Below are 46,135 nucleotides of genomic sequence, written 5' to 3' on the forward strand. Positions count from 1 at the left end.
GTTTCAGGAACTGCCACCGCTGATCTTCTTACCCATCACATCCGCTGCCTGCCGCAACGGGTCATCTGCGAGGTGCGCGTAGCGTTGCGTGGTAGACGGGTTCGTGTGTCCCAAAAGCCTGCCCACTATCGGTAAGCTCAAACCACTAGAAACCAGATGTGAAGCGTGTGTATGCCGGTTATCATGTACCCTGTAGTTTTCGAAACCTGCGGACTTCGTTATTGACCGCCAGAACCCTTTCAAGTCCTTGTACGGCTGCCCAGGATCGCGTCCGGGAAAGAGCCATGAGCTGTTTAGCGTATTCGACACTTGCATTTCCGACAGCAAGGCAGTGGTTGCCGAAGACAAAGGTAGGTGTTCTCGCCGTTTTTGCTTGGTGTGATGCGATGGTTTCGTCCACACGCGACGTTCTAGATCAATGTCTTCCCATTTGGCTGTCAGAACTTCTCCAATCCGCGCGCCTGTCAGAAGCTGGAAGCGGATTGCATTGGCAGCAGTCTGATTGGGGTGTTCGGATAGCGCCAATAGAAGCCGTTGAAGTTCCGCATCGGAAAGCCAGCGATCACGTTTTTCCTCTACGTATTTTTCAACACCACGCGCGGGATTGTCAGATCGCATCCCCCAGCGTACCGACAGTTGGAACATTTTTGAAGCAAGCGCGAGCGTTCGATTGGCCTGATAAGGAGTGTCGCGCATTTGGTTGTGCAATTTCTGGATATGCTGGTGTGTCACTTCAATGACCTTCAATTCACCCAGCTTAGGCAAAATGTACCTCTCCAACATGGAAAGATCATTCCGTACGCTACCGGGCCTTTTCTTTGGGACCGCATGTTCGGTCAAGTATTGCTCGGCAAGTGAGGAGACTGTTGGCGATTTTCGCAGCAACTGCCCGTCTGAGACCGGATCCCCACCTCTGATAACTTCGGCGAGAAGGTTTCGCGCCATCTCACGTGCTGTGCCAAGCGAAAGCGTTGGCCCATACTTGCCCAAAGTCTTACGTTTCGACCGACCAGTTTGCTTGCTTCGGTATTGAATGACAAAACTCTTCACGCCAGTGGTTTTCACCCGCAGTCCGAAGCCCGGTAAACTCTCGTCCCAATAGATTGCCTCACGATTTGTGGGCGAAAGGCGATCAATGCTTGTTTTTGTCAGTCGGATGTTTGGCATCGTAAGAGCATTCTACGCTAGGTAAGCAATAGGTAAGCACAAGAAAGAGAGTTGACAAGAGCTCGATCGTAGGCGGTAGTCCATAAGTTCCATAAAAATAAAGAGATTTGGTGTTTGAAAGAAGTGCCTGGAACTGCATCGAAAGGAGAGTAGTAAGACTTCTAATCAGCAGGTTGAGGGTTCGAGTCCTTCAGGGATCGCCATTGTCAAACCAGATCAATACCGGACATGCGCCTGCTTTGGTCGGCGCGATGTGATCTTGTGGCTGTTTGGTGTGGTATGAGGGGCTGGACGAGGGGGTCATGCCAGCCCCTCTAAGGGGTCACAGAGTGGTAGTATGTGTTCCTTAAGTACAATCTAACGTGATTCACCGGGCGGCGATATTGGGGGATTCCCGTAGGCTGGCATTTGCGCGGAAAATGCGTGTCGGTCGGGGTAATCCTGTTGAGATCAGACCGGGTTTTTGCGCGGTATTCGCGTTGAGGGTGCGGGATAGGTTGGCAAAACCGGGGGCGATGCAAAAATATATTGCAACCGGTTGCAAAGAAAATCATTGTTACGCACAACAACAAGATTCGGGAGAGCTGCATGTTGAGGGTCGGATTGCTGGGTGCCGGGCGTATTGGGCGTGTTCATGCGCAGGCCATATCTTCCCATCCGGGGAGCAGGTTGTGTGCGGTATCCGATGCGCTACCCGAGGCGGCAGCCAGCCTGGCGGATGAATATGGGGCCGAGGCACGCAGTTCAGAAGAAATAATCGCTGATCCCGAGATTGACGCGGTTCTGATTGCAACGCCGACGGATACGCATTCCGACCTGATCGAGGCGGCCACGGGCGCTGGCAAAGCCGTTCTGTGCGAAAAGCCCGTCGATCTGAGCCTTCAGAGGGCACAGGATTGTCTGAAAGCGGTCGCGGGGCGCGGCAAACCTGTCATGATCGGGTTTAACCGGCGGTTCGATCCCAATTTTGCAGCTTTGAAGGCCGGGCTGGACGCGGGTGAAATCGGCAAGGCCGAACTGTTGTCGATCACGTCATTTGACCCGGCACCGCCTCCGGTCAGCTATGTAAAAGTGTCCGGAGGACTGTTTCGGGACATGATGATCCACGATTTTGACATGGCGAACTTTCTGATGGGGGATGTGCCTCAGACCGTCACGGCGGTGGGATCGTCGCTTGTGGATGCGGAGATCGGCGCGGCAGGCGATGTGGATACGGCTGTGGTCACAATGACTTACGCAGACGGCCGGATTGCGGTCATCAAGAACTCGCGCAGGGCGGCCTATGGCTATGATCAGCGGGTCGAGTTGCTGGGCTCGGAGGGGTTGTTGCAGGCGCATAACATGCTGGAAAACACCGTCGTGAAATCGACGGCAGATGGCGTTGTGGGCGCAAAGCCGACTTATTTCTTTCTGGAACGCTACATGCCGGCCTATCGCGTGGAATGGGCCGCATTTGTTGATGCCGTCAGCGGCGGTTCCAACGTTCCCGTCACGTTGCAGGATGGTGTGGCGGCGCTGGCGATGGCCGAGGCCGCGACCCTGTCAGCGCAGACGGGAAAGCCCGTCCGGATGGAGGAAATTTTGAAACCGGTTGCAAAATGACCAAAATTCTTCAAACTAACGACAGCTCGGCCCTGCGCCGCAGCCACTGAGATTCGGCACAGCCGGATGATTGGGGCCGGTACCCCAACAGAAGATCAGACTGAACCAATGGGAGGAAACTGAAATGAAGAAATTCGTTAAAGGTGCACTTGCCGCGGGGGCACTGGCCCTGGCTACACCCGCTCTTGCGCAGGACATCGTGGTCGTATCGCATGGCCAGGCCAATGACGCATTCTGGAACGTCGTGAAGAACGGTGTTGAACAGGCTGGCAAGGATGTCGGTGTGAATGTGGAATACCGCGCACCGGAAACCTTCGACATGGTGGCCATGTCGCAGCTGATCGACGCTGCGGTGAACCAGGAACCTGATGGCCTGATCGTTTCGATCCCGGATGCGGATGCGCTTGGCCCGTCAATCGAACGTGCCGTTGCCGCAGGCATCCCGGTGATCTCGATCAACTCGGGGTCGGATGTGTCGAAACAGCTGGGTGCGTTGCTGCACGTGGGTCAGGACGAGTTTGACGCCGGGAAAGCTGCGGGTGAACAACTGGCTTCGATGGGGGGCAAAACCGCGATCTGTGTGAACCACGAAGTGGGCAACGTTGCGCTGGACCTGCGTTGCGCAGGTTTCGCGGAAGGCTTTGGCGGCGATGTCGAAGTTCTGCCAACCTCGAATGACCCGTCGGAAATCGAGTCGAAGGTCTCGGCTGCTCTGGCTGCAAATGAAGCCGTCGATACGGTTATGGCGCTGGGTGCAAGCTCGGCCGGTGAGCCGACTGTTGCCGCTGTCAAAGCGTCGGGCCGTGATGTGAACGTTGCATCCTTCGACCTGTCGGCCAACTTCCTGCAATCGATTGCAGATGGCGACGCGGCCTTTGCCATTGACCAGCAGCAGTATCTGCAGGGGTATCTGTCGGTGAACTTCATGGGCCTGCACGCCAAATACGGCCTGATGCCCGGTGGCAACGTTCCTTCGGGTCCGAACCTGATCACTCAGGACAAGGCCGCGCAGGTGATCGAGCTGTCCGCGCAGGGCATCCGCTGATCCATACCGCAACCTGAACTAAACGGGGCGGCGCGGTGGCGCCGCTCCCACCCAAGTGGGAGGAAACGATGAGTGACTCAGCGCAAATCGCCGGGGACGAAAGGGTCAAGAAAGAACCTTTCATGACCAAGCTCATGAAACGGCCCGAACTCGGTGCGATGGCCGGTGTCGTTCTGGTGGTCATCTTCTTTGCCATCACAGCAGACGATTCGATGTTTACCCTGGCCGGGGTCATGAACTTCATGACACCTGCGGCACAACTGGGTATTCTGGCAATCGGCGCAGCGCTTTTGATGATCGGTGGTGAGTTTGATCTGTCCATCGGATCGATGGTGGCGTTTGCGGGCCTGTTCTTCGGCGTCTGCGTGGTGACATGGCATCTGCCACTGATCATTGCGATCCCCATGACATTTGTATTCGCGGCATTCGTCGGAGCAGTGAACGGCAATATCGTCATAAGATCTGGCCTGCCGTCCTTTATCGTGACGCTGGCTTTCCTGTTCATTCTGCGTGGCTTGTCCCTTGTTGGCCTCAAAGCGGCGACCGGAGGGTCGACCCAGTTGCGCGGTGTGCGTGACGTGGTTGAAAACGACTGGCTGGCGCCGTTCTTTTCGGGCGAAGCCTTTGGCAGCCTGTTTGCCTGGCTGGCGGCCAACGGCATGATCGACACCTTCAAAAGCGGAGCACCCAAGGTGCCCGGCGTTCCGGTCGAAATCCTGTGGTTCATCGTGCTGGCATTGGCCGCCACCTATGTGTTGCTGCGAACCCCGGCGGGGAACTGGATTTTCGCGGCGGGCGGTGACAGCACTGCGGCATCGAATTCCGGTGTTCCCGTGAGCAAGATCAAGGTGTCTCTGTTCATGCTGACCGCCTGTTGCGCTGCACTGGTGGCCATCATTACGGTGATCGACGCGGGCTCGACCGACGCACGGCGTGGTTTCCAGAAAGAATTCGAGGCGATCATCGCTGCCGTGATCGGGGGCTGTCTGCTGACGGGCGGATATGGCTCGGCCATCGGGGCGTTCTTTGGTTCGATCATCTTTGGCATGGTTGTCATCGGACTGACCTATACGGATTTCGATCAGGACTGGTTCCAGGTGTTCCTGGGCGCGATGCTGCTGATTGCCGTTCTGTTCAACAACGCGATCCGCAAACGCGTAACCGGGGAGCGCTGATATGACCGAAGATACCAAGTTCCACCATGGCGATGCGGCAGGCGACCAGGCCCCCATCGTGGAAATGAAGGATATCGAGAAGCACTTTGGCAACATCATCGCATTGGCGGGCGTCAGTTTCGACGTCAAACCGGGTGAATGCCACTGCCTGCTGGGCGATAACGGCGCGGGCAAGTCGACCTTCATCAAGACCATGTCCGGGGTACATAAACCCACCAAGGGCGAGATCTTTTTCGAGGGCAAGCCGTTGCATTTTGACACTCCGCGGGATGCGATGGAGGCAGGCATTGCGACCGTGTTCCAGGATCTGGCGATGATCCCGCTGATGAGCGTCACGCGCAACTTTTTCATGGGGCGCGAGCCGACCAAGGGTAAGGGTCTGCTGAAACGGTTCGATGTTGAACACGCGAATGAGGTCTGCATGGAAGAGATGCGCAAGATGGGCATCAACTTGCGCGGGCCGGATCAGGCTGTTGGCACCTTGTCTGGGGGGGAACGGCAGACCGTCGCCATTGCCCGCGCCGTGTATTTTGGTGCCAAGATCCTGATCTTGGACGAGCCGACCTCGGCCCTTGGTGTGCGCCAGACTTCGAACGTTCTGGCCACCATAGACAAGGTGCGCAGTCAGGGCGTCGGCGTGGTTTTCATCAGCCACAACGTGCGTCACGCGCTGGCGGTGGGTGACAGGTTCACCGTTTTGAACCGGGGCAAGACGCTGGGCACAGCAACGCGTGGCGAGATCACGCCAGAGCAGTTGCAGGACATGATGGCAGGCGGTCAGGAAATGGCCGAGCTAGAAGGATCGCTGGGCGGTACGGTTTAAAGTACAGAACTTGGATGCCCCAATGGGGCATCCATCGGGCGGTGGCACGTGACGCCACTCTGTTTTCAGGCTTTGATACAAAAGCTGGCACCTTCGCAAATGAGAAAACCCGCAGGCCGCCAAAGGCGGAGCTGAGTTGAAAGGGATCATGATGAGCAAGACAGTCCGACTGACCGCGGCGCAGGCTCTGGTGCGCTATCTGGGCGCGCAGATGAACGAGGCCGGAGAGCCCTTTATCGCAGGTGTCTGGGCGATCTTCGGCCATGGCAACGTGGCCGGTCTGGGCGAGGCGTTGCACGGTGTGAAAGACAGCCTGCCCACCTATCGCGGTCATAATGAGCAGACCATGGCACATTGCGCGATTGCCTATGCCAAGCAGTTGGGGCGCAGGCGGGCGATGGCGGTCACTTCGTCCATCGGGCCGGGGGCCACCAACATGGTCACCGCTGCGGCGCTGGCCCATGTGAACCGCCTGCCGGTTTTGTTGCTGCCCGGTGACGTGTTCGCCACGCGTGGTCCCGACCCGGTTTTGCAGCAACCCGAAGTGTTCTCGGACGGAACCATCAGCGCGAATGACTGTTTCAGACCGGTCAGCCGCTATTTCGACCGCATCACCCGACCGGAGCACCTGTTGACGGCGCTGCCGCGCGCCTTCCGCACGATGACGGACCCGGCGGATTGCGGTCCGGTGACGCTGGCCTTTTGTCAGGATGTGCAGGCCGAGGCTTATGACTATCCCGAAAGCTTTTTTGAGCCGCGCGTCTGGTATCAGCGCCGAATTCGTCCGGATGAGGGTGAACTGACACGGGCCGTGGCCGCGATTAAGGCAGCCAAGCGCCCTGTGATCGTGGCCGGGGGCGGTGTGCATTACTCGGACGCGACCGCCGCTTTGCAGCGCTTTGCCGAGGCGCACAATGTGCCGGTGGCCGAGACGCAGGCAGGTAAATCCGCGCTGGCCTGGGATCATCCGCTGAACCTTGGTCCGATTGGCGTCACCGGCGGTGAGCCTGCCAACGATATCTGCGCCGAGGCGGATCTTGTGCTGGGCGTCGGCACCCGTTTTCAGGATTTCACCACCGGGTCTTGGGGATTGTTCGCGAACCCCGAGCGGGAATTGATCAGCCTGAACACCGCCGCCTATGACGCGGCAAAGCACGGCGCGATGCCGCTGCAGTCTGACGCCCGCGTTGGGCTGGGTGAACTGAGCGACGCGTTGGGCGGTTACCGCGCGCCTGATATGCCTGCAACGCTGAAGTCGGAATGGTTTGCCAAGGTCGACGCATTGACCGACGCGCCCGCAGACACCAATGCGCTGCCCACGGATATGCAGGTGATTGGTGCCGTGCAGCGGGTGGCCAATGAAAACACCGTTGCCATGTGTGCCGCGGGCACGATGCCGGGTGAGTTGCACAAGCTGTGGAAGGCACCGCGCCCCGGTGCCTATCATATGGAATATGGCTTCAGCTGCATGGGGTATGAGATCGCCGGTGCGATGGGCATCAAGATGGCCCAGCCCGACCGCGACGTGATCTGCTTTACCGGCGACGGCACTTACATGATGGCGAACTCGGAAATGGCGACGGCGGCGATGATGGGGGTTTCGTTCACCGTTGTGGTCACCGACAATCGCGGCTTTGGCTGCATCAACCGTTTGCAGATGGGAACCGGCGGGGCCGAGTTTAACAACCTGCTGGATCACGCGGTCGGCGGCGAAAATTCGGTGATCGACTTTGCCAAACATGCCGAAGCCATGGGGGCGACCGCGCTCAAGGTCAGCTCGATCACCGAGCTTGAGGAGGCACTGGCCAAGCGAAGTGACATCAAAGGCCCCTATGTGGTGGTGATCGACACCGATCCCTACCCATCGACCGAATATGGCGGAACGTGGTGGGAAGTGGCGGTGCCCGAGGTCAGCATCCGTCCGGAAGTAAACGAAAAACGTGCGGCCTATGAGGTCGCCATCAAGGAAAGAAACACGAAATGAGCGTGAAGATCGGTATCTCTCCGATTGCCTGGCAGAATGACGATCTGCCGGACCTGACCGCAGCCTACACGATGGAGCAGGCGCTGAAAGAAGCGCGCGAGATCGGCTATACCGGTGTTGAACGGGGCCAGCGGATGCCCGGCGACACCGAAGGGTTGCGCGCCTATCTGGACGCAAACGACATCGCGCTGTGTGGCGGTTGGTGTTCGGGCAGTACTCTGGTCAATGACCTTGAGGCCGAGGTCGCCATCGTGCGCGAGCAGGTGGAACAATTTGTTGCGCTGAACAGCCCCTGCATCGTTTACGCCGAGTGTTCAATTACCGTTCAGGGGCAGATCGGAACGCCGGTCAATGACCGCCCGAAGCTGTCCAAAGACGAGGTTCTGGCCTATGCGGGCAAGCTGACCGAGCTTGCCAAATGGATGGCAGATCAGGGTATGCCGATGGCCTATCACCATCACATGGGCACGATCATCGAAAGCGAAGAGGATGTGAACTGGCTGATGGAGGGTTCCGGCCCCGAGCTGAAGCTGTGTTTCGATACGGGTCACTTGCTGTTTGGTGGCGGCGACGTGATGGCCACGCTGAACCGTTGGGGCGACCGGGTGCATCACGTGCATTTCAAGGACATCCGTCCAGACATCGTGCAGGACACGCGCGAGAACAATCGCAGCTTTCTGGATGCCGTAATTGCCGGGGCATTCACCGTGCCGGGTGATGGGTGCATCGACTTTCAGGCCGTAGCCAACGCGTTGAAAGCAATGGATTACAGCGGCTGGATCGTGGTCGAGGCCGAGCAGGACCCCGCCAAGGCGCCGCCCTATGAGTACTCCAAATTGGGCTATGACCACATCGTCGAGGTTTGCGGCAAGGCAGGGTTGGAGATCACCGTTTAATCACCGCCCCTCGGGGCAACACCGAAGCCATGAAAGAGGAGTTTGTCATGGTACATCAAGACCTTGGATATGTCGGTTATTTTGACCGGGAATCCTGTGATCTGGATGAATTCAAGGTGTTGACCTCGCAAAACCTGACAGCCGGTGCGGTGCCTCACGCCGCATCGGTGCAAAAGAACGTTCCGATCTATGATATGCATGCGCTGCGCCCGGCGCTGGAGAAGGCAGATCAAAGAAAAGCGCTGCTGGCGGAATGGGCAGGCGTGTTGGACAAATCTGCGGGTGTGATCGTTCTAAAAGGCGCATTTGCGGATACGTCCGTGATCGACCGGGCGACGGCTGTGTTCCAGCAGATCATCGTGGAAGAACGTCAGGGCGGGGCCGGAGAAGGTGACCACTTCGCGGCCTCGGGCGCGAATGACCGGATATGGAACGCGTTGCAGAAACAGTGCTTGCGCGACCCCGAAGGCTTTGCACTCTATTTCGGGAATGTGGCCATTGCAGCGGCTTGCGAGGCGTGGCTGGGGCCGAACTATCAAATGACCGCGCAAATCAACCAAGTGCGCCCCGGCGGCAAGGCACAGCAGGCGCATCGGGATTACCATCTGGGCTTTCAAACCGCCGACAGCGCCGCCCGGTATCCGGCCCATGCCCATCTGGTGACGGCCTCGCTGACCTTGCAAGGCGCGGTTGCGCATTGTGACATGCCCGTGGAAAGCGGCCCAACCAAACTGCTGCCCTTTTCGCAGCTTTATGCGCCGGGATATCTGGCCTTTCACGATGCGGCACACCGGGCGTTTTTTGAAGAGAACTACATTCAGTTGCCCCTTGCGAAGGGGGATGCGGTGTTCTTCAACCCGGCGCTGTTCCACGCTGCCGGGGAAAACAGCAGTGCGGATATTCAGCGGATGGCGAACCTGTTGCAGGTCTCGTCTGCCTTCGGTCGTGCGATGGAGATGGTTGACCGGCAGTCCATGTCGCAGGCGGTGTTCCCGTCGCTGGTCGCCCTGAAACAACGCGGGGCGCTGAGTGCGGCAGAGCTGAATGCGGCGATTGCTGCAACGGCTGAGGGCTATCCGTTCCCGACCAATCTGGACACCGACCCGCCGATTGGTGGCAACGCGCCCGAAAGCCAGGCCGACATATTGCACCGGGCCGTATCGGAAGGGTGGGCCGAGGCTCAGCTGTCTGCCGCGCTTTTGGCCCTGCAAGCACGGCAAGCGGCCTGAGGGCAACACAGGCGGGCCGTTTAGGCCCGCCCAATAAGGAGAACAAGAATGGCAGATCTGCTGAAGAAACCTATTGGAACCCGTGGCAAGGTACATGACATCACCCCGGACAATGCCGGATGGCGATATGTGGGTTTTGGGCTCTATCATCTGCAAGCGGGCGACAGGGCGGCCGAGGCGACAGGAGACCGCGAAGTCATTCTGGTGATGGTCGAAGGCAAGGCGCGGATCACCGGGGCTGGGCAGGACTGGGGCGTGTTGGGCGGTCGGATGAACGTGTTCGAAAAGACACCGCCGCATAGCCTGTATCTGCCCAACGGAACCGAGTGGGAGGCTGTGGCGGAAACCGATTGTGTTGTGGCGGTCTGCTCGGCCCCGAGCAAGGGCGGCCACAAAGCGCGCCGGATCGGGCCGGATGGCATCACGCTGACCGAACGCGGCAAGGGTGTGAATACGCGGTATATCAACAATATCGCGATGGAGAACGAGGATTATGCCGACAGTCTGCTGGTGACCGAGGTCTTTACGCCCAATGGGCACTGGTCCTCTTACCCCAGTCATCGACATGATGAGGATGATTTTCCCCGCATCACCTATCTGGAAGAGACGTATTATCACCGCCTCAACCCGGCCAACGGGTTCGGAATTCAGCGGGTCTATACCGATGATGGCCAGTTGGATGAGACGATGGCTGTCTCCGATGGCGATGTTGTGACTGTTCCGCGCGGCCATCACCCTTGCGGCGCGCCCTATGGGTTTGAGATGTATTACCTGAACGTCATGGCGGGCCCCCTGCGCAAATGGCGGTTTGCCTTGGCCCCCGAGGTCGAATGGATCATGGAACGTGACGGATGAGCCAAGACTTCGCCAATTACCCTAGCCTTGCGGGCAAAACGGTTATCATCACGGGCGGGGCCGGGGGAATTGGTGCGGAAACCGTTCGCGCCTTTGCCGCGCAAGGGGCGAAGGTCGGGTTTCTGGATATCAATGCGGAAGCGGGCCATGCTCTGCTGGCGGACCTGGACGGTGAACACGCCTTTGCGCAATGTGACCTGCGCGATATCGAAGGGACGCGGGCTGCGCTGGAGCAACTGGTCGAGGAGCTGGGCGAGGCGGATGTGTTGGTCAACAACGCCGCCCAGGATGACCGCCACGACTGGCGCGAGGTGACGCCGGACTATTGGGATGAGCGGATGGCGACCAATATCCGCCATATGTTCTTTGCCATTCAGGCTGTGGCCCCGGGTATGATCGCCAAGGGCGCAGGTTCGATCGTCAACATAGGATCGAATTCCTGGTGGGAGGCCGGGGCAGGTTTTCCGGCCTATGCCACCGCCAAATCGGCGGTGCATGGCCTGACCCGCACCATGGCGCGCGAATTGGGCGATCACAGCATTCGTGTGAACACGGTGGTGCCGGGCTGGATCATGACCGAGCGCCAGAAGAACCTCTGGGTCACGCCCGAGGCGCTGGCCAAACAGGTCGACCGCCAATGCCTGCCCGATCCGATTGAGCCTGTCTATGTCGCGCGCATGGTGCTGTTTCTGGCCTCGGACGACGCCGCCATGTGCAGCGCGGGCAACTTCATGGTCGAGGGGGGTTCGATCTGAGGACGAAAGCGCGCGTCAACGTTGCGGCGGCGCGCCAAAGGTACGGATGACCATCCGCGCGGCGGCTTCGACCGGATCGTGGGTTTCTTTCAGGATGGTCACGCGGTCAAATCGTTCGGGATCGCGATTGACAGCGTCTCGCAGGGCATTGCCGAAGGCCATGCGCAGCTCGGTTCCGATGTTGAACTTGCAGATTGAGGTTTCGCGGGCCAACTTCATACGCTGATCTACCGGCACACCCGATCCGCCATGAATAACCAGAGGCACGGTGGTCAAGGCGTCGATCTCGGCAATGCGCGCTTCGTCCAGACCGCCTTCCTTGTTTTGTTGCAGGTGGACGTTGCCAACCGATATCGCCATCCCATCCACACCGCTTTCACGTGCGAACTGGGCCGCTTCTGCCGGGTCGGTGCCGTTTGATCCTTCACCGCCCGAGTACCCGACAAAACCAATCTCGCCTTCGCAGGAAATCCCTGCCGCATGGGCCATCTCGGCAATTGCGGCGGTTTCATCGATGTTTTGCTGCAGGGGTTTGCGCGACCCGTCGAACATCAGGGACGTAAAACCGCTGTCGAGCGCGATCTTGCAGTCTTCGAACGTATAGCCGTGATCCAGATGCGCAACGACCGGAACCGAAGCGTTTTCGGCGAGATGCCGGAACATCTTGCCCAGTACAGGCAGCGGAGTGTGGTCGCGGCAGCTGGGTCCGGCTTGCAGGATCACGGGCGCATTCTCGGCCTCGGCCGCGGCCACATAGGCGCGCATATCTTCCCAGCCGAGTGTGACCAGCCCGCCTACGGCATAGCCCTGTTCATAAGCGGGTTGCAGGACGTCTTTCAGCGTGACGAGGGTCATTTGAATTTCGCAATCATGTCTTTGATGCCGGGAATGGTTTCGATCTGATAGGCATGTGTGGGCTGGAAATACTGCACCAGAGAACGCTGGGTCAGGCCGCCGAGGATGGTGAAATAATACATCTCGTACCCCGGCAAAACGCAGCAGGGGTGATAGCCCTTGTCGATGCAAACGGTCGATCCATCCACGATGTGATAGGCGTCGCCCGGCTGGTTATCTTCGCGCTGAAGCATCTGTAGACCCGAGCCCCAGTTGGGTTTGAACCGGAAATTGTAGGTCTCGTCGTGGCGGGTCTCATCCGGCAGGCGGTTGGTGTCGTGCTTGTGGCTGGGAAAGCCCGACCAGCCGCCCTGACCGACGGTGAACAGCTCGCTGACCAGCAGGCGACCGACCTTGTCGTGTTGCTTTTGGCCAAGGATGTGTTTGATCTTGCGGTGGGTTTTGGTGTCGTCGCTGCCATATTGCACAAGGTCGTGTTCGCGCACATCGAACGGGTCCAGCACCTTGTCATATTTCGCACCGGCAATAAACACCTCGGTCGCGTCAGAAAGGCAGACCATCTGCACCTTTGCGCCGACGGGAACATAGACGCCCTCGGGCTCGCCATCCCAGACATCTTCGCCCCGGTTGCCCAGCCTGGGGAAGGAAACGCCTTCGACATCCACATCGACGCTGCCGGTTGCAGGGACGATGCAGGTCTCGTAGCCCGGCACCCGGTATTCGAACGCCTCGCCTTTTTTCAGTTTGACGATGTTGAAATAGTTCAGCGGAACGGTCGGATCGCCGGCGTCAACGATGGGCTTGTTCTGATTGTCATAGGGCGCGATATGCATGGGATACTCCTATGTGGTCGGACCGGAGTGAGAGGCGAGGAACGCGTTCAGTTCGGGGGTCGTGGGCATAGCGGGGGCGCAGCCGGGTTTGGATACGACAATGGATGCGCAGGCAGAACCGCGCATCACCGAGTCTTTCAGCGCGTGCCCCGCCGCGATCGAAGCCAGAAGCCCTGCCATGAAACTGTCACCGGCCCCGACGGGCTTGATAGCGTCCACTGGGTAGATCCCGGTTTTGATTTCCTGCCCATCCGCCAGCGTCACGGCGCCTTTTTCGCCCATCTTGTAGATGACGACCCGGCCCGGTTTCTTGGCAAGGTCCTGTGCCTTGGCAAAGCCCTTTTCCAGACCTCCGGCCATGAAGCCGAACTCTTCATCATTGCCGACAATCAGGTCACTGGCTTCGCCCGCACGGGACAGAACGTCAGCGGCAATTTCCGGCGAAGGCCAGCTGTAGGGGCGGTAATCAACATCGAAAATGATCGGAAGACCAGCCTTGCGCGCATTTTCAAACCCTCGGAACGTGGCGCTGCGCGAGGGTTCGGACGCAAAGACGGTGCCAGCCGAGATCAGGGCCGAGAAGGATGAGTAATCAACCCTGTCCACATCCGCGTCAGTAACCTGAAAATCGACCGCTCCGTTGCGGTAGATGACATTCTGAAAGTTCTCGGTCCGGCTTTCATACAGGGCCAGAGAGGTGCGATACTCGCCCCCCAACACGCGGATATAAGAGGTATCTACCCCGTAATGTTGCAACCGGTTGAGGCAGAACCGACCAATTGCATCGTCCGAGATGGAGGTGATCAAGGATGCCTGGCTGCCCAGCTTGACCAGACCGGCACAGATATTCGCGGACGAGCCGCCAAGATCGGCATGGAACGTATCGGCCTCTTCGCTTTTGACACCGACCGGGTCTGCGTAAAGGTCGATACCCGCACGCCCCAGAACGGCAAAGCGATTTCCTTTGATACCGTCTATCAAAGCGCTCACGTCATGTCCTCCGGCAAAGTGGGTGGGCAAAGTTTGGACCTTGCGTTTAATCGATTCACACGATACTGATTTTGCAACCGGTTGCAAACACAATGTGCGAGGCCATGGCAGATGCCTGAAATCGGAGTGGGAATCGTGGGTGGCGGTTATATGGGCAAGGCCCATTCCGTCGCGATGTCGGCCGTCGGAGCGGTGTTCAACACGGCGTTGCGCCCCCGACTTGAGGTCATCTGCGCGTCGAGCCCGGACAGTGCCGAACGCTACCGGGCGGCCTATGGATTTCAGCGGGCAACCGATGACTGGCGCATGTTGGTTGAAGACCCCAAGGCCGAGGCAATCGTGATCGCCTCGCCTCAGTCAACACATCGTCAGATTGCCGAAGCGGCTTTTGCCTTGGGCAAACCGGTCTTGTGCGAGAAACCACTGGGCGCATCGCTTGAAGACAGTCGGGCGATGGTTGCCGCGGCTGAGGCTTCGGGGGCGGTGAACATGGTGGGGTTCAACTATATCCGCACACCCGCCAGCCAATATGCCCGCCAGTTGATTGCAGATGGCGCGATTGGTGACATCACGTGGTTCCGGGGCGAACATACCGAGGATTTCTATGCAGATCCGCAGGCCCCGGCCACCTGGCGCACCACCGGTATGGCCAACGGCACAACCGGCGATCTTGCCCCGCATATGGTCAACGGCGCATTGGCCTTGGTCGGGCCCATTGCGCAGGTGATGGCCGATGTTGAGACCGTTCACAAAACCCGCCCCGGTGGTGCGGTAACAAATGACGACCATGCCCAGATGATGTGCCGGTTCGAAAACGGGGTCATGGGAAGCCTGTATTTCAGCCGCGTCGCGACGGGGCGGAAAATGGGCTATGCCTATGAAATATCAGGTACAAAAGGCGCGCTCCGGTTCGATCAGGAGGACCAGAATGCGCTGTGGCTGTACAAGCGCGAAGGGCCCGAAGCCGCGCGCGGGTTCACCAAGATCCTGACTGGCCCCGCGCACCCGGATTATGAGCCCTTCTGTCAGGGTCCGGGTCACGGAACCGGCTATCAGGATCAGATCATCATCGAGGCCAAGGACTTTTTACAGGCCATCCATACCGGCGAGGCGATCTGGCCCACGTTCCGCGACGGGCATGAGGTCAACCGCGTGCTGGCCGCTGCGCTGGCCTCGTCCGATCAGCGGCAGTGGCAGGACATCAGCGATTTCTGATCGCTCTACATGACAATTCCAATGAGAGACAATGACCATGGCTAAGTTGAGATGGGGCATGATCGGGGGTGGTGAAGGCAGCCAGATTGGCCCCGCGCACCGCTTGGGGGCACAGGCTGACGGGCTGTTTGAATTTGCAGCTGGCGCGCTGGATCACCGGCCCGACGTGGGCCGCGAATACGCGCAGCGATTGGGTGTTGCTGCCGATCGTGCCTATGGCGACTGGCAAGAGATGCTGGCGGGCGAAAAAGACCGCGAGGATCGGATTGATCTGGTAACCATCGCGACGCCCAATTCGACCCATTTTGAGATTACCAAGGCCTATCTTGAGGCAGGCTTTAACGTGTTGTGCGAAAAGCCGATGACCATGACGGTTGAAGAGGGCGAAGAGATTGTGCGCGTGGCCGAAGCCTCGGGCAGGATCTGTGCAGTGAACTACTGTTATTCCGCCTATCCGATGGTGCGTCAGGCCCGTGCGATGGTGCGCGCAGGCGATATCGGCAAGGTGCGTCTGGTGGTGACCAATTTCAGCCACGGCCATCATGGCGATGCCACAGATGCGGATAACCCGCGCGTGCGCTGGCGCTATGACCCTGCGATGGCCGGGGTTTCAGGGCAGTTTGCCGATTGCGGCATCCATGCGTTGCACATGGCCAGTTTCATCTGTGACGATCAGGTGAAAACCCTGTCTGCCGACATGGCCTCGACCATCGTCAGCCGTGAGCTGGAAGATGATGCAATGATCAACTTCCGGATGGAGGGCGGCACGGTTGGACGCCTTTGGACGTCATCAGTGGCGATCGGGCGGCAGCATGGCTTTGACATTCAGGTCTTTGGCGAAACCGGTGGGCTGCGGTGGGCGTCCGAACAGCCCAATCAGTTGATCTATACTCCGGTCGGCGGGCGTACTCAGATCATCGAAAAGGGCGAGGGCGGTCTGCACGATGAGGTGCAACGCCTGTCGCGTGTCGCCATTGCGCACCCCGAGGGTTTTCCGCTGGCGGTCGCCAACATCTATTGCGATCTGGCGGATGCGATCCGTGGTGAAAGACGCGACGGTCTGCCCGGTGCGGCAGATGGGCTGCGGTCCATTGCGGCCGTCCACGCGGCTGTTGCGTCGGGCAAGGCCGATGGCGCATGGCAGGACGCGCGCCCGCCGATGTTTCGCTGATCAGGGGCGGGGCCGCAATGTGCCCCGTTCGATCACGCGGCAGGGGAAAATGCGGGCCTCGGGATAGCGCTGAGGCTCTTTCAGCATCTCAACGACCAGATCGACGGATGAAGTGATGATCTGTTTGATCGGCTGGTGGATCGTTGTCAGGTTAACGCTTTCCCAGCGCGACATCTCCATGTCGTTCAGACCGATGATTCCAATGTCCTGACCCGGTTTCAGCCCGTGATCGGCCAGTGCGGACAATGCGCCAACAGACAGGATGTCATCGCCGCAGAAATACGCCTCGGACGGGGTGCCGGCCAACAGGCGCAACATTTCGGCGCGGCCAGCTTCGAAGGAATAAGCCCCTGCGAAACAATGGCTTACTTCGATATCGGGATGATCTGCCAGTTCTTCCATGAACCCGCGATACCGGTCGAGTGCCGAGGTTGCATCTTTGGGCCCGCCCAGATAGCCGACACGCCTGTATCCGCGCGCCAAAAGCTCTCGCGCGGCCATGCGCCCGCATTCGACGTTGTCGATTCCCACCACATGCACTTCGGGCGAGGTGGCCGAGCGGCCAAATGTATGCACCACCGGTACGCCCGCATCGTGGAACGCCTTGGCAAAGCTGGGCGGCAGCGTCGAAGACGCAACGATGGCCGCGTCAACCGAATACTGGCGCAGCATGCGGACCGAGTTTGCGGGCTCGGTCTCATCCGTCAGGTTCACGATTAAAGGACGCAGCCCGCGTTCCTGCAAGGCGCGGGTAAACTGATCGAACACCTCAAGAAAAATCGGGTTGTGAAAGTTGTTCGAAATCAACCCAATCAGTTTGGTGCGCCCGGTTGTCAGGGACGAGGCGAGGGCATTGGGGCTGTAGCCAAGCTCTCGCGCGGCCTTTTCAACTTTACTGCGTGTTTTTGCAGAGACCGAGGCGCCTTCGGTGAAGGTGCGCGACACCGCAGATCGCGATACGCCAGCCAAGGCGGCGACGTCTTTCAGGGTCACGCTCACGCAGTGCGGCTCCGGTCGTTGATGGTCAGAGATATCAAGGTGTTTTGCATCAGAGCTTCATTATGCACCATCGCAAAAGTCTTGCAACCGGTTGCAGGTCGCACTCGGCGGACGAGATCATCGACAGCCACCTATGTTTATGAGCGATTGGCGGGAAAGGAAAGACCGGTACGGGCGACAGTTTTCGCAAGAAACACCAAGGATCGAACGCTACCGGTTACACTCCTAAAATCTTAGCGAAAGGCAGGACATTCCTCCATCCAGCTTTGCGCAGTCGATGTTGTCGATTTCAACGACCTCATACCCTTCACGATCTAACATCTCAGCTGTGCGTGGGAAGCCAGCGGCCATCAGCACCAGATTGTTGAAGCGGATCGCATTGGCGGCAGCTTCCTCTCCGTCCGCAACATGCAGCACCCGGTAGCCCTCGAAACAGCCCGAGGCATCCAGCCGTCGGGTCGACAGTATTGTTTCGGCGTCCATCAGTGAACAATCTGTCTTGAAGTGTAAGACGCCCTCGGGCGTGAACACCTCGCGCAGTTTGTGCCCCCACTCCGAGGTGATTTTCGCCAGCTCGGCGACACCTTCCGCGTCGGTACGGTCTGACCGGCCCACCAGAATTTCGCGACCGGTAACAAGGATATCTCCACCCTCGATATGGCCGGGGCCCTGGATTTCCAGAACCGTATCGTAGCAGCCGAGAAGGGTCGGTGCCATTTCAGCCACTTCACCCATCCGCGAAGGTGCGCCAGGTCGCATCAGTATCGCACCTTGCGGCAGGCAAAGGGCTGTATCCTCGACAAATTGTGCGTCGGGAAACGCGTTCAGGGGATCCAGTTCGATCACCTCGGCCCCGGTGCTTTTCAGTGCTGCCACATATGCCTTATGCGCCGCTCTCATCCCGTCGAAATCCGGGTTTCCGATATCTTCTGCACGCAACCCGCCTGCAATAGTCGGAGCCGGACGGCGGGTGATGGCGCGAGAAAACTCAAAGGTTGGGTCTGACATGTTTCAATCTTTCTGAGCTGCGAATTTCGGAGTGGTGACTTCGATCATTACCGGCCCGTTCTGGGCGGCAGTTTGGCGCAATGCCTGCGCGACAGCCTGCGGTTCAGCTGGAACCGAAGCGAATGGAATGCCGTATGACTTGGCCGTTGCTGAAAAATCGGGAGGCGAGGGATCACATCCTATGACTGTTACGCCCGCATCCTGCATTGACGTGGCAATTTCCTGGTATCCGTGATTGTTCCAGATCACGAAGGTGACCGGCAGGTCTTCGTCGACTGCGGCCATAATCTCAGGCAGAGAAAACTGCGCGCCTCCATCGCCCGCGATGCATATCACACGTGCTGTGGGATCGGCGACCGAAGCGCCGATGGCTGCGGGGATTCCATAGCCCAGTGCGCCGTACCCAGTTGCCGCGTTAAACCAGCCTCCGGCCCGGTCGTGGTCGTAGAAAAGATTGCCGGCATAGATCGGTTGGGTGGAATCTCCGACCATTAGCGCGTTCGGGAGCGCAGAGCGCATTGCGTTGAGGATTTCTACCTGTTTGCGATAGTCCGGACCAATCTCCGCCCAGGCGGCGTCACGTGTTTTGCCTGCACGTTCCGTACCATCGCTTTGCTTTGGCTTGTGCGGTAAAGCGTCAACCAGCGCTGATACAGCCAAGTTGACGTCACCTTGAATGATGAGCGCTGCCTCATGTCGCGTCAGTTGCTCGCTGCATCGATCAACCCGTATCAACCCTGACATTTCAGCAATTTGGCCGGTGGCATACATATCATAGTCGGTTGGCCCCAACTCAGTTCCCAGCGCAAGGATGCAATTGGCGCTTTCTATTAAGCCGCGTACCGCGTTCAGGCTGGGGCTGGCCGGAACGGTCAGTGGATGCCTGTGCATCAGGCCGCGCGCGTTGACGGTTTGCACCACGGGGGCATCCAGAGCTTCGGCCAGTGCCTGCAATCCAGCCTCTGCATGCTTTGCGCCGCCGCCCGCCAGAATGACAACGTTCTTCGCTTTGGCCAGTTGCTTTGCGGCTTGGGTGATCAAAGCCGGGTCAATCGGTGAGACTGAGACAGGCGGTTCGACCGGTGTTTCCTGATATTCTGAAGCTGCGATATCCAACGGAACTTCGATATGCACCGGTCCGGGTCGACCGTTGGCGATGGTGTGGAACACGCGGTTTAAGACCGGGTCCAGAGCGTTGGTGGCGGAAACCTGTTCGGACAGCAACGCAACGGCCCTGGCCAGTCCCAACTGGTCTGGCAATTCATGCAGATGCCCTAAACCCCTGCCAAGAGATGCGGTTTTGTTGACACCGGACACCACCAGCATCGGTATTGAATCCGCGCGGGCCTGCGCCATCGGCGTCAATGTATTGGTCAATCCAGGCCCGGTGATCACAAAGGCCACACCCGGTTTGCCTGACACGCGCGCATAGCCGTCGGCCATAAACCCTGCGCCCTGTTCGTGTCTGGGTGTAACGTGACGAATGCCCGAGCCTGCAAGCCCGCGGTAAAGCTCGACCGTATGAACGCCCGGAATTCCGAACACGCAGGTCACATCCTTTTGGCGAAGCCTGGCAACCAATGCTTCGCCCACGGTCATTTCACTCATGCAACCTCGCGTGATTTTCTGTTGGCGTGATCGATGATGCGAGAGACCGCAGTGGCAAAGTTGGTGTCACTGATCGTCAGGGCGACCCGCACCCAGTCTTTCAAGCTGTCCCCAAAGGCGGAACCCGGCATGACAGCCACCCCGGTCTGCAACAGGTCCCAGGCATAGGCTTCGCCGTCCAGCCCGGTGGCGGAGACGTTGATCATGGCGAACATTCCCGCCTGAGGCCGGTGAACGGTCAGATCCGTTTCTGCTTCGAGGCGATCAGCCAAAAGCGTGGCGCGCGCTGAAAAACGGGCGGCCATGCCGGAGGCAACCTCGGACCCGTCGCGGATCGCCTTTTCAGTCATATCGGCGATAAAGGGCTGATTGCCGAAAAGCATGGTCTCGGAATAGGGCAGTAGCGCTTCGCAAAACGCGGCTGGCCCGACACACCAGCCACTGCGGAACCCCGGCGCGGCATGTGATTTCGAGATGGATGATACGCCTATGACACGATCCGCCAGTTCCGGGTCTGCCAGTGGCGACACAAATCTGGCCCCGTCAAAGATCAGTTCTTCATAGACCTCGTCCGAGATAATCCACAAATCATGCGCAATCGCGAGCTGTCCGATCTCGGCTAGCTCCTCGGCGGTCAGGATCGCGCCCGTTGGGTTGTGTGGCGTGGTCAGAAGAATGGCGCGGCTGCGCGGTGTTACGCGTACGGCGATATCTTTGGCCTGCATGCGAAACCCGTGTTCCGGGCGCAGCGGTACGGGCACCATTTCCGCCCCGGAAGCACGCACGACCCCTTCGTAGGTTGCATACATCGGATCACCGACCAGAACTTCGTCACCGGCCTCGGCAACGCCGGCCATGGCAGCGAACAATGCGGTCTGCGTTCCGGGAAAGCACAGAAAATTCTCGGGCCCGAAAACGCGTCCGCGGGAAGCCGAGTAACGGGCGGAAAGCGCGTCAAGCAAGCCAGCTTCGCCACGGCCATTGGAGTAGCCCGTTCGCTGGGCCCGTAGTGAGGTTACGGTGGCTTCGACCAGCGCGTCCGGCACCGGCACGTCCGGTTCACCTATCGTCATTTCGACGATGTCCGCTCCGGCCTTAATAAGGTCGCGCGCTTTCAGATGTACGCCCCATTTGGCGCCACCCAAGCCCGCTAACCGTTCTGTCACAGATGTGGTCTTCATGGTTGTTCCACCTCTTTGATCAATGGGATACCGACGATAGCACTGACGGAATCCAATCCGATCTGCGCCAATTGACCTTCGGAAAATTCATCTGGAAGCGCACCGCCTTCCAGCCAAAGACCATCGATAACCGCGTTGCAGGCAATGGCCAGTTGCACGGCTTGCGGCGTGGTGACTGGACGTCCGGTTTCTTGCAATGCGGCGACGATCAGCTTTTCAAGCTGATCCCGGAAATAGTTATAGGTTTGCTGGTGGATGCGTTGCATTTTCGGATCACGCTGCACCTTGTTCAGGAAGCCGGCCCACAAGGCCACAGCGCTTGGATCAACGATTGGCGGTCGCAGCGACGCATCAACGAAGTTGGTCAACTGAGATACTGCGCTGCCTTTCCCTGACGACGCAGCTGTCTGATCGGTCAGCGTATTCATGTGATGTTCGTACGCAGCCTGAACCAGTTCCTCCTTGGATGAGAAATAGTGCCGGATCAGCCCTTGGGTCACGTTCGCGCGGGCCGCGATCTGACGCACAGTGGCACCCCGAACGCCCATCTCGGCAATCAGGTCCAAAGTCGCCAGGATAAGCGCCTCGCGCCGAAACTCGGCAGATTCACGTGTAAATTTACGGCTGTCGTCCTGCACGTCCGGGCCATCCATGGTACGGAATTATTATACACTTGCATAATTGCGAGATTCGAGGCTTACTGCAAGCTGAAATCAGAAGATTCTTGGATATGGACACAGCCAAAGCAGCAACACCCGCACGCGAAGCAACCACGTCTAAAGAGGCGATAAGGGTTGAGGACCTGCACAAGTCTTTCGGCACGCTGGAGGTTTTGAAAGGTGTCTCGCTGACAGCGAACAAGGGCGATGTCGTTGCCATCATCGGGGGCTCAGGCTCGGGCAAATCCACGATGCTGCGCTGTATCAACTTTCTGGAAACACCAAGCTCGGGAAAGATCACGATCGGCGGTGAGCTGGTTGAAATGCATGCCGACGGCAGCCCCTCGAACCGCCGCCAGATCGAACGTATCCGTACACGGCTGGCGATGGTTTTCCAGCAGTTCAATCTGTGGACACACCGTACGCTTCTGGAAAACGTGATCGAGGTGCCGGTATATGTCCTTAAGGTACCAAAGGCCGAAGCTATCGCTCGGGCGCATGACCTGCTGAAAAGGGTAGGGCTGGGGGACAAGGCCGACACGTATCCGGCCTATCTGTCAGGCGGTCAGCAACAGCGCGCTGCCATCGCACGCGCGCTTGCGGTGGATCCTTCCGTAATGCTTTTCGATGAGCCAACTTCGGCGCTTGATCCAGAGCTTGTAGGCGAAGTTCTGACCGTAATCCGGGATCTTGCAGCGGAAGGGCGCACAATGCTGCTTGTGACCCACGAAATGAAATTTGCGCGCGAAGTCGCGAACCACGTCGTCTATCTTTTCGAGGGCCGCATTGAAGAGCAAGGCCCACCTTCCGAAGTCTTCGGAAATCCAAAATCAGAGCGATTGAAGCAGTTCCTCAGCTCGGTCGCCTGATCCAGAAAAACAACATAATGAACCAAAGGGAGTAACAAAATGAACGTCAAAAAACTGCTCGCGTCCGGTCTTGCCGCCGCTGTCCTTTCGGCTGGTGTTGCCAGTGCAGAAGAGGTCAAGATCGGCATCGCGGCCGAGCCTTATCCGCCCTTCGCGTCGCTGGACAGCTCAGGCAACTGGGTTGGTTGGGAGATCGATGTCATCAATGCTGTTTGCGCCGCCGCGGAACTTGACTGTGTTATCACGCCGGTGGCCTGGGACGGTATTATCCCCTCGCTGACCGGACAGCAGATCGACGCCATCATGGCCTCGATGTCGATCACCGAGGAACGGTTGAAAACCATTGATTTCAGCGATCCTTACTATAACACACCTGCGGTTATCGTTGCCGATAAATCGATGGATATCGAAGCAACCCCGGAATCGCTGGCGGGTAAAGTCATTGGCATTCAGGCTTCGACGATCCACCAAGCCTATGCGCAGGAATACTTCAAGGATTCCGAACTGCGCGTCTATCAAACTCAGGATGAGGCCAATCAGGACTTGTTTGCCGGTCGGATCGACGCCACACAAGCTGACAGCATTGCGATGGCCGATTTTGTGAATTCGGATGCCGGTGCTTGCTGCGAAATCAAAGGTGCCGTGAAGGACGATCCCGCCATTTTGGGGCGTGGTGTCGGTGCGGGCGTTCGTAAAGGGCAGGATGACCTGCTTGCGGCGTTGAACAAGGGCATCGCGGCAATTCTTGCCGATGGAACGCACGAGAAGATCACGTCGAACTATTTCTCGACCAGCATCTACTAAGCCGTTGCCGTGACCGGATTTCTGGAATCACTTGGTTTGGCGCAGAGCGCAGAGCTTCTGTCGCTCTCGCCACCGGGGTGGGGGGCCAATCTGCTACGCGGATTGTCCCACTCATTGCAGATCGCTTTTGGCGCATATGCACTGGGCCTCGTGATCGGATTGTTCGGAGCGTATGGCAAACTTTACGGCGGGAAGGTCACGCGCGACCTTCTTGCCATTTACACGACCGTGATCCGGGCCGTGCCGGAACTGGTCCTTATCCTGATCCTGTATTACGTAGGATCCGATATTATCAACAAAATATCTGCTGCCATGGGTGGTGGCCGGGTTGAGATCAACGGAGTTGCCGCAGGCATTTGGGTGCTGGGCGTCGTTCAGGGCGCGTATGCGACCGAGATTCTGCGCGGTGCCATTCAGGCGGTTCCGCCCGGTCAGATCGAAGCGGCGAAATCCTACGGAATGCCGGCATTCATGACCATGCGGCGCGTCACGATCCCCGCCATGATGAGCTTTGCGGTACCGGGTCTGGCCAACTTGTGGCTGATTGCAACCAAAGACACCGCATTGCTGGCCGTTGTCGGCTTTAACGAGCTGACACTGGAAACGCGCCAGGCGGCCAGCAGCACGCGGGCCTACTTTACCTTTTTCCTGGCGGCGGGCTTCCTTTATCTGATGGTTACGCTGTTTTCGGGTGGAATCTTTGCGCGGATTGAGAAATGGGCCCGTCGCGGTCAACCCGCTCTGAACGGAGGCAGCAGATGATCGACCTCAGATCTCTGATGCAACCCCATCGTATCGTGATGATGCTGATCTTTGCCGGGATCGCGGTTTGGTGCGCGATGACATTGCGGTGGGATTGGATACCCAATTATACGCCTCTTGCATTGAAGGGTATCTGGACCACGCTCTGGCTGCTGGTTGTTACGATCGTTCTTGGTTTTTTACTGGCTGTACCCCTTGGGTTAGCGCAGGCAGTTGGGCCATGGTACCTTGCGGCACCTGCAAAGGCGTTTTGCACTATCATTCGCGGCACGCCGCTGCTTCTGCAGCTTTGGCTGCTGTATTATGGCCTCGGCTCTCTGTTTCCGCAGTTTCCATGGATACGATCGTCTGATTTTTGGCCGTACCTGCGTCAGGCTTGGCCCTATGCGGTGCTGGCGTTGACACTTTCTTATGCGGGTTACGAAGGTGAGGTCATGCGCGGAGCCTTCAAGGGCGTTGCCAAAGGACAGCTGGAGGCGGCCAAGGCGTTTGGTATGCCAAGGCTGACGATGTTTCGCCGTATCTGGTTACCACAGGCAATCCGCAATGTTCTGCCGACTTTGGGCGGTGAAACCATCCTGCAATTAAAGGCAACACCGCTGGTCGCCACAATAACCGTGGTTGATATCTATGCCGTGTCGTCCCGTGTGCGCGCCGATACGTTTATCGTCTACGAACCGCTTATCCTGTTGGCCGTATTCTACATTCTCGTAGCGGGCGTAATTGCCTTGGTGTTCCACTGGCTGGAGGTGAAGGTTTTGGGAACCGGACGCCGCAATGGGCCCGTCGGATAGTTCTAGCAAGAAGCCGAAGGAAACTTGCTCTGCGATTAGCGAAGCGGTTATTCGATGAATTGCTCCTAGCGACCGAGATTGCAGGCTTAAGCGTAAAACAGGTGTTTGAAACGGGATCAGGGAAGTTGATTTCGTTCGCGATCCGTAAATTCAACGCGCTTGTGGTACAGCATCTAGGATAGCTGCACAAAAAGAGGGCATGATTGCCAGCGCGGCCATAGGTGAGAGGAACCGCTTGGCGCGATTATTGGCAAGCGACACAATTTGCGTGGTGCTAAGACAAGAGTCTCAACATCAATGCCGATCGGATACTACCACTATGGTTGTCTTACGTTGGTAGAATATTGTGGTTCATCCTGAACAAATTGGTGGGATCGTACTTTCCTTTGATCTTGGAAAGTTTTTCGCCGTTCACACCATAAGCGCCGGTCACGTGGTCTGCCTGGTCTTCAGGCATGAAGTTCACATAGGCACTGCCTGTTGAGTATGGTTTCATCTGTTCGTACAGCTGGCGTGCCCACCCGATGCAGGTGTCATCCTTGTCAGGGTCCTCCCATCGTGTGTGGACATTCATGATGAAATGCGCAGATCTTTGCGGGTAGGCGGTAGAAGCGGGTTCAACGCGGGCCATCGCGCCACCGACATGAGCAATGAAAACCTCGCAAGCGGGATCAGGAAGAGTGGAAATCGCGTCCAGCAGGTCCGTGATGGCGGCCGGGGGCAACGTATTGAAGTCATGACTTTTCCAATAGTTGCGGACGCCCGGCGACAACAGGGGATCAAAAGCCGCCTGCCAGTCCACGAACCTGTGCGGTGAAATGACATCCACAATCGGTTCACCCAGCGCGCGCAAGGCCGACATCGCTTTTTCACCCTCATCCATCGGGCCGCTATAGCACGCCGCGAAAATCAGCACCTCGCGCCCGTGCCAATCTTCCGGCAGGAACGGGAGCGGCGGCGCTTTTCGCATCACGCTCCAGACGGTGAGCTCATCGGGGGAGGTGTCTGCAATGGCCACAAACGCGGAAAGCAATTCTGGTGCCTTTTCGATCGGGTGCACGATCAGGCCGGACAGGACATCCGGCCCAAGATCATGCAACTGGAATTCGAATGAGGTGACGACACCGAAGTTTCCGCCACCACCACGAATGGCCCAGAAAAGTTCCGGGTGGCTCGTGGACGAGGCGGTGACGATCGCGCCATCCGCCGTCACGACTTCTGCCGACAGAAGGTTGTCGATCGTCATGCCGAATTTCCGCGTCGTCCAGCCAAAACCGCCACCCAAGGTCAGCCCTGCGATGCCGGTTGTCGAGTTGATGCCTGTGGGGACAACAAGACCATGGGCCTGTGTTTCGCGATCAACGTCGCCAAGCAACGCACCCGGTGCAACCCGGACAGTTTTGCCGGCAGGGTCCACGTGAACCGAACGCATCTGGGACAGATCCAGCATGACGGCCTTGTCCGCGACGGCGTGCCCTGCAATCTGGTGTCCACCTGATCGAACGGTCATCATGAAGCCTGCTTGTCGGACGAAGTTTATTGCCTTCTGGACATCGCTTGCCCCCATCGCACGGATCACGAAGGCGGGGTAACGCTCGAACATGCTGTTCCAGGTAATCCTGGCTTCTTCATATTCCGGGGTCCCCGGCAGGTAGACCCCACCGCGCAGTGAAGTGTCAAGCGCGTCCAAATCGCCTTGATCCACAGTCGCGATACGTCCGTCGAGTGCTTTCAGGTCAAACATGCTTAGGCCTCCCTTGTTTCAGGAAAGGTTTCGCGCACGGCTGCCTCGTGAGTTTGTTATTGCCCTGAGAAGGGGATACTTGGTTGTGGGGGAAAGCTGTCGTCAGGCAAATATTCCCGGATCGATCCGATCTACCGGCGTGATGACATCGGCAGGAATGTTTAGACGCTCGGCCGCTTTTCGCAGGCTTTCTTCATCCGGGGCTTCGTAAAGGCAGTATGTTTTGCGCTTATCTGCGCTGAGGAAGGAAAAGATCCATTCAATGCCGACTTCGTCGTTGATTTCTTTGATGTGAATTTTGTCGTTGTCGCTGATATTCAGCTGTTCCGCAAAATTTCGTTCAATGATGTATCGTGGCATTATGCCCCCCAAGCATTTTCCGGACCTTAACTGGCTACCCCTTCGAGCTTTGACTTAAGGGAAACCATACTCAATTTCTGTGATATTGCCAACGCTTCCCCTTCCAGTTGAAACGCCAGTTCCAAATCGCTGGGGCGGCCCTGTTGTCTGAGTGCTGATGCATACGCTGCCTTGGAATGCGCAATCCAAGGTGGGCAATTCATCCGCGTGTCAATCTCGATGGCTTTCCGGAACATCTTCCCGGCAATTTCCCAGTCTTTCAGCACCGTTGCCAGTCTCCCCAAGCGTCTGGCTGCGGCACCTGTGCAGACTGTGGTTGCCCCTGCGGTGATCGTCAGGTCTTCGTAAGGTTGCAGCATACTGTAAAGCGTCTGGGCATGACCCGGATGCCCGACAGCCACGCAGATGTCAGCAAGATAGGACAGAGTTGTTGAATACATGGCATCTGGCGGTAGGTCGAAGCCGTTTTCCGCCATTTCATTCAGTATTCTTTCAGCCGGTTCCGTGTATCCCAGTTCGGCTGCGATAAGGCCAAAACCCGGCTTCCACGAGATGTCTTCGGGGCTGTCGGTCATCAGTTTCTTGATCACAGGCGCGACCTCGTGCAGGCGGTTCTGCTCGCGGCGGATGGTAAACATCTGAACGCCGAAAACGCCCTCGACATGTTCGCCGTGCGTTTTTCGACCGATCTTGACCGCTTCAGTGGCGTGCTTTTCAGCCTGAACAAAGTCGCCGTCCATGATTGCAACCATGGCGCGTGCGTGTTTTTGAACCCAATAGAGTTGCAGATGATTGTCCTTTTCGGAAATCGCTGTCAGCAATTCGAGTGAGTTGTCCAACAGGTCGCGGTCGGCCATTTCAGCGCCGACAAACAGGCTGAGCGTCCGGTCGCGGCCCTGATCAATACTGCCAAGGTGTTCCGCTACCTGATGCATGGCGTCCAGGTTTTCACGCCAATGTCGTGCCTCTTGCCCGTTGCGCGCAACGAATGGCGCCCCAAAATGCATCATCATTACCGAAAACTGGGATTTATGATCCCCAAGCTTCGCCGCCAGTTCCATGGATTGCTGACCAAAGCGGGTGCCTACGGAAAACTGGCCGACAAACATATACGCCCGCGCAAGTTGGCTCATCAACCGGCACCGCCTGACTTCGTCATTGTCAGACAGGTCTTTTAGCGCCTTTTCACAAAGGTCAATCGCTTCGTGATGTCGCTTGCTCGTCATCATGCACGAGTCAGCAAAATGATTGGCTGCATCGGCTGCTAGCTCCACATCGTGGAGTTTCTGGGCAGCGTTAGATGCACTTTTCAGAACCGCTATCGCCTCGGACAACTGACCCTGGCTGTCATGGCTGCGGCCAACCAGGATCATGCCCCTGACCATTTCCCGGCCGGTTTCCGAGTTCAGCTGCTTAGCCGCCTTGAGCGTCTCCTGCGCATTAGTCATCGCTTCCTGGCTGGCTGACCGGGCCAACGCCATTTCAGCCGCAGCTTCCCATTTGTCAAATGCGGCGCGCCATTCTTCTGCTTCTGACAGATGACGGGCCACCAGCTCGGGCCGGCGTTCGATTTCAGCAGATCGCATCGCGATCAGTGCGCGGGCAACGTCTGAATGTTGCTGCCTGCGGGTAGAGCTTAACATGGATTGATATGCCGTATCGCGGATAAGGGCGTGGCGGAACACGAAATGCCCGCGGTTGTTTCCGCTTTCAAAGATCAGTCCCGTTCGCGACAGTTCTTCGAGGCGAAGATTGATATCTGCGCGTTCCAGCCCCATCGCGGCACTTAACAAATCTGGTTCAAATTCCCGCCCAATGACTGACCCCGTCAACGCGACCTGTTTGGCCTCGGGCGAAACTGCATCAAGCCGCGCCATCAAGGCGCCCTTCAGCGACGATGGTATGCGGACTTGTCCCTGCTCATCTGCATTCACGATCGCCTGGGTCAATTCTTCGACAAACAGGGGCACACCGTCAGTCTTTTCGATGATCGTCGCGATCAAGGCATCGTCCGGGTCCTTGCCAGTGATATTGCGGACCAGATCCGAGACATCAGCAGAACCGAACCGGCGCAGCAGGAGTGTTTGAACATGCGTGTCCCCGTCATCGCGGGCCAAGTCCCACCCGGGTCTGTGGGTCATCAGGATCATCAGGGGAAGATCGGTGCAAATCGCCTTGAACCGCTCCAGCAGGGCTTGCGTCGAGGGATCGATCCAATGTGCATCCTCAACACACAGAATAACCGGGCGCACGCTTGCCCGGACCTGCACCGTATGGATCAGGGTTTGGATCGTTATGTCGCGTTGCTCCTGCGGCGACATCTCGAGAACTTCACGAGCCAGTGCGCTGCGCGGCGCGACCAGCGCTGCAAAGACAGGCAGAACCTGTTCCCAGTCCAGACCTTCCCGGCCTTCCAGCAGCTTCCTGACATGCTCCAGAATTTGATTGTCATCAAAATCCGGTTCAACACCTGCATCCTGCGAGATTCGCTGGGTGACCGGATGAAAGGGGCTGCTGGTCAGATAGGGAGAGCAGTTCAGCCTTATCACATCGGCCTGTCCGGTTGCCGTGACATCCGCAAGAAACCCCTCAGTCAGGCGCGATTTTCCTATTCCCGCCTCACCCGACAGCAGAACCACCTCACCATGACCGCTTTGGGCGCGCTGCCACGATTGCAACAGGATACCCTTTTCGTAGTCCCGGCCAATCATGGTACTGTCGGCGTCATCCTTGTACGACGCGCGAAACCGGCTTTCCGCGCTGCGTTCCGATACGACCTTCAACAAGGTCCGAGGGTCTTTGAACCCCTTCAATTGAGTTGATCCAAGGGTCTCGAACTCGAATATCCGGTGCAAGGCGGCTTCGGTTTCTTCCGCAGACAAAACCACCGAGTTCGGCAGGCCGTGTTCCTGTATCCGCGCCGCCAGATTGACCGCCGGCCCGGTCATGGCACCTTCCTCGTACGAGTTTTCGCCGATCGTGTCGCCGACCACGACATCGCCGCTCGCGATACCCAGTCTGACCGACAAACGCTCACCGTCAGGAGTGTTGAGCTCTTCAACCCGGTGGACGCACTCAAGCCCCGCCTTTATTGCGCGAATGGCGTGATCTTCGTAGGCTGTTGGCCAGCCGAAAAACACAAGAAGACCGTCGCCAAGGTATTTCGCAACATAGCCACCATACCTGCTCACTGCCCCCGCGACGGTATCCTGATAGTTCTGTAGCAGATTCCGCATGTCTTCGGGATCAAAACGGTTGGTCAGCTCTGTCGAGCCGACCAGATCCGCAAACAAGACTGTCAGATGACGCCGTTCAGCCGCGGGCGCGATGGGCTTTTTCGTCGGTGCAGCTTCGCCCTGCACGACATCAACGGCGGATGGCCGAGTATTCTCGCGGGTGGGCTCTCCTGCGGCAGGCGCTGATGAAGACAGGTGACTAGAGCCAGCCAAATCCTGAACTGCCGCAAGGATGATCTTTCGGTGACCAAGACTTACCCCAAGCTCTTTCAGGTCGTCGCCTGTCAGCAGTGGCAGAACCCGCGCATCAATGTCGTTTACCGCAAAAACATCTGCGTACTGACCCAGTCCGAGGTCGTTAAGCCACGTGTCCATTTCAACCGACATATTCGGATCATGCTGAGATACGCGTCACTAATCAAGAAAACGCTATTTAAACTGCCGGGCGATCAATGCGCAGCGGACACGGTTTCATGCGCAGCATAGCAATAGATGCCAGTCGCGTAAGACCTTGATACACTGTGGGGAAAGGATGGTGGGTGATGAGAGACTCGAACTCCCGACATCTTCGGTGTAAACGAAGCGCTCTACCAACTGAGCTAATCACCCGTGACGCTGCATGTAGCCAAGCCAGCGGGCGTGCGCAAGAGGGTCTGTGAGATTTTTATTCCGCGATGGGTTGCGGATAGGAAATGCCGCCCCCATCAACGCGTGCCTGGGGTGACCACAGGTTGACGAGGCTGGCCGGGGTGGGTTGCCAGCGCCTGATCTGGATCAGCGGGTGTAAAAGATCAAAGGCGCTTGCAAGCGCCCTATGGCCTCCGATATGCCCGAAGAGACTGCAACTTTCCGGTCGGGAGCACACATGATCCTACCCTTCGCCTGCCGTATCTGGATGGTGGCACTGGTCCTTGGCGCATTTGTGCTGGCTCCGGTCCGGGCCGGGGCAGAAGGGGTTTTGGTTTTTGCCGCAGCCAGCCTCAAGACCGCTTTGGACGAAATCGCGACGGAATACACAGAGCGGACGGGTCACGATGTCACCGTGTCCTACGCAGCGTCTTCAGTGCTGGCGCGGCAGATTCAGCAGGGTGCGCCTGCGGACGTGTTCATCTCGGCCAATCCCGAATGGATGGATTATCTGGAACAGCAGGGTTTGTTGCGGCCAGGGACACGGTCGGATTTGCTGGGCAACAGTCTGGTTCTGATCGGTGCTGCGGGGCGTCCTGTTCTGGGCGATATTCACGAGGTTCGAGACCTCTCGGCCGAGCTGGGTGAAGGCTTTCTGGCCATGGCGCTGGTCGATGCGGTGCCCGCCGGTATCTACGGCAAGGCGGCTTTGCAGGGGCTGAACCAGTGGGAGGCGGTGCAGGACCGAGTGGCACAAACCGACAATGTGCGCGCTGCGCTGGCCCTTGTGGCAACGGGTGCCGCGCCTCTGGGGATCGTTTATCGATCAGATGCGCAGGCGGAACAGCGGGTCAGTGTTGTGGCCAGTTTTCCCACCGACCTGCACCCTCCGATCATCTATCCGGCGGCGATGACAGGTAATGCCACAGGTGCGGCGCGGGCTTTTCTGGATCATCTGCACGGCGATGCGGCTTTGGCAACTTTTCAGGAGCAGGGATTTTCCCTGCCGGGCGGGTGATCGCGTTGGAGTGGTTGGGCCCCGCTGAAGCTGAAGCGCTGAAGCTGTCGCTGCGCGTGTCGTTCTGGGCGACGCTGGCCACTTTGCCGTTCGGCATTTTTGTTGCCTACATTCTGGCCCGCTGGCGGTTCCCCGGGCGGCAGGTTCTGAATGGTCTGGTGCATTTGCCTTTGATCCTGCCGCCGGTAGTGACGGGGTATCTGCTGTTGCTGACTTTCGGCATTCAGGGGCCGTTGGGGCTGTTTTTGGCCGAGTTCGGCATTGTGGTCGCCTTTCGCTGGACTGGGGCCGCGCTGGCCGCTGGCATCATGGCGTTTCCGCTGATGGTCCGGGCGATACGTCTGTCGATCGAGGCGGTTGACCCGAAGCTGGAACAGGCTGGGGCGACGCTGGGGGCGTCGCGGCCTATGGTGTTTCTGACCGTAACCTTGCCGATGATCCTGCCCGGTGTCATCGCCGGGGCCATTCTGGCCTTTGCCAAGGCCATGGGTGAGTTTGGGGCCACGATTACATTCGTGTCGAATATTCCGGGACAGACGCAGACATTGCCATCGGCTGTTTACGCCTTTTTGCAGGTACCGGGGGGCGAGGCTGCTGCAACAAGGCTGGTCCTGATCTCGATCGTCATCGCCATGGGCGCGTTGCTGCTGTCGGAATATGTGGGACGGCGCGCCGCCGCGCGGGTGGCCGGATCATGAGCTTGTCTGTTCGTTTGCACCATCAGCTGCCGGGGATCGATCTGGAGGTTAGTTTTGACGCCCCACCCGGTGTGACCGTGCTGTTCGGGCGCTCCGGGTCGGGCAAGACCACAATTGTCAACGCGGTGGCCGGATTGCTGCGGCCGCGCGCGGGCAGGGTGGCCGTGGATGACTGGGTGTTGTTTGACACCGATAGAGGGCATTGGCTGCCGCCGCACCGGAGGCGGTTGGGTTATATTTTTCAGGAGGGGCGGTTATTCCCGCATCTGACCGTGCGCCAGAACCTTGCCTATGGCCGCTGGTTCGCCCCCAAAAGCGCGCGGCGTGAAGATCCGGAAAAGGTCATCGAGATGCTGGGGATCGGCCACCTTCTGAACCGCCGTCCAGCCGGGTTGTCAGGGGGCGAAAAACAGCGAGTGTCGATAGGCAGGGCGTTGCTGGCCAGCCCGCGACTAATCCTTGCAGATGAACCGCTTGCGGCGCTGGACGAGGCCCGCAAGGCGGAGATCCTGCCCTATTTCGAGCGTCTCAGGGATGAGGTGTCTGTCCCGATCCTGTATGTGACCCACTCGGCCGACGAGGTGGCCCGTCTGGCCACATCGGTTGTCGCTTTGCAGGATGGCAGGGTCGTCCGCCACGGCCCCGCGTCCGAGGTTCTGTCTGACCCGACTGTGGCACCGGCAGGTGTGCGCGCGATCGGTGCCGTGCTGGAGGTGCAGGTGCTGAAGCACCACACCGACGGGTTGACCGAGCTGAACGCAAATGGCGCGCGTCTGTTTCTGCCACGTATCGGGCAGGAGGTCGGCACGCATCTGCGAATTCGCATTCCGGCGCAGGAGGTGATCCTGTCCGTCCAAAAACCCGAGGGTCTGTCGGCATTGAACGTGCTCAGCGGGACGGTCGACTCGATCCGGTCGGGCGAAGGTCCCGGTGCGATCGTGTCGGTCAGGACACCGGCAGGGACTGTTCTGGCGCGGGTCACGCGCCGGTCGGTTGCGGCGTTGAACTTGCAGCCGGGCAGCACATGCCATGCCGTGATCAAGACGGTTGCGCTGGCCCCGCAGAATGTCGGTGGCCGCATCGGGACCGGCACCTGACCTCAGGCAAGTGCGCGGGCTTCGTGTTCCAGCAGGATAAGGCGTGCGGCGCGTCCAAACCCCTGATGTCCAGAGCAGGGACGGTCGGGGAATATTGCGGCCAGTTCCTGAAGCGCGTCGGATGAAAGTGTATGTAGCGCCTCTTCCCCCAGAAACAGGCTTTCTGCTTGTGCTCCATCCGCCGAAAGGATTTCGTGCCGATCCAGCAGGATGTGCAAATACTCGACCGTTTCAACCGAGGTATCGAGCCCTATTCCATTCCATCGGCACAGGTGCTTGGCGGCAACCAGCGCTTCGGCGGTTCCGAAAAGCAGCTCAACCCAGGGGCCCTTCACCAGAATACGGTGCTGCTGAGACACCAGCAGGTCTCGCGCGGGGGTGTTAGGCCCCAGACTGCCTGCCGAGATGCGAACGGGCCGTATCGCAGGTTCGGTGCGCAATCGGTCGGGCGGGATCGTGCTGCTTTCGATCCAACGAACAGGTTGCAACCCGTGATCGGCTGTCGCCACCTTGTCCCCGACGTTCAGGGACTCGATGGCACGGGGACCGTCCTCAGCCTCGATCAGGGTTCCAGCTGCGAAACAGACGCCTTCGATCCTTATGACCACTTCGACCGGATCCGGAGAGCCGGTAAACGGAAGTGTGACAGGACCGGTTTGCGTTGTCCCTGAGACGCTGATGAAGAAGGAGTCAAAGACAACTTCACCATTGTCGAGGCTGTCGAAATACGTCGGATCGACCGTATAGGTCCACTCTCCGGTATTTGGGTCTATCGTCGCGGTGCCGTTGGCAGGAGGCGTCGCAATCGTCCAGGTTTGGGTCAGCGGCGTGAAGTTTCCGTTGTTCAGGGTGGGTTGCCCCATCGCCACATTGGGTGGGGACCCGGTCACGTCGCCGGTCAATTCACCAGTGATCGGAACTGAAACCAACTAGACCTCGCCTTGTTGCAACACCCGCTCAAATTCCTTTTTTCGGTACAGGCGCATATGAACCTCGCCTGCTTCGTCCCGCGTCCATTCGACAATCCGGTTGCGTGTCATGTCGCTGTCCATTCGGTTGGTGCGCACGCGCGGATGCGGGATCTCTTGCTTGAGGATATCAACAATCTGACTGGTCTGTCCAAACGGCGCGACAAGGTCGATGATCCAAAAGGATGACCCGCTGGTAAAATCCTTGTCCGTCAGAGAGGTTTCTTTCACCGCATAGCGATACTCGGCCTCGGGGCTGAGACCGGCAAAAGTGACAAATCCGCGGGGAAAGCCATTTTGCCTGAAGATCTGGTATTGGCCCAGACGAAACGGGGTTTCGAACGCATAAAGAACCTGCGCAAGGTTACGTTTCTGGTGCGTTTTCGTAAGCCCCGCGAGATAGAACATCGCACCCAGATCCGCATATTTCTCAGGCGGGAAATCGAACCAGTCTTTTGGAAAGCTCTTGGTCAACGGAATTGCCGATAGTTTGATGCGTTATAAATGCTTTCGGGTAGTGTACTCGTTTCCGGCGATATGAATAGTGGGAATTCCCCAAATAACTGTGTCCGCGTAGCTGGCGTGCCCCACTTTACTCGTAGGGTGTCGTGGTTATGCTATCGGTATTGGTGCCATTGTTTTGGGATATCTGGATCATGCGTTTTCTCAAGCCATTCATCGCTGCCACATTTATTTTAGCGCCTGCGGTGGCCGGGGCCGTTGGGTTCGGCCTGTCAGTCCGGCCGCAGTTCCGTACCGAGATCACGCCCTTGCCGAACGGCGTTTACGAGGTGAAGGCTGTCGGATCATCCGCGCCTGTCAATTATTGGTGCGGGATCGGAGATTATGCCATTCGCACACTTGGCGTTCCGAACTCGCAGAGGATCTATATCTGGCGGGCGTATGAACCCGGCGTGCGAACAGTGCAGTTCTCCATGACCCCGCCGCCGGGGGCCGATACGAAACCCGGCTATTCGATCACGGTCAAGAAAGTCGGAGCAAACATGTCGGCGGTGTCGGCGCAGAACTACTGCTACGACAATTTCATCACGGACCCGTTCTGATCGTCAGACCCATTTTGCCATCGGCGGCAAGCTCATCAGAACGGCATCCGGGTCATGCCCGGTTTCCAGACCGAACTTTGTGCCCCGGTCATAGACAAGGTTGTATTCCGCATAAAGGCCGCGATGCACCAGTTGGGTGGTCTTGTCCGCCTCTGAGAAGTTCTGAACGCGGCGCTTTTCAACCAAGGGCAGGAAGGCGGGCAGAAAGGCTCTGCCAATATCCTGTGTCAGGGCGAAATCCGCCTGCCAGTCACCGGTGCAATAGTCGTCCATGAAGATCCCGCCGACGCCGCGCGCGCGTTTGCGGTGAGGGATGTAGAAATATTCGTCGGCCCAGTCCTTGAGGCGCGGGTAATGGGCGGGTCCGTGCGGGTCCAGATGCGCCTTTTGCGTGGCGTGGAAATGCGCGGTGTCCTCGCGATACTCGATGCAGGGGTTGAGGTCCGAGCCGCCACCGAACCACCAGGCATGGGGTGTCCAAAACATGCGTGTGTTCATGTGAACCGCCGGGGTATGGGGGTTCTGCATATGGGCCACAAGGCTGATCCCCGACGCCCAGAAGCGCGGGTCTTCGGTCATTCCGGGGATGCCTTTGCGCGCCGCCATTGCCTGTTGCGCACGTTCGCCCAGCGTGCCGTAGACGGTCGAGACATTGACACCTACTTTTTCAAACACTCGACCGCCGCGCATGACCGACATCAACCCGCCGCCCGCGTCTGACCCATCGTCCGACTGGCGTTTGGTTTCCTTGACCTCGAACCGCCCGGGTGCGGCATCGGCAAACGGCCCGTTGGTGTGGCTGTCTTCGAGGGCTTCGAACGCTGCAACGATGTCATCGCGCAATTGGCGAAACCAGGCGGAGGCGGTAGATTTTTCTGTTTTGAACATGGGTCTTAATGTGCAGGGGCCGCGACCGGGTCAAGCAGGGTACGGCCACCGTCGATTGTCAGGATCTGCCCGGTGACGAAACCGGCGGCATCAGACGCAAGATATTGCGCGGTTTCCGTCAGTTCCGTGGCCGAGGCGATACGGGCTAGGGGCGTGTGCTTTTCGATATCGACGCGGTAGTCGCGATTGTCCTTGAGGGTCGATTGCAGCGATGCGCTCATGACCGAACCCAGCGCAATCGAGTTGACGCGGATACGTTTCGGAGCCAGCGCAACCGCAAGGGACCGGGTCAGCTGATCCAGCGCTGCGGTCGAGACGGAATAGGCCATCAGATCGGGGTGGGTCCGTCGGGCAGCGATCGAGGACAGGTTGATGATCGTCCCTGCCGGGTTTTCGAGATCGCCGTCGGCCTGCTTGATCATGCGCTTTGCAACCAGTTGGCTGAGCCGCAAGGCGGGCATCAGGTTCTGGTTCAGCAGGGTGCGCATCGAATCGTCATCCGGATCCAGCGGATCAGACGGGATCACTTGCCGTGCACCGTTGACCAGAATATCCACCTGGTCGAACGCATCCAGCGTCGCAGATAACAGGTTGGCAATGGTCAGCTTTTCGCGCAGATCGCCCGCAAAATATCGGATATTGCTGTCTTCGGCTTGTTCTCCAAGTTCGTCGATCAGGCGTTTTTCGTCTATGTCGGCAAACATGACATTTGCGCCCGCATCCGCGAAATGCCGCCCGATGGCCAGGCCGATGCCACTTGCCCCGCCCGTTACGATTGCTGTCTTGCCAGCGATGGAAAAGGACATCCGAATCCTCCTGAATTGGGGCGCAGGTTAACGGGCCTTAACGCCGAGGGCGAGAGGCCTGGAATACCTTGAACCGGTTGTCGCCGGCAATTTCACCGACCTGAGCGAAATGTTCGTTCAGTGTAGCTTCGTAGGGAAGGTGCCGGTTGGCGACCATCCAAAGGGTTCCGTTGCGTGTCAGATTGCGGGCGGCGGAGGTTATAAACGCTTGCCCCAAGGCGGGATCCGCGCTGCGCGACGTGTGAAATGGCGGGTTCATCACAACGGTGTCGATAGGCTCCGGCGCGGTCCAGGATACGGCATCGCTCCAGTGAAAATGCGCCTGGGATTGGGTGACATTAAGCCGCGCGCAGGTCAGCGCCGCATGGTCCGCTTCGACCAGATGCAGCGAGGTTACCCCGCCGCGTTTCAGGATCTCCGCAGACAGATATCCCCATCCCGCCCCCAGATCCGCCACGCGGGGGCCAAGCCGGTCAGGCAAGGTCTTCAGTAACAGGGCCGAGGCAGGATCAACTCCGTCCGCTGAAAACACACCCGGTGCCGTGTAGTATCCGCCAACCATCTGCTGTTTCTGCGCGGCCCAGTCCACAAAGGCCAGATCATCGGCCTGAAACCAGAAAATCTTACCATGTGCTTTGGAAATCGGTCCCTCGACCGGAACCCGCTTGCGCACATCCTTCAATATGCTGTCCACACCATCGGTCTTGGCACCGTCGATGACAACCAGGCCGCTCGCCCGCGCACAGGCCTGTTGAATCAGCGACCGTGCCAGTGCCTTGGCGCGGGGCAGAAAGACAATGGCGTCCTGACAAGGACCGTCCGCGTCGGGCACCGTTGCAAAACCCTGCGCGGCGAAATGGTCGTGAAAGGGTTTGAAGGGCTGCACAATCTGCGCACCGTCCCCCAGAGCAGACAGATCATGGTCGGGCGTGGGGCAGATCACACTAAGAGGGGGGGACAGCGTCAGGCCGTTTTGCAAGGCAAGTTCCAGACGAGGGGACATGGGCAATTCCGGCTGAGTGAAGGGAAAACGTCAGGCCAAAGGCCTTACTCTTCGCGTTCCATTGTGCATTGCAAAGGGTGCTGGTGCCTGCGGGCAAAATCCATCACCTGACCAACTTTGGTCTCGGCAATCTCGTGGCTGAAAACCCCGACAACGGCTACACCTTTCTTGTGAACGGTCAGCATGATCTCGAACGCCTGTGCATGGGTCATGCCGAAGAAGCGTTCAAGTACATGCACCACAAACTCCATCGGTGTATAGTCGTCGTTCAGCAACAGGACCTTGTATAAAGGCGGACGCTTGGTTTTTGGGCGTGTCTGTACCAGGACGGACGCGTCACTGTCGTCGTCCGGCTTGTCAGACATCATCCAGGTCATTTCAAGCATCGTGTGCAACTGTCCGATTCAGGCTTGGGGTTTATCTTGGCGCTTATATAACGTGTGCATGGCCGGTGAAAAGAGCAAGCGGACGTAAACAGGATGACGACCAAGCTGACGACAATCGGGTTTGATGCGGACGATACCCTTTGGCATAACGAACGGTTTTTTCAGCTGACGCAGGCTCGTTTTGCTGAACTCTTGGCCGATCATGCCAATCGTGATCACCTGTTGGAGCGACTTCTTGCTGCTGAAAAACGCAACATTCAGCGCTATGGGTATGGCATCAAGGGGTTTGTCCTGTCGATGATCGAAACTGCGATAGAAGTTACCGAAAGCCTCGTTCCTGCGTCGGTCATCCGGCAGCTGATCGAAGCAGGGCAAGAAATGTTGGCCCATCCGATCGAGCTGTTGCCCCATGCCCGCGAGGCCGTCGAAGGTGTTGCCGATGCGTACCGGGTCATTCTGATCACCAAGGGCGACCTGATCGATCAGGAACGCAAACTGGCCCAGTCCGGGCTGGGCGATCTGTTCGATGGTGTCGAAATCGTATCCGAAAAGACCCCCGAAACCTATCGGTTCGTATTCGACCGTCACGGTGATGGCCCGACTGCCGCGATGATGATCGGCAATTCCATGCGCTCGGATGTCGTGGCCCCCATTCAGGCCGGGTGCTGGGGTGTCTATGTGCCCCACGGTCTGGTCTGGGAGGTGGAACATGCCGAAGCCCCTGTCGACAGCCCCCGATTCCGCGAGTTGAGAGATTTGGGCGATCTGACCGATCTGCTGGGCAACCTGAAGTGATGTTGCCTTTTCGCCTCAGTTTCGCATAAACCCAGCCGCATCCTGACGCAGCTTCGCTTTTATCGCGCATCTGGTGGTCTTGATGGCTGTATCCGCAAGATATAGCCTCTGCCGGGACATGAAACGAAACCGCGAAAACCTCAGCTTTCGGTTTATTTCATTGGGTCGCTGTGATAGCCTTGGGGACAATAAAATAATTTTTGCTGACCGGGAAAACCCGGCGGCGCGAGGCAGACAGAGGCAAAGATCGTGCAGATTCGGCGGACAGTTCCGGCCCGAATGGGCTTTTTCCTTATAGCGTTGCTATGTGTGCTGGCGTTTGCGCCGCTCAGGTCCATGGCGGCGCCTTATGCAGCTATGGTGATCGACGCCCGAACTGGCGAGGAGCTGCATTCACGCAATGCGGATGCGCGCTTGCACCCGGCCTCGCTGACCAAGATGATGACGCTGTATATCGCGTTTGAGGCGGTGCGAAACGGCGAGATCACGCTGGATACACCCGTTCGGATTACCCAGAAGGCAGCGGCCGAGCCCCCGTCGAAACTGGGCCTGCGCGCGGGCCAGACGATTGCGTTCCGCTATCTGATCCGTGCTGCTGCGGTAAAATCGGCCAATGACGCGGCTACGGCGATCGGCATTGCCATCAGTGGCTCGGAAGCGGCCTTTGCCCGCCGCATGACCCGAACCGCCAAAGCGATGGGCATGAGCCGCACGACCTTCAAGAATGCGCATGGTCTGACTGAGGCAGGGCACCTGTCCAGCGCGCGCGACATGACCACGCTGGGACGGCATCTGCTGTATGATTACCCGCAGTATTATAACCTGTTCTCGCGCCAATCGACGGATGCCGGTATCAAGACTGTTCCCAACACCAACCGCCGCCTGCTGGCAGCCTATAAGGGTGCGGACGGAATAAAAACCGGATACACACGTGCGGCGGGGTTCAACCTGGTGGCGTCGGCCAAACGCAAGGATGAGCGTATCATCGCAACTGTCTTTGGCGGAAAATCCGGAGAGTCGCGGAACGCCAAGGTTGCGGAACTGCTGGATCTGGGGTTTCGCCTTGCCCCGTCGCGCGCACCCATTCGCAAGCCTGAGCGCCCGGTTTATGCGGGCAATGCCGGGTTGGGGGGCGATACCCAGGTCGCAGCGCTGAGCGGCGCACCGAAATCCAGCCTGCGCCCGCTTGGGCGCCCCAGCGCCGCGACACAGGTTGCAAGTGCGGTTGCGGCATCGGCAGACCAGAACAGCGACCGTATCAGCAGCGGCATTGCCGCAGCGATTGCCGAAGCGGATATAACCCCAGCCGCCCCACCAGTTGAAACATCCGATACCCGACCGGCGCTGCGCCCGGACAATCTGGTGCTGGCCTCGACCGAGCCCGTCAGCCAGCCAGAGCCCGAGCAGGAAGTGGTTACCCGCCTGTCTTCGTCCGGTGGGCATCTGTGGGGGGTCAATGTGGGCCGCTACACCACACGATACGAGGCCGAGAAGGTTCTGCTGAAAACGGCGCTGTCGGAGATGACCACGCTGGATGGCAGTCTGCGCAAGGTCAGTCAGAGCTCGCGCGGATTTGATGCGACATTCCAGGGCATGACGCGGGAACAGGCCGATCTGGCGTGTCGTCGTCTGCAAGCCCGCAATGTCACCTGTTTCATGATCGGGCCATCATAAGGTCCGGCATAATCTCTCCTGTTGGGTCTGGGCTGCGGTCATCCGCGGCCCTTTTTTAATCGAAGACGTGACCGTGCTGATATTGCTCGTCCTGTCCCGCGGCGGCGGTCAGGGCGGCGACATTGTCCTTGGTGAAGAACCCGTCATACTTGTGACACCGTTCGATATATTCAGTGATCAGCAGCGTGTTCTTCGAGTGTTTCGAGAAGATCTGTTTCAGGTTCGGGTCGTCTTTGCATTCGCCCACCACATGGGCCAGGAACGGCACGCCCTTGTCCTTAAGCGTGTTCACGACAAAGTCGACATTCTTTTCCCCGGCACCATGGTCGCCATCCTTGATCTCGACGGCCATGTGATGCAGGCGACGGCCAAAATTGCGCACAAAATCCTCGGTCGGCATCGGCAGCTTGGCGAATGAGTTGACGAAGGACGGCGTGTTGTTGGCGGTGAAAACCTTGGCCGGGGATTTCTTGTCATCGTCCACATTGGCGTTGCGGTTCACATTGGTGGACGAGTTCATGTCGAAGATGTTGTAAGCCCCCCAGAAATAATAGGGCACCATGGTCAGGAATTCGAGGATCGCATCCTCGCGCTCACCCGCCAGCACGCGCGTCGCCAGATGATCGATGCCCAGCATCAAAGGAGCGATTTTGCTGTCAGATCCGAACGCGGCTGCCTGATCCAGCCGGGCTTGTTCCGCGTCGCTCAATAACACGCGATCACCAAGGCCCAGGCTGTCTGTGTCGTTGAAATCATGTGTCGAATATCCGACCCGGTTGCAGGTGAAATCCGAAGGGGTCGTGAACCGGAAGCCGTCCAATGTGTAGAACGGGTTTTCGGTGTCTCCGGCATATTCGAAGCGGATGTTCTGATCCTCAAGCGTCCCGGTCAGCGCCTTCAGATCACAGGCCGCGAAAACCTCGCCAACATACCGCGTTTGGGGTGTGTTGCGGGCCAGCGGGTACATGCGATTGATGCGGGGAATAAAGTCTTCGAAACCCGGGCTGAGCGGGGCCATCACGATCAGCGCGGGATAGTCGGGATGCGAATGCAGGATCGAGAATTTGTGGGTCTGCCCCAGATAGCTGGCGGTGTGGCGATAGGGTGTCATGACGTAAAGCTCGACGAGGGTATCGAACAGCGCGTCGGTTTCGATCTGCATACAGATTGCGCGCATTGGCCCGACCTGATCGGCGATGCCCGAGCTCGTCCGGCGCTCGTAGATTTTCGGAAGGTATTGCGCAAAGAAGTCCGAGTTCTTCTTGTCGCCCCGGGGTTGATAGGACATCAGATCAAAGGACATTCGACTACCTCCTTGCGCGGAACCCCGACCGGGGCGAGCTATCGTTTGAAATTGTAGGTTTCAGAACATGTGCTTGCCCGTCATGCTAGGCGCTGAGACCTGTACGGGCAACAGTCGTAAAATTGGGTTGCCGACGTTAACGCATGATGTTCAGCGGGTGAATTTCGTGACCTCGACACCGCCCCCGATCAGGTTGTCGCGAACCGAGCGAGCGATTTGAACCGCGGTCGGGCCGTCTCCATGAAGGCAGATCGTGTCGATGGATGTTTCCAGCCGCTTGCCGCTTTCGGTGATGATCGCACCTTCGCGGACCATGTTCAGGATGCGCGGGCCTGCGACCTCGGCATCGTGGATGACGGCGCCGGGCAGGCTGCGGTCAACCAGTGTTCCGTCGTCATTATATGCACGGTCGGCAAAAATCTCGCCCACCCAGCTGCACCCGAGCTCACGCACGGCCTCTTCCTGTTTTGTCGCGGCCAGCACCATGACGATGATATCGGGATCAACATCCAATGCGCCCTGATAACAGGCGCGCGCCATATCGATATCGGCTGAACACATATTGGCCAGCGCCCCGTGCAGTTTCAGGTGCCGTACTTTGGTGCCAACCGCGTTGGCCATGCCGATTGCGGCCCCCAACTGATACCGGACCAGATTGCGGAGGTTGTCATGGGGCAGCTTCATGTTCCGCCGACCAAATCCCTGCAGATCGGGAAAGCCGGGATGCGCGCCGATGCCGACGTCGTTTTCGGCCGCCAGTTTCATCGTTGATGCCATCACATCCGGATCACCGGCATGAAACCCACAGGCGATGTTGGCCGAGGTGATGATTTTCAAAAGGCTTTTGTCATCGCCCATTTTCCAGGGGCCAAAGCTTTCCCCCATATCGGCATTCAGATCGACGCTTGGCATTGGCACATCTCCTTAGTCGGTGGCAGAGATCACTCCGCCGATCAATTGGTAGGACAACAGGTCCGGTATGTCATGGGGATCACGCACCAGCGCCTCGACTTTTGAGGGCAGGCGCGCAAGGTCTGACAGGAACGTTTTATGCATTTCTTCTGCCTGTTCCATGCTGACAAATTCGAACCGGATGTCGCCGCCTGCGGGTGTCTGTGCCGCGCGGGGCATATCGCATGGCAGAACGGTCGCGATACGAGGGTACCCGCCCGTGGTCTGACATTCCGGCAACAGGATGAACGGGTCGCCAGTACCGGTCATCTGGATATCGCCGGGGGTGATCACCTCGGACAGGATATTCAGCTGGCCTGAGGCAGCAAAGCCGTCGCCGTCGCTGTCCAGCTGCATGCCCATCCGGTTGGCGCGTGCGCCGCGCCGGAAATTGGATTGGGCAAACCGTTCAAGTGTTGCGCCATCAAACAAAGGGGTCTGAAAGCTGGCAATCACATGCAGCACCCCGCCCGAATACCGCTCGGCAGCAGCCAGTTTCATCCCGCTGTTGCCTGCATCCGGTCCACAGGTCAGCCTGTCTCCCTGCTGTAGCGCCCGGCCTATCCGCGCTGTCAGATGGGTTGAGCGGGACCCCAGAAAAACCTCGGCATCGATGCCGCCGCCCAGATGCAGATAGCCATAGTTTCCAGCTAGCGTCGCCCCGATAACCAGCCTTTGCCCGGCGATCAGTTGGTGTGACGCGTTCCAGGCCACAGGGCCGCCATCAATACTGGCCTGCATCCGCGCGCCAGTCAGGGCGATGCGCATGTTATGCGTCGCCTCGAACTCGCCCCCCATCCCGGCCATTTCCAGCGCCGCAAGTTTTGCGCTTTGATCCAGCAACGCCGCCCCTTCGTGCAAGGCCAGAATGTCCGCCGCCCCCGACCGGGACAGCCCCTGATCCAGATAGCCTGTGCGCCCCTGATCCTGAATGGTGCAGGCCGGGCCAATCCGGTGGACGATCAGGCTCATGGTGCAATCTCCTCACAGGTTGCGCCGCCTGTGCCGTCCTCGTTGTTGGCCTTGATGTGTTCCAGAACGTCGCGGGAAACGGGCTTGAACAACAGCTCATCGCCGGGTCTAAGGGTAAAGGCCTCGGCCCTTTCGGGGCGGAAACACCGAAAGGCGGTCTGTCCGATATGCCGCCACCCGGTTGGTGTCGGCCCGGAAAACAGAACAAATTGCGAGATCGCCAGAACCAAAGCGCCTTCCGGCACCATGGGGGTCAGGCTTTGCAGCCGGGGAATGTTGAACTCGGGCCCCAGAGGTCCAAGGTAAGGCTGCCCCGGAGCGAAGCCGATGGTCAGAACCCGTACGCGGGACTGTCCAAGCCTTCGTATTGCTTCGTCTGGTGTCAGGCCGGCAGCAGCGGCGGCATTGTCAAGCTGGGGCGCAAGGTCGGTCCCGTAAACCGTCGGAACGCGCCACAACCTGCGGCCCGCAGGCAGCGGTGTAGTGTACCAGTCCTTTTGCTCAACCAGTTCCCTAAGCTTTTGCAGCATCTTCTGATGAGAGATGCGTTGCGTGTCGAACCGAACAAAGGCCGAGCCCAGGGAGGCTGACGACTCGGTCACCTCATTCCAGTGCAGACGATCCACTTCGGCCCGAAACGCCAGCGCCGCCCGGTTCGCGGTGTCGGTCATCTTGTCTGCAAAGGTCACCAGCGCGCCATCAAATCCGACGGTTCTGACCAAAGGAAACTGAACATTGCGCGCCATTGCTGATCTGCTTTCGGATCGAAGAGTGAATTGGTGGAACCTGACCGCATCTTTAGGGGATACGCAAGACAGGGCGTTCAATAGCCGACATTGTGCCTGATGCGTCCACATCCCGGCAGGGAGCGACCCGCAGTACAAGGCGTCCGACGGGGTGAGAGGTTTTTGACCGTATTCTGGCCGCAAATCCGACTCGTTTTCCCGTTTCGAGTCGCCCTGACTTGTATCTTGAAATTGCGGAGTCTCTATATCTTGTGTCGGCCCCTTTTGTTTTTAGGGGCTTGCCGGTCAGATCATGCCTAATAGCACCCGGACGGAAGGGTGGCGGGCAATTGTGATTGCATATAAGTTATTGAAATTAAGTAATAAACAAAGAAAACTCAAAAAAAAGATCAATATCGTCATTTTCCGCTTGCGGGTAGGGATTCTAATCCGTAAATACCCCTTCACCGGCGCAGCTGAGGTTGGCCTGACGGACTGGAAAGACGGTTGAGACGCACCGGAGAGACGGTGGGCATCTGAG

44 protein-coding genes and 1 tRNA gene are annotated in these 46,135 nt (G+C 58.4%); 21 read left to right on the forward strand and 24 right to left on the reverse strand.

Features of this window, described 5'->3' with window-relative positions:
* Positions 1-3 precede the first annotated feature (3 nt).
* Positions 4-1,167 (reverse strand): tyrosine-type recombinase/integrase, encoded by a 1,164-nt coding sequence (locus ACR0BF_RS18150; RefSeq protein WP_480625469.1) that lies wholly within the window; start codon positions 1,165-1,167, stop codon positions 4-6.
* Positions 1,168-1,755: 588 nt separating this feature from the next.
* On the opposite strand from ACR0BF_RS18150, the gene iolG reads away from it, so the two are divergent.
* The 9 genes from iolG (at position 1,756) to ACR0BF_RS18195 (ending at position 11,531) form a co-directional block, all read left to right on the forward strand.
* Positions 1,756-2,769: an inositol 2-dehydrogenase gene (gene iolG / locus ACR0BF_RS18155; protein ID WP_480625470.1), complete on the forward strand. Its 1,014-nt coding sequence runs from the start codon at positions 1,756-1,758 to the stop codon at positions 2,767-2,769.
* 124 nt (positions 2,770-2,893) lie between these two features.
* On the forward strand, positions 2,894-3,814 hold the full coding sequence (locus tag ACR0BF_RS18160; RefSeq protein WP_480625471.1) for a sugar ABC transporter substrate-binding protein: 921 nt from the start codon (positions 2,894-2,896) through the stop codon (positions 3,812-3,814).
* A 68-nt stretch (positions 3,815-3,882) separates the two neighbouring features.
* Entirely contained in the window at positions 3,883-4,989 is a 1,107-nt protein-coding gene (locus tag ACR0BF_RS18165; protein WP_480475272.1) for an ABC transporter permease, read from the forward strand.
* A gap of 1 nt (position 4,990) precedes the next feature.
* The gene (locus tag ACR0BF_RS18170) at positions 4,991-5,812 is read left to right on the forward strand and encodes an ATP-binding cassette domain-containing protein (RefSeq protein WP_480625472.1); all 822 of its coding nucleotides are present in this window, start codon (positions 4,991-4,993) and stop codon (positions 5,810-5,812) included.
* Positions 5,813-5,963: 151 nt separating this feature from the next.
* A complete protein-coding gene (gene iolD / locus ACR0BF_RS18175) occupies positions 5,964-7,796 on the forward strand; it encodes a 3D-(3,5/4)-trihydroxycyclohexane-1,2-dione acylhydrolase (decyclizing) (RefSeq protein ID WP_480625473.1) in 1,833 nt (610 codons plus the stop codon).
* Positions 7,793-8,692, forward strand: coding sequence for a myo-inosose-2 dehydratase (iolE, locus tag ACR0BF_RS18180; protein ID WP_480625474.1), 900 nt, complete (start codon positions 7,793-7,795; stop codon positions 8,690-8,692). Before iolD ends, iolE begins: the two co-directional genes overlap by 4 nt.
* A gap of 47 nt (positions 8,693-8,739) precedes the next feature.
* Complete coding sequence (locus tag ACR0BF_RS18185; RefSeq protein ID WP_480625475.1) at positions 8,740-9,921, forward strand: phytanoyl-CoA dioxygenase family protein; 1,182 nt, start codon at positions 8,740-8,742, stop codon at positions 9,919-9,921.
* A 48-nt stretch (positions 9,922-9,969) separates the two neighbouring features.
* On the forward strand, positions 9,970-10,776 hold the full coding sequence (gene iolB / locus ACR0BF_RS18190) for a 5-deoxy-glucuronate isomerase (RefSeq protein WP_480625476.1): 807 nt from the start codon (positions 9,970-9,972) through the stop codon (positions 10,774-10,776).
* Positions 10,773-11,531: an SDR family NAD(P)-dependent oxidoreductase gene (locus ACR0BF_RS18195; protein WP_480625477.1), complete on the forward strand. Its 759-nt coding sequence runs from the start codon at positions 10,773-10,775 to the stop codon at positions 11,529-11,531. The genes iolB and ACR0BF_RS18195 overlap by 4 nt, the downstream gene beginning before the upstream one ends.
* A 15-nt stretch (positions 11,532-11,546) precedes the next feature.
* Here ACR0BF_RS18195 and ACR0BF_RS18200 read toward each other — a convergent pair whose 3' ends face one another.
* The 3 genes from ACR0BF_RS18200 to iolC are packed head-to-tail and all read right to left on the reverse strand — an operon-like array spanning position 11,547 to position 14,209.
* Entirely contained in the window at positions 11,547-12,386 is an 840-nt protein-coding gene (locus ACR0BF_RS18200) for a class II fructose-bisphosphate aldolase (protein ID WP_480625478.1), read from the reverse strand.
* On the reverse strand, positions 12,383-13,219 hold the full coding sequence (locus tag ACR0BF_RS18205) for a 5-deoxy-glucuronate isomerase (protein WP_480475288.1): 837 nt from the start codon (positions 13,217-13,219) through the stop codon (positions 12,383-12,385). The genes ACR0BF_RS18200 and ACR0BF_RS18205 overlap by 4 nt, the downstream gene beginning before the upstream one ends.
* A 9-nt stretch (positions 13,220-13,228) precedes the next feature.
* On the reverse strand, positions 13,229-14,209 hold the full coding sequence (gene iolC / locus ACR0BF_RS18210) for a 5-dehydro-2-deoxygluconokinase (protein WP_480625479.1): 981 nt from the start codon (positions 14,207-14,209) through the stop codon (positions 13,229-13,231).
* A 111-nt stretch (positions 14,210-14,320) separates the two neighbouring features.
* Here iolC and ACR0BF_RS18215 point away from each other — a divergent pair, with 111 nt between their 5' ends.
* Both ACR0BF_RS18215 and ACR0BF_RS18220 read left to right on the forward strand, forming a co-directional pair.
* A complete protein-coding gene (locus tag ACR0BF_RS18215) occupies positions 14,321-15,424 on the forward strand; it encodes a Gfo/Idh/MocA family protein (RefSeq protein ID WP_480554159.1) in 1,104 nt (367 codons plus the stop codon).
* A 37-nt stretch (positions 15,425-15,461) separates the two neighbouring features.
* Positions 15,462-16,595, forward strand: coding sequence for a Gfo/Idh/MocA family protein (locus ACR0BF_RS18220; RefSeq protein ID WP_480625480.1), 1,134 nt, complete (start codon positions 15,462-15,464; stop codon positions 16,593-16,595).
* Here ACR0BF_RS18220 and ACR0BF_RS18225 read toward each other — a convergent pair whose 3' ends face one another.
* From ACR0BF_RS18225 to ACR0BF_RS18245, 5 genes are all read right to left on the reverse strand, one after another.
* Positions 16,596-17,594, reverse strand: a complete 999-nt coding sequence (locus ACR0BF_RS18225; RefSeq protein ID WP_480625481.1) for a LacI family DNA-binding transcriptional regulator — start codon at positions 17,592-17,594, stop codon at positions 16,596-16,598.
* Between the two features lie 225 nt (positions 17,595-17,819).
* Entirely contained in the window at positions 17,820-18,602 is a 783-nt protein-coding gene (locus ACR0BF_RS18230) for a dimethylarginine dimethylaminohydrolase family protein (RefSeq protein WP_480604851.1), read from the reverse strand.
* 3 nt (positions 18,603-18,605) lie between these two features.
* On the reverse strand, positions 18,606-20,210 hold the full coding sequence (locus ACR0BF_RS18235; protein WP_480625482.1) for a 5-guanidino-2-oxopentanoate decarboxylase: 1,605 nt from the start codon (positions 20,208-20,210) through the stop codon (positions 18,606-18,608).
* Positions 20,207-21,391: a pyridoxal phosphate-dependent aminotransferase gene (locus ACR0BF_RS18240; RefSeq protein ID WP_480518606.1), complete on the reverse strand. Its 1,185-nt coding sequence runs from the start codon at positions 21,389-21,391 to the stop codon at positions 20,207-20,209. The genes ACR0BF_RS18235 and ACR0BF_RS18240 overlap by 4 nt, the downstream gene beginning before the upstream one ends.
* Entirely contained in the window at positions 21,388-22,044 is a 657-nt protein-coding gene (locus tag ACR0BF_RS18245) for a TetR/AcrR family transcriptional regulator (protein WP_480475304.1), read from the reverse strand. The genes ACR0BF_RS18240 and ACR0BF_RS18245 overlap by 4 nt, the downstream gene beginning before the upstream one ends.
* A gap of 77 nt (positions 22,045-22,121) precedes the next feature.
* Here ACR0BF_RS18245 and ACR0BF_RS18250 point away from each other — a divergent pair, with 77 nt between their 5' ends.
* From ACR0BF_RS18250 to ACR0BF_RS18265, 4 genes are read left to right on the forward strand one after another with little or no spacing between them, the layout of a single operon-like run.
* Positions 22,122-22,919, forward strand: coding sequence for an ABC transporter ATP-binding protein (locus ACR0BF_RS18250; RefSeq protein WP_480625483.1), 798 nt, complete (start codon positions 22,122-22,124; stop codon positions 22,917-22,919).
* Between the two features lie 39 nt (positions 22,920-22,958).
* The gene (locus ACR0BF_RS18255; RefSeq protein ID WP_480475308.1) at positions 22,959-23,723 is read left to right on the forward strand and encodes a transporter substrate-binding domain-containing protein; all 765 of its coding nucleotides are present in this window, start codon (positions 22,959-22,961) and stop codon (positions 23,721-23,723) included.
* A 9-nt stretch (positions 23,724-23,732) separates the two neighbouring features.
* The gene (locus ACR0BF_RS18260) at positions 23,733-24,485 is read left to right on the forward strand and encodes an ABC transporter permease (RefSeq protein WP_480475310.1); all 753 of its coding nucleotides are present in this window, start codon (positions 23,733-23,735) and stop codon (positions 24,483-24,485) included.
* Entirely contained in the window at positions 24,482-25,279 is a 798-nt protein-coding gene (locus tag ACR0BF_RS18265) for an ABC transporter permease (RefSeq protein ID WP_480625484.1), read from the forward strand. Before ACR0BF_RS18260 ends, ACR0BF_RS18265 begins: the two co-directional genes overlap by 4 nt.
* 328 nt (positions 25,280-25,607) lie before the next feature.
* Here ACR0BF_RS18265 and ACR0BF_RS18270 read toward each other — a convergent pair whose 3' ends face one another.
* From ACR0BF_RS18270 to ACR0BF_RS18285, 4 genes are all read right to left on the reverse strand, one after another.
* A complete protein-coding gene (locus ACR0BF_RS18270; RefSeq protein WP_480625485.1) occupies positions 25,608-27,023 on the reverse strand; it encodes an FAD-binding oxidoreductase in 1,416 nt (471 codons plus the stop codon).
* 102 nt (positions 27,024-27,125) lie between these two features.
* On the reverse strand, positions 27,126-27,383 hold the full coding sequence (locus tag ACR0BF_RS18275) for a DUF4242 domain-containing protein (protein WP_209504668.1): 258 nt from the start codon (positions 27,381-27,383) through the stop codon (positions 27,126-27,128).
* A gap of 26 nt (positions 27,384-27,409) precedes the next feature.
* Entirely contained in the window at positions 27,410-31,006 is a 3,597-nt protein-coding gene (locus ACR0BF_RS18280; protein WP_480625486.1) for an ATP-binding protein, read from the reverse strand.
* Between the two features lie 146 nt (positions 31,007-31,152).
* Positions 31,153-31,228 (reverse strand) — tRNA-Val (locus ACR0BF_RS18285).
* Positions 31,229-31,484: 256 nt separating this feature from the next.
* Between ACR0BF_RS18285 and modA the strand changes: the two genes are divergently transcribed.
* Genes modA through modC form a run of 3 tightly spaced genes read left to right on the forward strand, consistent with a single transcriptional unit; the run spans position 31,485 to position 34,059 of the window.
* Positions 31,485-32,264 carry a molybdate ABC transporter substrate-binding protein gene (gene modA / locus ACR0BF_RS18290; RefSeq protein WP_480625487.1) on the forward strand — a complete coding sequence of 260 codons (780 nt, stop codon included), beginning with the start codon at positions 31,485-31,487 and terminating at the stop codon, positions 32,262-32,264.
* Between the two features lie 5 nt (positions 32,265-32,269).
* On the forward strand, positions 32,270-32,962 hold the full coding sequence (gene modB, locus ACR0BF_RS18295; protein WP_480625488.1) for a molybdate ABC transporter permease subunit: 693 nt from the start codon (positions 32,270-32,272) through the stop codon (positions 32,960-32,962).
* Complete coding sequence (gene modC, locus ACR0BF_RS18300) at positions 32,959-34,059, forward strand: molybdenum ABC transporter ATP-binding protein (protein WP_480625489.1); 1,101 nt, start codon at positions 32,959-32,961, stop codon at positions 34,057-34,059. Before modB ends, modC begins: the two co-directional genes overlap by 4 nt.
* Before the next feature lie 2 nt (positions 34,060-34,061).
* Here modC and ACR0BF_RS18305 read toward each other — a convergent pair whose 3' ends face one another.
* Complete coding sequence (locus tag ACR0BF_RS18305; RefSeq protein WP_480625490.1) at positions 34,062-34,988, reverse strand: Hint domain-containing protein; 927 nt, start codon at positions 34,986-34,988, stop codon at positions 34,062-34,064.
* A complete protein-coding gene (locus ACR0BF_RS18310; RefSeq protein ID WP_480475336.1) occupies positions 34,989-35,501 on the reverse strand; it encodes a toxin-activating lysine-acyltransferase in 513 nt (170 codons plus the stop codon).
* A gap of 140 nt (positions 35,502-35,641) precedes the next feature.
* Here ACR0BF_RS18310 and ACR0BF_RS18315 point away from each other — a divergent pair, with 140 nt between their 5' ends.
* Positions 35,642-36,091 carry a hypothetical protein gene (locus ACR0BF_RS18315; protein WP_480625491.1) on the forward strand — a complete coding sequence of 150 codons (450 nt, stop codon included), beginning with the start codon at positions 35,642-35,644 and terminating at the stop codon, positions 36,089-36,091.
* 3 nt (positions 36,092-36,094) lie between these two features.
* Here the strand turns inward: ACR0BF_RS18315 and hemF are convergent, their stop codons facing one another.
* Genes hemF through clpS form a run of 4 tightly spaced genes read right to left on the reverse strand, consistent with a single transcriptional unit; the run spans position 36,095 to position 39,174 of the window.
* Positions 36,095-36,979 carry an oxygen-dependent coproporphyrinogen oxidase gene (hemF, locus tag ACR0BF_RS18320; RefSeq protein WP_480495567.1) on the reverse strand — a complete coding sequence of 295 codons (885 nt, stop codon included), beginning with the start codon at positions 36,977-36,979 and terminating at the stop codon, positions 36,095-36,097.
* Positions 36,980-36,984: 5 nt separating this feature from the next.
* Entirely contained in the window at positions 36,985-37,785 is an 801-nt protein-coding gene (locus ACR0BF_RS18325; protein WP_480475342.1) for an SDR family NAD(P)-dependent oxidoreductase, read from the reverse strand.
* A gap of 37 nt (positions 37,786-37,822) precedes the next feature.
* Complete coding sequence (locus ACR0BF_RS18330) at positions 37,823-38,788, reverse strand: class I SAM-dependent methyltransferase (RefSeq protein WP_480625492.1); 966 nt, start codon at positions 38,786-38,788, stop codon at positions 37,823-37,825.
* Positions 38,789-38,832: 44 nt separating this feature from the next.
* Positions 38,833-39,174, reverse strand: a complete 342-nt coding sequence (gene clpS / locus ACR0BF_RS18335; RefSeq protein ID WP_480475346.1) for an ATP-dependent Clp protease adapter ClpS — start codon at positions 39,172-39,174, stop codon at positions 38,833-38,835.
* A gap of 93 nt (positions 39,175-39,267) precedes the next feature.
* On the opposite strand from clpS, the gene ACR0BF_RS18340 reads away from it, so the two are divergent.
* Complete coding sequence (locus tag ACR0BF_RS18340) at positions 39,268-39,969, forward strand: HAD family hydrolase (RefSeq protein ID WP_480625493.1); 702 nt, start codon at positions 39,268-39,270, stop codon at positions 39,967-39,969.
* A gap of 279 nt (positions 39,970-40,248) precedes the next feature.
* Positions 40,249-41,643, forward strand: a complete 1,395-nt coding sequence (locus ACR0BF_RS18345) for a D-alanyl-D-alanine carboxypeptidase family protein (RefSeq protein WP_480475350.1) — start codon at positions 40,249-40,251, stop codon at positions 41,641-41,643.
* Positions 41,644-41,698: 55 nt separating this feature from the next.
* Here the strand turns inward: ACR0BF_RS18345 and ACR0BF_RS18350 are convergent, their stop codons facing one another.
* From ACR0BF_RS18350 to ACR0BF_RS18370, 5 genes are all read right to left on the reverse strand, one after another.
* Positions 41,699-42,946 carry a hypothetical protein gene (locus ACR0BF_RS18350; RefSeq protein WP_480625494.1) on the reverse strand — a complete coding sequence of 416 codons (1,248 nt, stop codon included), beginning with the start codon at positions 42,944-42,946 and terminating at the stop codon, positions 41,699-41,701.
* A 150-nt stretch (positions 42,947-43,096) separates the two neighbouring features.
* On the reverse strand, positions 43,097-43,858 hold the full coding sequence (locus tag ACR0BF_RS18355) for a LamB/YcsF family protein (protein ID WP_480625495.1): 762 nt from the start codon (positions 43,856-43,858) through the stop codon (positions 43,097-43,099).
* A 12-nt stretch (positions 43,859-43,870) separates the two neighbouring features.
* Positions 43,871-44,869, reverse strand: coding sequence for a 5-oxoprolinase subunit C family protein (locus ACR0BF_RS18360; RefSeq protein WP_480625496.1), 999 nt, complete (start codon positions 44,867-44,869; stop codon positions 43,871-43,873).
* The gene (locus ACR0BF_RS18365; RefSeq protein WP_480625497.1) at positions 44,866-45,615 is read right to left on the reverse strand and encodes a 5-oxoprolinase subunit B family protein; all 750 of its coding nucleotides are present in this window, start codon (positions 45,613-45,615) and stop codon (positions 44,866-44,868) included. Before ACR0BF_RS18365 ends, ACR0BF_RS18360 begins: the two co-directional genes overlap by 4 nt.
* Positions 45,616-45,900: 285 nt before the next feature.
* On the reverse strand, positions 45,901-46,135 hold a 235-nt coding region (locus ACR0BF_RS18370), incomplete at its 5' end, for a hypothetical protein (protein WP_480625498.1).

This window comes from Ruegeria sp. AG7, assembly GCF_056541545.1.

Bases quoted from the DNA above. Each gene is read 5' to 3' on its own strand.
- modC (WP_480625489.1), top strand. From the start codon at position 32,959: ATGAGCTTGTCTGTTCGTTTGCACCATCAGCTGCCGGGGATCGATCTG.
- ACR0BF_RS18185 (WP_480625475.1), top strand. From the start codon at position 8,740: ATGGTACATCAAGACCTTGGATATGTCGGTTATTTTGACCGGGAATCC.
- iolG (WP_480625470.1), top strand. From the start codon at position 1,756: ATGTTGAGGGTCGGATTGCTGGGTGCCGGGCGTATTGGGCGTGTTCAT.
- ACR0BF_RS18250 (WP_480625483.1), top strand. From the start codon at position 22,122: ATGGACACAGCCAAAGCAGCAACACCCGCACGCGAAGCAACCACGTCT.
- ACR0BF_RS18195 (WP_480625477.1), top strand. From the start codon at position 10,773: ATGAGCCAAGACTTCGCCAATTACCCTAGCCTTGCGGGCAAAACGGTT.
- iolB (WP_480625476.1), top strand. From the start codon at position 9,970: ATGGCAGATCTGCTGAAGAAACCTATTGGAACCCGTGGCAAGGTACAT.
- iolD (WP_480625473.1), top strand. From the start codon at position 5,964: ATGAGCAAGACAGTCCGACTGACCGCGGCGCAGGCTCTGGTGCGCTAT.
- ACR0BF_RS18240 (WP_480518606.1), bottom strand. From the start codon at position 21,391: ATGAAGACCACATCTGTGACAGAACGGTTAGCGGGCTTGGGTGGCGCC.
- ACR0BF_RS18355 (WP_480625495.1), bottom strand. From the start codon at position 43,858: ATGCCAAGCGTCGATCTGAATGCCGATATGGGGGAAAGCTTTGGCCCC.
- ACR0BF_RS18345 (WP_480475350.1), top strand. From the start codon at position 40,249: ATGGGCTTTTTCCTTATAGCGTTGCTATGTGTGCTGGCGTTTGCGCCG.
- ACR0BF_RS18245 (WP_480475304.1), bottom strand. From the start codon at position 22,044: ATGGATGGCCCGGACGTGCAGGACGACAGCCGTAAATTTACACGTGAA.
- ACR0BF_RS18220 (WP_480625480.1), top strand. From the start codon at position 15,462: ATGGCTAAGTTGAGATGGGGCATGATCGGGGGTGGTGAAGGCAGCCAG.
- ACR0BF_RS18160 (WP_480625471.1), top strand. From the start codon at position 2,894: ATGAAGAAATTCGTTAAAGGTGCACTTGCCGCGGGGGCACTGGCCCTG.
- ACR0BF_RS18330 (WP_480625492.1), bottom strand. From the start codon at position 38,788: ATGTCCCCTCGTCTGGAACTTGCCTTGCAAAACGGCCTGACGCTGTCC.
- ACR0BF_RS18280 (WP_480625486.1), bottom strand. From the start codon at position 31,006: ATGTCGGTTGAAATGGACACGTGGCTTAACGACCTCGGACTGGGTCAG.
- modA (WP_480625487.1), top strand. From the start codon at position 31,485: ATGATCCTACCCTTCGCCTGCCGTATCTGGATGGTGGCACTGGTCCTT.
- ACR0BF_RS18230 (WP_480604851.1), bottom strand. From the start codon at position 18,602: ATGTCAGACCCAACCTTTGAGTTTTCTCGCGCCATCACCCGCCGTCCG.
- ACR0BF_RS18270 (WP_480625485.1), bottom strand. From the start codon at position 27,023: ATGTTTGACCTGAAAGCACTCGACGGACGTATCGCGACTGTGGATCAA.
- ACR0BF_RS18265 (WP_480625484.1), top strand. From the start codon at position 24,482: ATGATCGACCTCAGATCTCTGATGCAACCCCATCGTATCGTGATGATG.
- ACR0BF_RS18215 (WP_480554159.1), top strand. From the start codon at position 14,321: ATGCCTGAAATCGGAGTGGGAATCGTGGGTGGCGGTTATATGGGCAAG.
- ACR0BF_RS18150 (WP_480625469.1), bottom strand. From the start codon at position 1,167: ATGCCAAACATCCGACTGACAAAAACAAGCATTGATCGCCTTTCGCCC.
- ACR0BF_RS18365 (WP_480625497.1), bottom strand. From the start codon at position 45,615: ATGGCGCGCAATGTTCAGTTTCCTTTGGTCAGAACCGTCGGATTTGAT.
- hemF (WP_480495567.1), bottom strand. From the start codon at position 36,979: ATGTTCAAAACAGAAAAATCTACCGCCTCCGCCTGGTTTCGCCAATTG.
- ACR0BF_RS18275 (WP_209504668.1), bottom strand. From the start codon at position 27,383: ATGCCACGATACATCATTGAACGAAATTTTGCGGAACAGCTGAATATC.
- ACR0BF_RS18205 (WP_480475288.1), bottom strand. From the start codon at position 13,219: ATGCATATCGCGCCCTATGACAATCAGAACAAGCCCATCGTTGACGCC.
- ACR0BF_RS18235 (WP_480625482.1), bottom strand. From the start codon at position 20,210: ATGAGTGAAATGACCGTGGGCGAAGCATTGGTTGCCAGGCTTCGCCAA.
- ACR0BF_RS18350 (WP_480625494.1), bottom strand. From the start codon at position 42,946: ATGTCCTTTGATCTGATGTCCTATCAACCCCGGGGCGACAAGAAGAAC.
- ACR0BF_RS18325 (WP_480475342.1), bottom strand. From the start codon at position 37,785: ATGTCCTTTTCCATCGCTGGCAAGACAGCAATCGTAACGGGCGGGGCA.
- ACR0BF_RS18360 (WP_480625496.1), bottom strand. From the start codon at position 44,869: ATGAGCCTGATCGTCCACCGGATTGGCCCGGCCTGCACCATTCAGGAT.
- ACR0BF_RS18315 (WP_480625491.1), top strand. From the start codon at position 35,642: ATGCTATCGGTATTGGTGCCATTGTTTTGGGATATCTGGATCATGCGT.
- clpS (WP_480475346.1), bottom strand. From the start codon at position 39,174: ATGCTTGAAATGACCTGGATGATGTCTGACAAGCCGGACGACGACAGT.
- ACR0BF_RS18340 (WP_480625493.1), top strand. From the start codon at position 39,268: ATGACGACCAAGCTGACGACAATCGGGTTTGATGCGGACGATACCCTT.
- ACR0BF_RS18255 (WP_480475308.1), top strand. From the start codon at position 22,959: ATGAACGTCAAAAAACTGCTCGCGTCCGGTCTTGCCGCCGCTGTCCTT.
- ACR0BF_RS18170 (WP_480625472.1), top strand. From the start codon at position 4,991: ATGACCGAAGATACCAAGTTCCACCATGGCGATGCGGCAGGCGACCAG.
- ACR0BF_RS18200 (WP_480625478.1), bottom strand. From the start codon at position 12,386: ATGACCCTCGTCACGCTGAAAGACGTCCTGCAACCCGCTTATGAACAG.
- iolE (WP_480625474.1), top strand. From the start codon at position 7,793: ATGAGCGTGAAGATCGGTATCTCTCCGATTGCCTGGCAGAATGACGAT.
- ACR0BF_RS18165 (WP_480475272.1), top strand. From the start codon at position 3,883: ATGAGTGACTCAGCGCAAATCGCCGGGGACGAAAGGGTCAAGAAAGAA.